Annotated in this window: 53 protein-coding genes, 2 tRNA genes, 1 pseudogene and 1 riboswitch (1 of these 57 cut by a window edge); of the genes and pseudogenes, 26 read left to right on the forward strand and 30 right to left on the reverse strand. The window is 70.5% G+C overall.

What is annotated here, in order from left to right; genetic code table 11:
* The first annotated feature begins 1,308 nt into the window (after positions 1-1,308).
* Complete coding sequence (locus ACWEOE_RS14945) at positions 1,309-1,896, forward strand: TetR/AcrR family transcriptional regulator (RefSeq protein ID WP_452008659.1); 588 nt, start codon at positions 1,309-1,311, stop codon at positions 1,894-1,896.
* 465 nt (positions 1,897-2,361) lie between these two features.
* On the opposite strand, the gene ACWEOE_RS14950 is transcribed toward ACWEOE_RS14945, so the two are convergent.
* On the reverse strand, positions 2,362-3,342 hold the full coding sequence (locus ACWEOE_RS14950) for a DNA-3-methyladenine glycosylase family protein (RefSeq protein WP_452008662.1): 981 nt from the start codon (positions 3,340-3,342) through the stop codon (positions 2,362-2,364).
* 574 nt (positions 3,343-3,916) lie between these two features.
* Here ACWEOE_RS14950 and ACWEOE_RS14955 point away from each other — a divergent pair.
* Together ACWEOE_RS14955 and ACWEOE_RS14960 are read left to right on the forward strand one after the other, a co-directional pair.
* Positions 3,917-5,239: a M20 family metallopeptidase gene (locus ACWEOE_RS14955; protein ID WP_452008665.1), complete on the forward strand. Its 1,323-nt coding sequence runs from the start codon at positions 3,917-3,919 to the stop codon at positions 5,237-5,239.
* A gap of 101 nt (positions 5,240-5,340) precedes the next feature.
* Entirely contained in the window at positions 5,341-6,462 is a 1,122-nt protein-coding gene (locus ACWEOE_RS14960) for a S1C family serine protease (protein WP_452008668.1), read from the forward strand.
* 125 nt (positions 6,463-6,587) lie between these two features.
* On the opposite strand, the gene ACWEOE_RS14965 is transcribed toward ACWEOE_RS14960, so the two are convergent.
* The gene (locus ACWEOE_RS14965; RefSeq protein WP_452008670.1) at positions 6,588-6,974 is read right to left on the reverse strand and encodes a DUF3224 domain-containing protein; all 387 of its coding nucleotides are present in this window, start codon (positions 6,972-6,974) and stop codon (positions 6,588-6,590) included.
* Positions 6,975-7,041: 67 nt separating this feature from the next.
* A complete protein-coding gene (locus ACWEOE_RS14970; protein ID WP_452008672.1) occupies positions 7,042-8,574 on the reverse strand; it encodes a helicase HerA-like domain-containing protein in 1,533 nt (510 codons plus the stop codon).
* Positions 8,575-8,691: 117 nt separating this feature from the next.
* Here ACWEOE_RS14970 and orn point away from each other — a divergent pair, with 117 nt between their 5' ends.
* From orn to cutA, 4 genes are all read left to right on the forward strand, one after another.
* On the forward strand, positions 8,692-9,300 hold the full coding sequence (gene orn, locus ACWEOE_RS14975) for an oligoribonuclease (protein WP_326565054.1): 609 nt from the start codon (positions 8,692-8,694) through the stop codon (positions 9,298-9,300).
* Between the two features lie 75 nt (positions 9,301-9,375).
* Positions 9,376-9,451, forward strand: a tRNA-His gene (locus ACWEOE_RS14980).
* Between the two features lie 93 nt (positions 9,452-9,544).
* Positions 9,545-10,696, forward strand: a complete 1,152-nt coding sequence (locus ACWEOE_RS14985) for a site-specific integrase (protein ID WP_452008675.1) — start codon at positions 9,545-9,547, stop codon at positions 10,694-10,696.
* Positions 10,697-10,716: 20 nt separating this feature from the next.
* A complete protein-coding gene (gene cutA / locus ACWEOE_RS14990; RefSeq protein WP_452008677.1) occupies positions 10,717-11,040 on the forward strand; it encodes a divalent-cation tolerance protein CutA in 324 nt (107 codons plus the stop codon).
* Between the two features lies 1 nt (position 11,041).
* On the opposite strand, the gene ACWEOE_RS14995 is transcribed toward cutA, so the two are convergent.
* Positions 11,042-12,280 (reverse strand): hypothetical protein, encoded by a 1,239-nt coding sequence (locus tag ACWEOE_RS14995; protein WP_452008679.1) that lies wholly within the window; start codon positions 12,278-12,280, stop codon positions 11,042-11,044.
* A gap of 168 nt (positions 12,281-12,448) precedes the next feature.
* Between ACWEOE_RS14995 and ACWEOE_RS15000 the strand changes: the two genes are divergently transcribed.
* The 5 genes from ACWEOE_RS15000 to ACWEOE_RS15020 all read left to right on the forward strand — a co-directional run bounded on the left by ACWEOE_RS15000 (position 12,449) and on the right by ACWEOE_RS15020 (position 15,369).
* Positions 12,449-12,730: a hypothetical protein gene (locus ACWEOE_RS15000; RefSeq protein WP_452008682.1), complete on the forward strand. Its 282-nt coding sequence runs from the start codon at positions 12,449-12,451 to the stop codon at positions 12,728-12,730.
* Positions 12,730-12,855, forward strand: a complete 126-nt coding sequence (locus ACWEOE_RS15005) for a hypothetical protein (RefSeq protein ID WP_452008684.1) — start codon at positions 12,730-12,732, stop codon at positions 12,853-12,855. Before ACWEOE_RS15000 ends, ACWEOE_RS15005 begins: the two co-directional genes overlap by 1 nt.
* A 265-nt stretch (positions 12,856-13,120) precedes the next feature.
* Positions 13,121-13,591 (forward strand): glycine-rich domain-containing protein, encoded by a 471-nt coding sequence (locus ACWEOE_RS15010; RefSeq protein WP_452008687.1) that lies wholly within the window; start codon positions 13,121-13,123, stop codon positions 13,589-13,591.
* A 15-nt stretch (positions 13,592-13,606) separates the two neighbouring features.
* Positions 13,607-14,470: a phosphotransferase family protein gene (locus ACWEOE_RS15015; protein ID WP_452008690.1), complete on the forward strand. Its 864-nt coding sequence runs from the start codon at positions 13,607-13,609 to the stop codon at positions 14,468-14,470.
* A gap of 209 nt (positions 14,471-14,679) precedes the next feature.
* Positions 14,680-15,369: a hypothetical protein gene (locus tag ACWEOE_RS15020; protein WP_452008693.1), complete on the forward strand. Its 690-nt coding sequence runs from the start codon at positions 14,680-14,682 to the stop codon at positions 15,367-15,369.
* A 98-nt stretch (positions 15,370-15,467) separates the two neighbouring features.
* Here the strand turns inward: ACWEOE_RS15020 and ACWEOE_RS15025 are convergent, their stop codons facing one another.
* From ACWEOE_RS15025 to ACWEOE_RS15035, 3 genes are read right to left on the reverse strand one after another with little or no spacing between them, the layout of a single operon-like run.
* Positions 15,468-15,809 (reverse strand): hypothetical protein, encoded by a 342-nt coding sequence (locus ACWEOE_RS15025; protein WP_452008695.1) that lies wholly within the window; start codon positions 15,807-15,809, stop codon positions 15,468-15,470.
* Positions 15,810-15,822: 13 nt separating this feature from the next.
* Positions 15,823-16,131, reverse strand: a complete 309-nt coding sequence (locus tag ACWEOE_RS15030; protein ID WP_452008697.1) for a hypothetical protein — start codon at positions 16,129-16,131, stop codon at positions 15,823-15,825.
* A complete protein-coding gene (locus ACWEOE_RS15035; protein ID WP_452008699.1) occupies positions 16,128-16,502 on the reverse strand; it encodes a hypothetical protein in 375 nt (124 codons plus the stop codon). The genes ACWEOE_RS15030 and ACWEOE_RS15035 overlap by 4 nt, the downstream gene beginning before the upstream one ends.
* Positions 16,503-16,579: 77 nt before the next feature.
* Between ACWEOE_RS15035 and ACWEOE_RS15040 the strand changes: the two genes are divergently transcribed.
* Positions 16,580-16,723: a hypothetical protein gene (locus tag ACWEOE_RS15040; RefSeq protein WP_452008845.1), complete on the forward strand. Its 144-nt coding sequence runs from the start codon at positions 16,580-16,582 to the stop codon at positions 16,721-16,723.
* Here the strand turns inward: ACWEOE_RS15040 and ACWEOE_RS15045 are convergent.
* Both ACWEOE_RS15045 and ACWEOE_RS15050 read right to left on the reverse strand, forming a co-directional pair.
* Positions 16,681-16,863: pseudogene (locus ACWEOE_RS15045) on the reverse strand (helix-turn-helix domain-containing protein); the annotation flags it as partial. The gene ACWEOE_RS15040 and the pseudogene ACWEOE_RS15045 overlap by 43 nt on opposite strands.
* A gap of 116 nt (positions 16,864-16,979) precedes the next feature.
* A complete protein-coding gene (locus ACWEOE_RS15050) occupies positions 16,980-18,221 on the reverse strand; it encodes an NADH:flavin oxidoreductase/NADH oxidase family protein (protein ID WP_452008701.1) in 1,242 nt (413 codons plus the stop codon).
* 234 nt (positions 18,222-18,455) lie between these two features.
* Here ACWEOE_RS15050 and ACWEOE_RS15055 point away from each other — a divergent pair.
* A tRNA-Lys gene (locus tag ACWEOE_RS15055) sits at positions 18,456-18,528 on the forward strand.
* Positions 18,529-19,135: 607 nt separating this feature from the next.
* On the opposite strand, the gene ilvD is transcribed toward ACWEOE_RS15055, so the two are convergent.
* On the reverse strand, positions 19,136-20,833 hold the full coding sequence (gene ilvD, locus ACWEOE_RS15060) for a dihydroxy-acid dehydratase (RefSeq protein WP_452008704.1): 1,698 nt from the start codon (positions 20,831-20,833) through the stop codon (positions 19,136-19,138).
* A gap of 527 nt (positions 20,834-21,360) precedes the next feature.
* Here ilvD and ACWEOE_RS15065 point away from each other — a divergent pair.
* Entirely contained in the window at positions 21,361-22,482 is a 1,122-nt protein-coding gene (locus ACWEOE_RS15065; protein WP_452008707.1) for a hypothetical protein, read from the forward strand.
* A gap of 268 nt (positions 22,483-22,750) precedes the next feature.
* The gene (locus tag ACWEOE_RS15070) at positions 22,751-23,569 is read left to right on the forward strand and encodes a tyrosine-protein phosphatase (protein ID WP_452008709.1); all 819 of its coding nucleotides are present in this window, start codon (positions 22,751-22,753) and stop codon (positions 23,567-23,569) included.
* Positions 23,570-24,101: 532 nt separating this feature from the next.
* Here ACWEOE_RS15070 and ACWEOE_RS15075 read toward each other — a convergent pair.
* Together ACWEOE_RS15075 and ACWEOE_RS15080 are read right to left on the reverse strand one after the other, a co-directional pair.
* Complete coding sequence (locus ACWEOE_RS15075) at positions 24,102-24,725, reverse strand: NADPH-dependent F420 reductase (RefSeq protein WP_452008712.1); 624 nt, start codon at positions 24,723-24,725, stop codon at positions 24,102-24,104.
* Between the two features lie 83 nt (positions 24,726-24,808).
* Entirely contained in the window at positions 24,809-25,543 is a 735-nt protein-coding gene (locus ACWEOE_RS15080) for an SDR family NAD(P)-dependent oxidoreductase (RefSeq protein WP_452008715.1), read from the reverse strand.
* 62 nt (positions 25,544-25,605) lie between these two features.
* Here ACWEOE_RS15080 and ACWEOE_RS15085 point away from each other — a divergent pair, with 62 nt between their 5' ends.
* Positions 25,606-26,325 carry a TetR/AcrR family transcriptional regulator gene (locus ACWEOE_RS15085; RefSeq protein ID WP_452008718.1) on the forward strand — a complete coding sequence of 240 codons (720 nt, stop codon included), beginning with the start codon at positions 25,606-25,608 and terminating at the stop codon, positions 26,323-26,325.
* Between the two features lie 137 nt (positions 26,326-26,462).
* Here the strand turns inward: ACWEOE_RS15085 and ACWEOE_RS15090 are convergent, their stop codons facing one another.
* On the reverse strand, positions 26,463-26,654 hold the full coding sequence (locus ACWEOE_RS15090; protein WP_452008721.1) for an NAD(P)H-binding protein: 192 nt from the start codon (positions 26,652-26,654) through the stop codon (positions 26,463-26,465).
* A 25-nt stretch (positions 26,655-26,679) separates the two neighbouring features.
* A complete protein-coding gene (locus tag ACWEOE_RS15095) occupies positions 26,680-27,267 on the reverse strand; it encodes an NADPH-dependent F420 reductase (RefSeq protein ID WP_452008724.1) in 588 nt (195 codons plus the stop codon).
* Between the two features lie 169 nt (positions 27,268-27,436).
* Between ACWEOE_RS15095 and ACWEOE_RS15100 the strand changes: the two genes are divergently transcribed.
* A complete protein-coding gene (locus tag ACWEOE_RS15100; RefSeq protein ID WP_452008831.1) occupies positions 27,437-28,348 on the forward strand; it encodes a LysR family transcriptional regulator in 912 nt (303 codons plus the stop codon).
* 175 nt (positions 28,349-28,523) lie between these two features.
* Here the strand turns inward: ACWEOE_RS15100 and ACWEOE_RS15105 are convergent, their stop codons facing one another.
* From ACWEOE_RS15105 to ACWEOE_RS15130, 6 genes are all read right to left on the reverse strand, one after another.
* Complete coding sequence (locus ACWEOE_RS15105) at positions 28,524-29,735, reverse strand: chitinase (RefSeq protein ID WP_452008727.1); 1,212 nt, start codon at positions 29,733-29,735, stop codon at positions 28,524-28,526.
* A 171-nt stretch (positions 29,736-29,906) separates the two neighbouring features.
* The gene (cobN, locus tag ACWEOE_RS15110) at positions 29,907-33,512 is read right to left on the reverse strand and encodes a cobaltochelatase subunit CobN (RefSeq protein WP_452008834.1); all 3,606 of its coding nucleotides are present in this window, start codon (positions 33,510-33,512) and stop codon (positions 29,907-29,909) included.
* Between the two features lie 52 nt (positions 33,513-33,564).
* Positions 33,565-33,658: riboswitch (cobalamin riboswitch) on the reverse strand.
* Between the two features lie 42 nt (positions 33,659-33,700).
* Positions 33,701-34,321 (reverse strand): hypothetical protein, encoded by a 621-nt coding sequence (locus ACWEOE_RS15115; RefSeq protein ID WP_452008730.1) that lies wholly within the window; start codon positions 34,319-34,321, stop codon positions 33,701-33,703.
* Positions 34,322-34,331: 10 nt separating this feature from the next.
* The gene (locus tag ACWEOE_RS15120; RefSeq protein ID WP_452008733.1) at positions 34,332-34,565 is read right to left on the reverse strand and encodes a helix-turn-helix transcriptional regulator; all 234 of its coding nucleotides are present in this window, start codon (positions 34,563-34,565) and stop codon (positions 34,332-34,334) included.
* Positions 34,566-34,571: 6 nt separating this feature from the next.
* Positions 34,572-35,441: an ABC transporter permease gene (locus tag ACWEOE_RS15125; protein WP_452008735.1), complete on the reverse strand. Its 870-nt coding sequence runs from the start codon at positions 35,439-35,441 to the stop codon at positions 34,572-34,574.
* A complete protein-coding gene (locus ACWEOE_RS15130; RefSeq protein WP_452008738.1) occupies positions 35,441-36,346 on the reverse strand; it encodes an ABC transporter ATP-binding protein in 906 nt (301 codons plus the stop codon). Before ACWEOE_RS15130 ends, ACWEOE_RS15125 begins: the two co-directional genes overlap by 1 nt.
* An 82-nt stretch (positions 36,347-36,428) precedes the next feature.
* On the opposite strand from ACWEOE_RS15130, the gene ACWEOE_RS15135 reads away from it, so the two are divergent.
* Genes ACWEOE_RS15135 through ACWEOE_RS15145 form a run of 3 tightly spaced genes read left to right on the forward strand, consistent with a single transcriptional unit; the run spans position 36,429 to position 39,681 of the window.
* Positions 36,429-37,544, forward strand: a complete 1,116-nt coding sequence (locus tag ACWEOE_RS15135; RefSeq protein ID WP_452008740.1) for a precorrin-3B synthase — start codon at positions 36,429-36,431, stop codon at positions 37,542-37,544.
* Positions 37,541-38,164, forward strand: coding sequence for a precorrin-8X methylmutase (locus ACWEOE_RS15140; protein WP_452008742.1), 624 nt, complete (start codon positions 37,541-37,543; stop codon positions 38,162-38,164). Before ACWEOE_RS15135 ends, ACWEOE_RS15140 begins: the two co-directional genes overlap by 4 nt.
* On the forward strand, positions 38,161-39,681 hold the full coding sequence (locus ACWEOE_RS15145) for a precorrin-2 C(20)-methyltransferase (RefSeq protein ID WP_452008745.1): 1,521 nt from the start codon (positions 38,161-38,163) through the stop codon (positions 39,679-39,681). Before ACWEOE_RS15140 ends, ACWEOE_RS15145 begins: the two co-directional genes overlap by 4 nt.
* On the opposite strand, the gene ACWEOE_RS15150 is transcribed toward ACWEOE_RS15145, so the two are convergent.
* The 7 genes from ACWEOE_RS15150 to cbiE form a co-directional block, all read right to left on the reverse strand.
* Entirely contained in the window at positions 39,672-40,094 is a 423-nt protein-coding gene (locus ACWEOE_RS15150; RefSeq protein WP_452008747.1) for a GlcG/HbpS family heme-binding protein, read from the reverse strand. The two genes, ACWEOE_RS15145 and ACWEOE_RS15150, sit on opposite strands and share 10 nt — an antisense overlap.
* Positions 40,095-40,182: 88 nt before the next feature.
* Positions 40,183-43,260, reverse strand: coding sequence for an arabinosyltransferase domain-containing protein (locus tag ACWEOE_RS15155; protein WP_452008749.1), 3,078 nt, complete (start codon positions 43,258-43,260; stop codon positions 40,183-40,185).
* A gap of 30 nt (positions 43,261-43,290) precedes the next feature.
* Positions 43,291-43,935, reverse strand: coding sequence for a 5,6-dimethylbenzimidazole synthase (bluB, locus tag ACWEOE_RS15160; RefSeq protein ID WP_452008752.1), 645 nt, complete (start codon positions 43,933-43,935; stop codon positions 43,291-43,293).
* Positions 43,932-44,660 carry a cobalt-precorrin-6A reductase gene (locus tag ACWEOE_RS15165; protein WP_452008755.1) on the reverse strand — a complete coding sequence of 243 codons (729 nt, stop codon included), beginning with the start codon at positions 44,658-44,660 and terminating at the stop codon, positions 43,932-43,934. The genes bluB and ACWEOE_RS15165 overlap by 4 nt, the downstream gene beginning before the upstream one ends.
* Positions 44,657-45,667, reverse strand: coding sequence for a Gfo/Idh/MocA family protein (locus tag ACWEOE_RS15170; protein WP_452008758.1), 1,011 nt, complete (start codon positions 45,665-45,667; stop codon positions 44,657-44,659). Before ACWEOE_RS15170 ends, ACWEOE_RS15165 begins: the two co-directional genes overlap by 4 nt.
* Positions 45,664-46,425, reverse strand: a complete 762-nt coding sequence (gene cobM / locus ACWEOE_RS15175) for a precorrin-4 C(11)-methyltransferase (protein ID WP_452008761.1) — start codon at positions 46,423-46,425, stop codon at positions 45,664-45,666. The genes ACWEOE_RS15170 and cobM overlap by 4 nt, the downstream gene beginning before the upstream one ends.
* Positions 46,422-47,573: a precorrin-6y C5,15-methyltransferase (decarboxylating) subunit CbiE gene (gene cbiE / locus ACWEOE_RS15180; protein ID WP_452008836.1), complete on the reverse strand. Its 1,152-nt coding sequence runs from the start codon at positions 47,571-47,573 to the stop codon at positions 46,422-46,424. Before cbiE ends, cobM begins: the two co-directional genes overlap by 4 nt.
* Positions 47,574-47,758: 185 nt before the next feature.
* Between cbiE and ACWEOE_RS15185 the strand changes: the two genes are divergently transcribed.
* The 5 genes from ACWEOE_RS15185 (at position 47,759) to ACWEOE_RS15205 (ending at position 53,877) form a co-directional block, all read left to right on the forward strand.
* Entirely contained in the window at positions 47,759-49,732 is a 1,974-nt protein-coding gene (locus ACWEOE_RS15185) for a putative cobaltochelatase (RefSeq protein WP_452008763.1), read from the forward strand.
* Positions 49,732-50,346, forward strand: a complete 615-nt coding sequence (gene cobO, locus ACWEOE_RS15190; RefSeq protein ID WP_452008766.1) for a cob(I)yrinic acid a,c-diamide adenosyltransferase — start codon at positions 49,732-49,734, stop codon at positions 50,344-50,346. The genes ACWEOE_RS15185 and cobO overlap by 1 nt, the downstream gene beginning before the upstream one ends.
* Complete coding sequence (locus tag ACWEOE_RS15195) at positions 50,340-51,692, forward strand: cobyrinate a,c-diamide synthase (RefSeq protein ID WP_452008769.1); 1,353 nt, start codon at positions 50,340-50,342, stop codon at positions 51,690-51,692. Before cobO ends, ACWEOE_RS15195 begins: the two co-directional genes overlap by 7 nt.
* The gene (gene cobC / locus ACWEOE_RS15200) at positions 51,685-52,710 is read left to right on the forward strand and encodes an Rv2231c family pyridoxal phosphate-dependent protein CobC (RefSeq protein WP_452008771.1); all 1,026 of its coding nucleotides are present in this window, start codon (positions 51,685-51,687) and stop codon (positions 52,708-52,710) included. Before ACWEOE_RS15195 ends, cobC begins: the two co-directional genes overlap by 8 nt.
* Before the next feature lie 216 nt (positions 52,711-52,926).
* Positions 52,927-53,877: a redoxin family protein gene (locus ACWEOE_RS15205; RefSeq protein WP_452008773.1), complete on the forward strand. Its 951-nt coding sequence runs from the start codon at positions 52,927-52,929 to the stop codon at positions 53,875-53,877.
* 11 nt (positions 53,878-53,888) lie between these two features.
* On the opposite strand, the gene ACWEOE_RS15210 is transcribed toward ACWEOE_RS15205, so the two are convergent.
* The 3 genes from ACWEOE_RS15210 to ACWEOE_RS15220 all read right to left on the reverse strand — a co-directional run.
* Positions 53,889-54,644, reverse strand: coding sequence for an adenosylcobinamide-GDP ribazoletransferase (locus ACWEOE_RS15210; RefSeq protein ID WP_452008775.1), 756 nt, complete (start codon positions 54,642-54,644; stop codon positions 53,889-53,891).
* A 148-nt stretch (positions 54,645-54,792) separates the two neighbouring features.
* Positions 54,793-55,812, reverse strand: coding sequence for a nicotinate-nucleotide--dimethylbenzimidazole phosphoribosyltransferase (gene cobT / locus ACWEOE_RS15215; RefSeq protein ID WP_452008777.1), 1,020 nt, complete (start codon positions 55,810-55,812; stop codon positions 54,793-54,795).
* A 10-nt stretch (positions 55,813-55,822) separates the two neighbouring features.
* Positions 55,823-56,341: the 3' portion of a bifunctional adenosylcobinamide kinase/adenosylcobinamide-phosphate guanylyltransferase gene (locus tag ACWEOE_RS15220; RefSeq protein ID WP_452008779.1), read on the reverse strand. Its footprint extends 87 nt past the window's final position; 519 of the gene's 606 nt are visible here — the last part of the coding sequence; its start codon lies beyond the right edge, outside the window; the stop codon is at positions 55,823-55,825.

Below are 56,341 nucleotides of genomic sequence, written 5' to 3' on the forward strand. Positions count from 1 at the left end.
GTGAACCGCGCCGATCCGGCCCACCTCACCGGTCCGGCAACCTCGCCGATCCGCCACGCTGGGCCGATCCAGCTCACCTCATCGGTCCGGCGACCGCGCCGATCCGGCTCACTTCGCCGCTCTGGCGGGACCTTGTCCCACCACTCGGCGCACTCCGCTGATCCGGCGGCCTATGCCGCCCGAGCGAGGCTTGCCGGTTCGGCGAGCCCCTGCCGGGCCCCTCGCTCGCCTCACCGGGTCGGCAAACGCTGCTGGCCCTGGCTGGCCCCGCCGACCCTGCCGGTCAGGTGCACTGCGGCGGTCCGGCGGATCGGGCCGCTCCGGCAAGCCTGGCGAGCAAGCGCACTGCGGCGGTGCGGCGGACCGTGCCGTCCTGGCAAGCCTGGCAAGCCTGGCAAGCCTGGCAAGCCTGGCAAGCCTGGCAAGCCTGGCAAGCCTGGCAAGCCTGGCAAGCCCGGCGAGCTGGTGCGCCTGGTGAGCAAGCGTGCTCCGGACCGTGTCGTCCCGGCACACCTCGCCGGTCCGGTTCGCTTAGCCGGTCCGGCACGCCTCGCCGGACCGGCGAACCGCGCCGACCCGGTTCACTTCACCGTTCTGGCGGGGGACCTGCCCGCCAGAACGGCGTACTCCGCTGATTCGGTGGCCTGCGCCGTGCGGGCGAGCATTGCCGGCTCGGCCCTGCCGGGTAAGCGCCCTCGCTGGCCCCACGAGCCTCACCGCGTCGGCGAACACCGCTGGCCTGACCGCCCTTGCCGACCCTGCCGGTCAAGCGCACTTCGGCGGTGTGGCGGGCCGTGCCGTCCTGGCAAGCCCGGCAAGCCCGGCGGACAAGCGTGCTCCCGGACCGTGCCCGGCAGGCCGGCGAGTTAGCGCACTGCGGTGGTCCGGCAAACCGTGCCGTCCTGGTGAGTCCGGCAAGCCCGGCGTGCACGCGCGCTCCCGGACCGTGCCGTCCTGGCGAGCCGGGCGGTCAAGCGCGCTCCGCGCACCAGTCGCGCCCCGCCTATGGGGCCGGCCCGAGGCGTTGCTGGGCAAGCGCGCTCCGCCGGTCTGGCGGGCCGTGCCGCGCCTCGGCGCGCTCTGCCGATTCGGCGGCCGCCGCTTTGCGGTCGAGCTGACGCCCCAGCGCGCCGTGCCGAACCGGCGGGCGCGGTCGGCCTGCCGGTTCGGGAGCCCGCCGGCCAGATCGCTCAGCTGACCGTGCCGCTCTGACCGAGGAACCCGCCAGCTTTCATCGCACCTCCCGACCAACCTCGACGTTCCGATAACGGGGATATCCGGATAGTGCCGACAGGTAGGCTCGCCGGCGTGTCACGACTGAGCCGCGCTGAGTCGCAGAATCGCAATCGCGAGCACGTTCTCCAAGTCGCTCGCACTCTCTTCCTTTCTGGTGGTTACCGAGCCACCTCGCTCGCAGCGGTTGCCGATGCGGCCGGGTTCTCGACGGGCGTCGTGTACTCCAACTTCAGCGGCAAGCCCGAGCTGGCCCTCCAGGTGCTTCACGGCATCCAGGCCGAGCAGGCCGAGGCGTTGGCGCCTCTCCTCGACCACACGCAGGCCCCAGGCGAGCTCGCGCGCGGCCTGCGGGAGTGGGCCGAGCAGGCCCTTGCCTCCGGGTGGCCCCGCTTCGAGCTGGAGTTCGCCCTCGACACCCGCGCGGACCCGGCGATGGTGGCCGCCATCGCCGAGCGTCAGCGCTTCGCCGCCCATCTCGTCACCAGGGCGCTGCGCAGGCACTTGCCGGAAGACCTCCAGTCCGTCCTTCCGCTCACCGCCCTCGCCGACGCCGTGGTTGATCTGATGATCGGCTTCGCGGTTCGCCGGCTGATCGACCCGGACGCCTCACTCGATCAACTCGAGACACTTCTCCGGGCCGTGTTGGGCTTTCGCTCCTGACGACCTCCGTTTCACTTCACTGTTCCGAATGCTCCTACCGGGATTCGCGTCGCACACCGACATGAGGCGCAGGTGCAACGAGACGGGAGCTGAGGGCAAGGGTCACCTACTTCGACTCGCCAGGTACAGGGCCGCCGGTGCGCCCCGGGACGGCACGGCGCAGGGACCACGGACCATTGGCGCACTGAGAGGCGGAGCCGCAGTGGCATCGCGAGACCGAGGTGCCGCGAGGTCAGCCGCTATCGCGCGGCGGCAACGAATCCTCACGACACCGACGGCTGAGGCGCAGGCGCCCGAAGTGTTGCGGCATCCCGCTGAACCGGCCTCGGATCCCGCGCCTTGTCGCCTCGCGTACTGGCGCTGCGGGTCACTCGCGCACTGGGGTCGCAAGGCTTCAAGGCCTCCGGAGTCCACATAGGACCCATGCAGCCCGGCGCCGTGACCGCACGGGCGCACCACTCGAACTCACACCACGTCCGCCTCCCCGGCACCGACCTGGGTTATCGCGGGTGGCGAGCCCTCGGGTTCCGGCGTCACCGCGTCCCGGCTGGCGCGGAAGAGGAGGGAGAGCCAGCCGCGGTAAGGGCGCCAGTCGTCGGTGAGGAGGGGGAGCTGGTGGGGTGGCGTGGTGTCCGGCAGGGCGTATTCCTCGCGCAGGGCCTGGTGCAGGCGGCCGTCCGCGAGGGGAAGGAGGTCGGGGTGGCCGGCGCCGCGCAAGAGGATCTGTTCGGCGGAGAAGGTGCCGATGCCGGGGATGGCGCGGAGGAGCTCCAGAGCCTCCGGGATCGGCAGGGCGCGCAGCATCGCCGGGTCGAGGCGACCGTCGAGGGCGGCTTCGGCGACGGAGCGGAGGCGGGCGACGCGGAAGGCGGCCAGGCCGTCGTCCGGCTCCAGTGCGGCCAGTGCGGTCGGGGCGGGGAACGAGACCACCTGGTACTCGCCGACGTCGACGATGCAGCCGTGACGTTCGGCGAGCACGCGACGGCGCTTGATCGCCGTGGTGAAGCGCATGCCCTGGGACAGGACCGACCAGCACGCGGCCTCGTACGGTGACGAGAACAGCACCGGTCGCAGCCCCGGCCACGGCGCCCGCAGCCGGGCGACCACGGAGTCGCGGCGCTCGACGTCGGGGAGGCCGGAGGCGTCGACGTCGAGGGAAAGCACACGGCTCACCTGTGCCACGACCCGCGGCGCGACGTCGACCGGCGCCGACACCTCGACCTCGACCGTGCCGGGCGATCTCTGGCGGATCGCGGCGCCGGCGTGGGTCCACACGCCGTCGACGGGGAAGGCCAGGCGCAGCACGCCGGGCTCCGAGGCGGCGTCGGGTCGGCCGGCAGGCCCGAAGCGGGCCAGGTAGCGGCTCGCGGTGTTCAGGTCGAACGGCCCGCGCACGGCGATCTCGCCGGTCGGCCGGGTCATGGGCAGCAGGATCGGTGCGGTCATCGGGGTTGTCCCTCCTCTGTGGGCTCCGGGGTCGGAGACCGTGGGAGGGACGTTAGGAACGGGCACCGACAAACCGGGTCTTCGAACGCCTGATCGGCGAAACGTTCACTCGATCGTGGCAAGAAGACCTTCGGCACACTGCGGCTGTCCGAACGGAAGGAGCCCACGATCCGAATGCCCGGACCGATCGGCCGATCTGCTCACGCTCCCGGCGAATCCGTCGAAGCCGGCTACCTCGACGTCCTCGGCGAAGCAACCACAAGCAGGTCCCACCACGGGAAACACGCAAGCGGCTGACGCGCACAACCCTGGCATTCGGCTCCACGGTCGTAAAAGCGGGCCTCGCCAACGGGCTCGACGGGGCGCCCTCGATGCTCGCCCGCGCCGTCACTGAGACTCGAGAAGACGGCGTCGCCCTCCTTCGTGCCGACGCCGTCGAGCCGCCAGTCGACCATCCACAGTGGACGATACTTGCTGCTTCGCCGCCCTGCACCTGTTCGCCGAGCCCGGACGCGGGGCAGCGGCCGGACGCGAACTGATCCACTTTGTCGGTGCCCGGCGATACCATCCCCGCATGACCCACGCCGCTCCCCTCCCGCCCGACGACTCCCACCTGCGCGCCCTGATCGAAGCCACGGCCGAAGCCGTCGCGGCCGCCGAACCCCTCGGCTCCGACCACGCCGGAGCCGAGACCGGCGTGCGCGCGGCCGTGGAGCGAGAAGTCCAGGCCCGCGCGGGCGAACTCGTTGCCCTGAGCCAAGATCTCCACGCCCACCCGGAAGAGGGCTTCACCGAGCACCGTTCCGTCGGCGCGCTGGCGGAGCTGTTGCGCGCACACGGCCACGAGGTCACCGTCGGTCTCGGTGGCCTCGACACGGCGCTGCGCGCGAGCACCCCGGACAACGGCGGCCCGCACATCGCCGTGCTCTCGGAGTACGACGCGCTGCCCGGCCTCGGGCACGCGTGCGGGCACAACGTCATCTGCACCGCCGGCGCCGGCGCGTTCCTCGGCGCCGCGGCCGTGGCCGAGCAGGTCGGCGGGCGCGTGTCGCTCGTGGGCACGCCCGCCGAAGAAGGCGGTGGCGGCAAGGAGACGCTGGCCCGGGCCGGGGTGTTCGACGACGTCGACGCGGTGATCATGCTCCACCCGTTCAGCCACGACATCGCGCTGCACCCGTTCCTCGGCCGGCGGCAGCTGGAAATGGTGTTCCACGGTGTCGGGGCGCACGCGTCGGCGCAGCCGTTCATGGGGCGCAACGCGCTCGACGCGGCGGTGGCGGCGTACCAGGGCGTGTCGATGCTGCGCCAGCAACTGCCCTCGACCGACCGCGTCCACGGCGTGTTCACCGACGGCGGAGCCCGGCCCAACGTGATCCCCGAACGCGCCGCGCTCCTGTTCTACCTCCGCTCGGCCGACCCCGAAACGTTGCGCGATCTCGCCAAGCGCATGACCGCGATCGCCCACGGCGCCGCGGAAATGACGGGCTGCGCGGTCGAGCTGACGTGGGATTCGCAACCGGCCTATCTGCCGATCCGGTTCAACACCACACTCGCCGGGCGGTGGTCGGTGAACCAGGCCGGTACCGGACGCAAACCGCTGCCTCCGGGCATCGTGCCGGAGTTCCTCACCGGGTCGACGGATCTGGGCAACCTGTCGTTCCGAATGCCGGCGCTGCACTCGATGATCGCCGTCTCCGGCCCCACGGTTGCCTTGCACACCAAGGAGTTCGCCGAAGCCGCCGGTTCCCCCGCGGGTGACAAGGCCGTGGTCGACGGCGCGCTCGGCCTCGCCCTCACCGCCGCCGACTACCTCGCCGACGCGACGCTGCGCCAAGCCGTGCACGACGAATTCGAAGCCTCGGGAGGTGCGCTCGATGTCCCGAAGTTCTTCGACTGAGCACGGCTGAGGAATGCCTGAGGATTCTCAGCTGATTCTTCTCAGCAAAGCCGAAGGGATTTCCACAGGGTTCTCACAACCACGGCCGCGAACCTGGGTTCATGACCGAGAACGCGAGTCGGCCCGGCCCCGCCTCACCCGGTGGGCACCAGCCGCACCAGCCCCACCAGAACGCTGCGCACCAGAACGCACCGCAGCCCGCTCAGTCGCACCACAACGGGCCGCAGCAGACCGCGCCGCAGCAGGCCCAACCCCAGCAGGCCCAACCCCAGCAGGCCCAGCCACAGTACGGCCCGTACCGCCGGCAGGGGCACCACGGCCAGTACAGCCACCAGCAGAGCGCGCCGAACCCGCTGTTCACCCAGCAGCCGGCGGTGCAGGCCACCCGGCCGAAGCGCCGGGGCGGCAAGCTGGCGGCCGTCGTCGGGGCGACCGCGCTCGCCGCGGCGCTCGTCGGCGGCGGCACGGGCGCGGCGATCGTCGGGCTGACCACCACGTCGGTCGCCTCGCCGGCCTCGTCGTCGGCGGTCACCGGGCAGACGGTCAGCAACACGATCGCCGACGGCGACGTGAGCACCGTCGCGGCGAAGGTCCTGCCGAGCGTCGTGCAGGTCAACGTGGACACGGGCCAGGGCGAGGCCATCGGCTCGGGCGTGATCCTGAGCTCAGACGGCCGGATCCTCACCAACGCCCACGTGGTGTCCGGCGCCGTCGGCGACGTCACGATCACCACGTCCGACGGCAAGAAGTACCAGGCCGGCGTGGTCGGCGCCGACACCAAGGGCGACATCGCGGTGCTCCAGGCGAAGAACGCGAGCGGTCTTACCGCCGCCACCCTCGGCGACTCGAGCAAGCTCGTGGTCGGCCAGGAAGTGATCGCCATCGGCTCGCCGGGCGGGCTGCAGAACACCGTGACCACCGGCATCGTGAGCGCGCTGAACCGGCCGCTGTCCGACGTCGGCGGGGGCGAGCAGCAGCAGTCGCCGTTCGACCGCACGTCGAACGAAGCCGACAACGGCCCCAGCTACACCGCGATCCAGACCGACGCCTCGATCAACCAGGGCAACTCCGGCGGCGCGCTCGTCGACGCTCAGGGCCAGATCATCGGCATCAACTCGGCCCTCTACAGCCCGTCGGCCAACTCCGCGGGCAGCGTCGGGATCGGCTTCGCGATCCCGATCAACGACGCCAAGACGATCGTCGACCAGATCGTCAACGGCTGACCGGTCGTGGACGGACCGCGGTCGGGGCGGCCCGTCCGACTTTCCTCGCTCGAAGTTCGGGGCCTGCGGGGAAACCACGGTGGAAGCCGCTCTCCCAGGGATTCGGGGCCCGGGGTGAGCGGCTTTCACTCTGCCGGGAGTTCATAGGTCAGCGTGAACGTGTGGTTGCCGGCCGCGTCCTGCGTGATCGCGGCGTTACCCGAGATTCCGGTGAGCTCACCGGTTCCGGAGCCCACGAGGATCACCAGAGACAGTCCTTCGTCACCCGCCGTGTGCCGCAGCACGAAGGAACCCTTTCGCCCGTCGACGGACACCGACAGGCGCTCGAAGCCGACGTACGCGCGCGAAGTCGCATTCGAAGCCGTCAACATCTCGACGCTGCTCGTGCCCTCCACGGCACCCGTGAACGTCTTCGCGATGGCCACCCGGGCGAACTCGGTGCCCGCGGCGGCGTCCTCGGCTTGCGGCTCCCACTTGTCGAGCTCGAACGTCGCGGTCGCGGTGCTGGTCATGGCTGGTTCCTTCCGCCTCGTGAACCCCCAGCCTGCCCGCCATACCTGTCAGCTCGTGTCAGGTATTTCAGCGCCGCCGGTTGCCGAACAGCCCGCGCGTGATCTCCCGCCCGAGAGCCGACGCGGCCGAGCGCATGAACGATTTCACGGCCGGGTTGCTCATGGCCTGCGAAATCAGCCCCGGGTCTTCCTTTTCGACGCGAGGCGCGGGTTCAGGCGCTTGCTCCTCCACCGGCGCCGGCGCGGCAGCCACCTTCGCCGCCAGCTTCTCGTAGGCCGACTCGCGGTCGATCGTCTCCGAGTACTTCGCGTGCAGATCCGACGACGCGACCGCCGCGGCCACTGCCTCGTCGCCGACCGGGCCCATCTTCGACCGCGGCGCCCGCAGCCGCGTCCATGCGACCGGCGTCGGCGCGCCCCGCTCCGACAGCACCGTGACGATCGCCTCGCCGATCCCGAGCGACGTCAGCGCCGTCTCGAGGTCGTAGTGCGGCGTCTTCGGGTACGTCTTCACCGTCCTGGCCAGGGCTTTCTGGTCGTCCGGCGTGAACGCCCGCAGCGCGTGCTGCACCCGCGCGCCCAGCTGCGACAGCACGGCGTTGGGGATGTCGGTGGGCAGCTGCGTGCAGAAGAACACGCCGACGCCCTTCGACCGGATCAGCTTCACCGTCTGCTCGATGCGCTCCAGGAACGCCTTCGACGCGTCGGCGAACAAGAGGTGGGCTTCGTCGAAGAAGAACACGAGCTTCGGCTTGTCGAGGTCACCCTCCTCGGGCAGCTCCTCGAACAGCTCGGCCAGCAGCCACATCAGGAACGTCGAGAACAACGCCGGCTTCGACTGCAGGTTGTCCAGCTCGAGCAGCGTCACCACGCCCTTGCCGTCGCGCTCGCGCATGAGGTCGTGCACGTCCAGCTCGGGCTCGCCGAAGAAGTCCTCGCCGCCCTGGGCCTCCAGATTGGACAGTGTCCGCAGGATCACCCCCGCCGTCGCCGCCGAGACCCCGCCGATGCCCTTCAGGTCGGCCTTGCCCTCGTCGCTGGTCAGATGGGTGATCACCGACCGCAGGTCCTTCGTGTCGAGCAGCGCCAGACCCCGCTGGTCGGCCCAGTGGAAAATCAGGCCGAGCGTCGACTCCTGCGTTTCGTTCAGACCCAGCACTTTCGACAACAGCACCGGGCCGAAACTCGTGATCGTGGCGCGGATCGGCGATCCCTTGCCGCCGGTGCCGAGCGACAGGAACTGCACGGGGCTCGCGGCCGGCGCCCAGTCGTCACCCAGCTCCTGCGCGCGTTTCGTGAGCTTGTCGTTGCCCTCGCCCGCCACCGACAGCCCCGACAGGTCACCCTTGACGTCGGCCAGCACCACCGGCACACCGGCGGCCGAGAGCTGCTCCGAAATCAGCTGCAACGTCTTCGTCTTGCCGGTACCGGTCGCGCCCGCCACCAGACCGTGGCGGTTCAGCGTGGCCAGCGGCAACCGCACGGCCGCCGCCGCCTCGGCCTGACCGTCGATGACCACGGCGCCCAGCTCCACCGCGGCGCCCTCGCTCACGTACCCCTGCGCGATCTCCGCCGCAGGCCCCGACCCCCGCTCGGCCATCCGACGCACCCCGTTTCGAGTCCGAAATCACACTCTTTCACCTGGCTGCCCGAGCGTAACGCGCCGAATGCGCAGGTAACCCGGCTGACATCACCGTGTCGGGTTAGGGTTGTCCGGGTGACCGACCACCTAGTCTGGATCGACTGCGAAATGACGGGGCTCGACCTCGGCAAAGACGCGTTGATCGAAATAGCCGCCCTCGTGACCGACGCCGACCTCAACGTCCTCGGCGAAGGCGTCGACATCGTCATCCACACCGACGACGCCACACTCGACGGCATGCCGCAGGTGGTCCACGACATGCACGCCAAGTCCGGGCTCACCGAAGAGGTCCGCGCCTCCGCGGTCACGCTCGCCGAAGCCGAGCAGCGCGTGCTCGACTACATCCGCGAGCACGTCCCCGACCCCGGCACGGCGCCGCTCGCCGGCAACTCCATCGCCACCGACCGCGGCTTCATCTCCCGCGACATGCCGGCGCTCGACAGCCACCTGCACTACCGCATGGTCGACGTGTCGTCGGTCAAGGAACTCGTCCGACGCTGGTACCCGCGGATCTACTACGCGAAGCCGGAGAAGGGCCTCGCCCACCGCGCGCTCGCCGACATCAAGGAATCCATCGGCGAACTCGACTACTACCGCAGCGTCGCCTTCGTTCCCCAACCCGGGCCGACCAGCGAACAAGCCAAAGCCGCGGCCGCCGAAGTGCAGGAACGGCACCAAAGCTGACCCGGTGAAAACCCCTCGCGAGGGCACGCTACGATAATTCGCAGCAAGGTGATCGCAAGCGGTCCCTCGCAGATGGTGGGCGTAGCTCAGCTGGTAGAGCACCTGGTTGTGGTCCAGGAGGTCGCGGGTTCGAAACCCGTCGCTCACCCCACATCGGCCCTGGTCACAGGGCCGTTTTTGATCAGTGTCCCCATAGATTCCGGAATGTGTCCCCACGGGCATCATTCCGGGTGACAGTGGCCGCATGGCGAGCATCGAACGAAGACCCCGCAGAGACGACACGGTTGGCTTCCGCGTGGTGTGGCGCGACCCCGACACGAAGAAGAAGGACCACCTCACCTTCGAGGACGAGGCCGATGCGAAGCTCGCGATGAAGCTCCTCAACGCGAACGGGCAACGGCTGACCGAAGCGGTCCAGACGATGCAGTCGATCCGCAGTACCGCCCCGACGATCACCGAGATCCTCACCGAGTACATCGACCACCTCACCGGCGTCGAGGAGCGCACGCGCACTGACTACCGCGGCTACGTCGCGAACCACATCGACCCGTTCATCGGAGCCGTCCACATCGACGCCGAGAACCTCGACAAGGTCGCCAAGCAGTGGGTCAACGACCGGTGGGACGACGGCGAAGGCATGGGCGGCAAAACCCTCCGCAACGTCCACGCGTTCCTCTCGGCCGGCATCGGCAGCGCCATCCCGAAGTACCGGCCGGACAACCCATTCCACGGGATGAGGCTCCCCGAGGAGATGGTGTTCCTCGCCAAGCACGAGTTTCCACTGCTGCTGGCCCAGGTGCCCCCCTACTACCAGACGGCGGTGAAGTTCCTCGTGTCCACCGGGCTCCGGTGGGGCGAGTTCGTCGCCCTCAACATCCGCGACGTCGAGCTTTTCGGCGACATCCCCGCGATCCGCGTCACGAAGGCCATCAAGCGCGGGCGCAGCGGTCACTACGTCGGCACCACCAAGACGAGCCGCGGCCGACGCACGGTCTCCATCGCCGCGTCGTTGGTGCCCGAGCTCGAGGAGATCACGGCCGGCCGAGACCCGACGCGCCGCTGTTCGCCGGGCCGCGGTGCGAGGTTGCGCGAGAACAACTTCCGCGACCGCGTGTGGGCGCCTGCCGTTACCGCGGCGAACGCCGAGTACGACGTGCACGGCGTGTTCGTGCCACAGGCCCGCCGGCTGAACAAGCGGCCCCGCATCCACGATCTGCGCCACACGCACGCGTCCTGGTTGATCGCCGCTGGCGTGGACCTTCCCACGGTGTCACGTCGCCTCGGCTACGAGTCGATCAAAACCACCGTCGACATCTACGGCCACCTCGACCCGTCGCAGCTCGAGCGCGCAGCGAAAGCGGCAGACGCGGCACTGCTCGCCGCCATCCCGATGTAGCAACGACTAGCCTGGCTGCCATGGCTGATCACCTGCTCGTCACCACGACCACGCCCGACCGGGATTCGGCCGCGAAGCTCGCCTCGTCGGCGGTCGCGGCGCGGCTGGCCGCCACCACTCAGGTACGCGGTCCGGTCGCGTCGTACTTCTGGCACCTCGGCGAGGCCGGCGAGGGCGAAGAGTGGATCGTGACGTTCAAGACGACGGGCGCCCGCTACGACGAGCTGGAAGCGCACATCATCGCCGCGCACCCCTGGGACAAGCCGGAAGTGACCGCCGTCGAGCTGGCACGCGGGTCCGCAGATTACCTGCGGTGGGTCGAGACCGCGACCGCCCGGGACTGAGCTACCCGGCCCGGACGAGGTCGAGCAAGTCGGCCACCTCGGGCACGTCGCGGTGCCGGTCGAGCTTCCGAGCCACGGACGTGATCCGCGCGAGCGGTCGGGCCGACGCCACCCCTGTAGCCAGCTCGTGCGCGCGGCGCAGCGTCGCGGCGGACTGCTCGATTTCGTGTGCCTGCAGGTACGCGGTCGCGAGCCAGGTCAGGTACAGCGACTTGTCCCGGGCGCATGTGTCATCGAACCCGGCGAGCACGGTTTCCAGCAGCGGCACCGCGCGCAGCGGGCGGCGCAGCTCCGTCCAGCAGCGGCCCGCCATGATGTCGATCTCGGCAGCGTCGACCCAGAACACCCAGTCCGGTTCCGGACGCGAGTCGGTGCGATGCAATGCTTCCCGCGCCAGACCCAGTGCGGCGTCCGCCTGGCGCGCGTTTCCGGCGGCGGCGTGCGCCCACGCCTTGCGCTCTAGCAGCAGTGCGCTCACCTTCGGGGTGGCCACCTCGCGCGCGACCTCGTACGAGGCGTCCGCGTCCGCGGTGCCGCTCTGCGCGGTCGAAGTCTGCTGGTAGGCGGCATAGGCGAGGGCGTTGCCCGCGAGGTCACGGGCACCGGCCTCGTCCGCAGCGCGGCCGCTGTCGGCGTAGCAGCTGCGCGCCCGCTGGTGGTCGCCGACGTCGAACGCGGCCCACCCGGCTTGCTGCAGCTGCTCGGCCAGGATGATGTGCAGCTCGCGGCCGATCTCGGCGGTGTAGCTGCCCTGCGTGAGCAGCGCCTTCGTGGTCTCGACCTCCGCCGCGTACACGGCGCAGGTGTCTCCACCGCCCAGCACGTCGTCCAGCCTCCGGAGGCGGGCCGTACGACGCCGTAGGCCACAGAGTTGCGACCGTCCGATCTTTCCCGGTCCAGAATCGCGGGCGAGCGCGAGCGGCAACGCCAGGGACGCGACGGCACCGATGAACTCTCGTCGCTGCACGGTGCTGTCTCCTCCCTTGCCAGCCTTGCGTCGTGCCGCGCGGCTGGCCGCGACTGCGTCCCGCAGCAGCCTGCTGTCGATGTCGAAGCTCTCGGCGTAGTGCGCCTGCCAGAACGGCGTCAGCAACCGACGCTCGTTCTCCCAGCGCGACACCTCGTTCCGGGTGACCGCCCTGCCCGAAAGGTCCGACAGCCGCATCGCCTGATCAGCCTGTGACCGGTGCGCCGCCTCGCGCAGGTGGCAGAGCAGCGCGCCGATTGTCTCCGGCTGCATGTCTACCCCCTCCGCTCCGTCCGGCGCAGCGGCCACCAAACGTGGCCCCCTCTCCTGGCCACCTCCCCGGGATGGCCACTCTCGCGGCTACTCCCAGTAATAGGGCGTGGCTGATTGCCTAGCAACTATGGCAGACAGAGCTGCTCCAAGGCACCCGGAGCGGACATCGTGACCGCGCTGATCTACATCGATCCGCAGGCGATCCACCCCGTGGTCGACGGCGAATGGCACCGGACACGGCTCACCGGCGTGCCCGAACCCGGGCAGGGCATCACGATGCTGTGCGGCGTCACGGGATCGGCGGCGTTCGAGCCGCTGAACCAGCGGACCGCGCACGGGATCCCGAAGACGTGCTTCTACTGCGAGGCGGCGTTCATGCGCGAGCACGGCATGCCGGTGTCTCCAGACCACCCGGGCCTGCGTCCTCGGCCGCGGCGGGCGGTGCGGTGATGGGCACCTGGATCCGCGACGACGGCACCGAGGTCCTGACCGACCCGGAGACGGGCGCCGTGATCGAGGACGACGAGTACGAGGCGCGGTGGCCGTGCACGCCGAGTGGGTCGGACGCTACCTGAGCGGCGAGCCCACCACGCAGATCGCCGAACCCCTGTGCCCACAGACGACGCCATCCCTGATCTCCCGGCTGTCGTGCCTGCTATGGGCTGGCACGGCAGCCGGGTCCCAGACCGCCATCGAGGCGGGTGGGGCCGGCGGATCATCGCCCCAGTTGTTCCGTCGGCCCCTCATCTCCCGGCCGCCACGCTTGACCCCGAGCTGCGCGGCGCCTGGGTTCCAATCCGGAAGTACCGATCGAAACAGTAGATAATGGAAGGAACCGGAATGACTGTTGCTGTCGAAGACCTTACCGGCCAGGGGCTCATCCCCGAGGAACTGTTCCACCGTCTCGCAGCTCGCATATCCAAAGAGAATGCGGTTACCGTCCAATACGCGGGGCGCATCATGGATCAGGCACTAGCTTTTCTCGCCACCTGTGCCCGAACCGATCGACCGCTTGCCCCGAGCGAAACCGTCGACATCGGATGGCACGCATTCATCCTGTACACACACGAATACGCTGACTTCTGCACTCGTATTTCCGGAAATTTCATCCACCATGTTCCGAACGACAACGACGAAATCGGCGAAATACCCCTGGTCGACATGATGGCTCGCACGACAGCTGCGATCAGGTCGGCAGGGTTCGCCGTCGATGACGAGCTGTGGTTCACTGGGGCCGCCAAGTGCGCGAAATGCTCACAGTGCAAGAACGGATGCACCGACGACCCGCCCCCGGCGGTCTCGCAACGCTAGCCCGAAGGGATCGTCATGGCCAGCCAGGACTGGGAGGAAATTCCCGCCGCCGTCCGTCGCGCGGTCGAAAAAGAAACCGGAGCCGTTTCGTCCGCGATTTCGCCAGCCGACGGGCGGAACTCGGATCTCCTTGCGACGCTCCAGACCGAACGGGGATGCTTCTTCATCAAGGGAGTCCTGGCCGACACGAGAAGGGTACGGATGCAACAGATTGAGGCACAGGTGAATCCCGTACTGCCACATTCTGTTGCACCGCGCCTTCTCTGGGAAGTCAAGTCAAGCGGGTGGTCCCTGCTGGGGTTCGAGCACGTTGCCGGGCACCACGCGAATCTGGCACCCGGCTCGCCGGATCTCACCTCGGTCGCGGATAGCGCGGCCACGATGGCGCGAACGCTTGCGGAGTGCACGCTCGACCTCCCGGACGCGGCCGAGCAGTGGTCTTGGTCGGCCCCGTGGCGGCGGCTGTCGAAGGCGACCGACCGCGAGCTCGACGCGTGGGATCGGCAACACCTCGACGAACTCGTGGAATGGGAGCGCAAGGGGCTCGAGCTCGTGCGCGGGGACAGCCTCGTTCACGGCGACCTGCACCAGCTCAACATCCTGGTTGCGGATCGGGCGCGGGTGGTCGATTGGGCATGGTCGAGCATCGGCGCCCCGTGGCTCGACCCCGTCGCCCTGACCCTGCGCCTCGTCGCAGACGGGCATACCCCCACCCAAGCCGAAGAATGGGCACAGCAGATCCCTCCATACAGGGAGGCGCCTGCCGATGGGGTCACCGCCTTCGCCATTCTGATCATGGGCATGTGGGCCTACCGGGGGGCATTCCCCCAGCTCATTGACGTTGCTCGGCAGTACGTCCGCCATCGCGTCGAATCGTGAGGACCAAGTCCCAAACGACGAAAAGCCGCCGCCACGCTGCGCGCCGAGTTAGCGTCGCCGTACGGTTCGCGCGCGGGCCCGGTGCCCACCTCCCCCCTCGGGTCGCCGGGCCCGCGCATGCGCCGTCGTTGTAACAGCGTTCTTGATCAACACGAGTACAAGGAGCACACACCGCAGCGGCGCCCAGGGGAGAACGAATGTCACCGCGCATGTTCATCGGCATCATCGCTGCAGTCGTCGCACTCGCCGGACTGATTTTGCTCAGTACTGCTGTGAATGCAACCACCGAAGCCGGCGGTTCAGTCGCGTGCGGTACCGGCTTCAAGACAGACACGTCGCAGGCCGCGCACGACTCTCAGGTCGATGCGCTCGCGAATGCCATGGCGCTCGACAATGGCCAGTACGGTCTCGTCCACGTGTCCGATTCCGCGGGCTACGCGGCGGCCTGCGACGGGGCGCTCTCGACGCGCCGCGGGATTGGTTTCCCCCTGCTGGGCATCGGCGTGATTGCGCTGATCGGCGCGGAGGTCGTGCGCCGCGAACTGACTTCGGCCACCTCGGCGCCGGACCTGCAGACACCGCAGCCTGAGCACGCGACAACGCTCTCGCACTCGAACGGCACGCTCCTTGAAGAAGAGACCGTCGTGGCCCAGATGATCAATTCGGTCTCGGTGGTGGGGGCGCAGAACCGGCCTTTCCTCACGACCGCTGAGGCCGGGGTGTTGACGCTGCTGGTCCTGATCGCGGGCGTTCTGCTCGGCGCGTTCGTCCTGCCGAACTTCGGCCTCATCGGCGCACTGCTCGCCTCTCTGGCGTACATCACCATGCTGGGGATGACGATCTACCTACTGGTGCAAGCGATGTTCGATGCTCGGAAACAACCAGCTCCGCAGGCCTGAGGTACGAAAAATGCCCCCGCGCTCGACCGCCTGAAGGCGGGAGCGCGGGGGCTTCTTCGTGGTCCGGCAACAGGCTGAACGGGCGAATCCTTTGTGGACTACGGGACGGTGGCTGATTCGTAGGTCGAGCCGGTCTGGGACTGCATATAATACGTGACTCCGCCGTCGTGGGACCAGGCGTCAGGGTCGCGTTTGGACTGCCAGAGCGCGCGTTCGCCGGATAGGGACGAGCGGTCGATCCACTGGTCTGGCTCGCTGGTGAGCGGGCTGAGGGGGTTGAACTGGAGCAGGGTCTGGACCTTGATGAAGATCTGGGCGCGTTCTTCCGGGTCGGTGTAGTCGGCGAAGGTGCCGACGATGGTGGTGATGTTGGTGGCGTCGTCGCCGGTGATGCCCTGGTACGCGAGCTCTGCGATCGCGAAGTCGCCGAGTGCTGTCACGGATGCCTCCTGGTCAGGTGATGCGGAGTTTGCCGGCGGGTGCGACGGGGCGTTCGGGGTTGTCGGTGGTGCGGTGCCACACCAGGTAGTCGCCGCGGTCGGGGACGAAGTCGTTGTTGAAGGGTCCGACGAGCCGGCCGACGACGCCGTCGCGCAGGTGCTCGGCGGGAGCCCAGTCGGACTCGTCCGGGTCGCCCTGGGCAACAGGGACGATCGCAAGCTCGACGGTCAGGGCTTCGACGTCGACCGGTGCGCCGTCCGGTGTGATGGCGGTGATCTGGACCTCGACGTAGTCGGTGGAGAGGGAGGACTGTTCCTTCATCGCGCCTCCTGGGCGGTCCAGCGGGACGGGAGGAGCACCGCGCCGTAGCGGTTGGGAAGCACGGCCGCCGTGACGGTGATGTAGCGCGGCAGGCCGGGTTCGGTTCCCGCGGCCGTGGCAGGCAGCGGCGATACGCGGAGCGTGCCAAGAACGTCGGCCAGCACGAGGCTGGTCTGCGCAGCGAGCGCGGCGAGCCGGAGCGCGCCAGCACGGTCCGCTAGGGCGATGCCCGCGCTGCCGTTTTCCGGGAGCGCGGCGACGCGCACGTGGCTGATGACGTCGAGGAGCACGAGATTGCCGGTCGGCTGTTCGGGTAGGGCGGCGACGCGTAGCCCGGCGGCGATGTCGGGCGCTGTCTGTCCGGTCACCACGGCGTCGGGGAGCGCGGGTCACCATCATCAACAGCCTCGTCGGCTGGGCGTCGAACGCCTACAACTGGCACCCGCCGGTGTTCATCTTCTCGAACGGCATCATGGTCATCACGTGGATGGGCCTGTTCGTGATGGCGCACCTCGAGCGTGGGCGCCGGCAGCGAACGCAGGAGATAGACGAACTCCGGCGGGCCATGCCCGCCGGCCCGCTCGTGCGGTAGCGCGCCGCCCAGCGTGACGCCGTGGTGTGTGAGACCTGGAACCGCTCAGCTGCTCGCCGCAGCGGCCAACCCTGATCAACGACACACCGCGCAAGCCTCAGCCTGCCGGTCGGCGTCAACGGGGCATTACGGTGAACCATGAGGGCCTCCGGGTCGGTGCAGGTTGTGGTGATCCACACCGAAACCCGAGGTCCTCACCTATATCAAGATCATCACAGCCGTGTCGCCACGTCACCAACGAGCCCGAACAGCACACCTAGGGGGTCAGGAAGAGGTCGCGGAGTGTGGTGAGGAGGGCGATGAGGAGGGCCGTGAGGGCGCGGCGGGTGGGGGCTGGGCGGGCGCCGCGGCCCAGGCGGGCGAGGTGTTGTTGGTGGAGGGACGAGTTCAGGAGGTCGTCGAGGAGGCGGGGGCCGATGTGCGGGGGTGTGGTGGTGCTGGTTGCGGTGGGGTCGGTCAAGAGGCGGGCGGGGAACGTCGGGTCGTGGGTGATGGGGCGGGCCAGGCCGATGAGGTCGACGGAACCGGAGGAGACGGCGGACGCCATGGCGGCGTGGGAGCGGAAGCCGCCGGTGAGCATGAGGGGGATCGAGAGTTCGTGGGCGAAGGTGTCGGCGAAGTCGAGGAAGTAGGCCTCGCGGGCCAGCGTTGAGGCGCGTTGGGGCGTGCCGGTGACGACGGCGATGGACTCGTAGGTGCCGCCGGAGATTTCGAGAAGGTGGATGCCCTCTCGTTCGAGGGCCTTGGCGACGGTGAGGGCGTCGTCGGGATCGAAGCCGCCGCGCTGGAAGTCGGCGGAGTTGAGCTTCACCGAGAGGATGAAATCCGGGGGAGCCGCGGCGCGGATCGCGCGGACGACCTCCAGCAAGAAGCGCATCCGGTTCTCCAGCGGGCCACCCCAGCGATCGTCACGGCGGTTGACGAGCGGCGAGAGGAACTGGTTCAGCAGGTAGCCGTGAGCGGCGTGCAACTGGACGCCGGCGAAGCCCGCTTCGGCGGCAACGCGGGCAGCCGTGGCGAAGCGCTCGACGAGGGCGACCACCTCCACCTCCGACAGCGCCCGCGGCCGGCGGAACAACCACTTGCTCAGCTCCAGCGGCACGGCCGAGGGCGCCACGACGTCCTGCTGCCGCCCGGCGAGCGCCAGACCACGCATCGACTGCCGGCCCGCGTGCGAGAGCTGCAGGAGCAACTTCGCGTCCGTGCCGACGGTCGCCGCGGCCCAGCGCCGCAGCTCCGGCAGGAAGCGGAAGTCTTCGATCACGACATTGCGCTGAGCTTCGAGCGCCGAGCCGTCGACCATGACGTTTCCGCTGATCAGCAGCCCGGCCCCGGACCGCGCGAGGCGCCGGTAGGCCTCCGCGAGCTGCCGCGTCGGCGCACCCCTTCGGTCGGCCAGGTGCTCACTCGTGGCGGCCTTCACCAGCCGATTGGCCAGCACGGCGCCGTTGGGCAGGGACAGGGGCGTGGCGAGGATGTTCTCCTGTACGTCGTACATGAGACCAGAGGTACCTGTACGTCGTACAGTTGTCAACGGCCGATTCGTCACTCCGATCGGCCCCGCGGGTGCCCCCGATCTGCCACACTGGTCACGAATGCGCAGCTAGAAGCCCTCCCGCCGCCGCGGCGACCGTCCGCGCGCCGCGAAGGGGACCCCCCTGAAACGCGGCTTGAACAGCCTGCTAATCTTTTCCACGTCGCCAAGGGAAACCAAAGCGGCGGGCAGCACCAAGCGCCATTAGCTCAATTGGCAGAGCAGCTGGCTCTTAACCAGCGGGTTCGGGGTTCGAGTCCCTGATGGCGCACATTTCTGAATCGAAGCCCACCTGCGATTCTCCTTACAAGAGGATCTTGCGGGTGGGCTTTGATCGTGTGGTGGGGCCGGCGAGGGACCGGGTGTAGCCGCCGTTGCGGGCACGATCTTTCTGGATCTGCGCTTCCCTCGCTGACGACGCTGCTTGCGGTTGTGCCGAAGTGCTTCGGCGTCGTGGTGGGCTGCGGCCAGCACGAGGGTGGCAGTCGCTTCGGCTGCCCGGGTGGGCCAGACACGGCAGGACACTTGTGTAGGTGTCGGCTGTGCTGAAGTCGTTCCGGGGGCCAGCGAAAGACAGGCGGCAGCGTGGCGTGGACCGTGCAGCCGGATCGGTGGCAACCCGGCCTCCGCGACAAGCCGGTTGAACGTGTGGGTCAGGTAGCCAGGACTGAACGGGCCGCCCGGTGAGAAAGTGCCCTATGTGGACGGATCGGAGAACCGACGGAGAACTTCGGCAACATCTGTGGGGAGCTGGTCCGCGACAGGCTCTCCGACAGCGAGATCCGCGCCGTGCTGGGCGGCAACATCCTGCGGGGCTGGAGAAAGCCCGGGCATGGCCGCTGCGCCCAGCCGGATCGCCGGGCGCAGTCCTGCCCGCGTTACCCGCAGACAGCGCCCTGGGAGGCCGAGCCGACGAGCCGGGAGTACTTGGCCAGCACGCCGCGGGTGTAGCGGGCGGGCAGGGGTGTCCAGCCCGCCCGGCGGGCCGCCAGCTCGGCGGCATCCACGCCGAGGTCCAGCATGCCGGTCATGACGTTGAGGCTGACGGGATCGCCATCGCGGACGAAGGCAATCGGCCCGCCGTCGGCCGCCTCCGGGGCGACATGGCCGACGCACAGGCCGGTGGTGCCGCCGGAGAAACGGCCGTCGGTGAGCAGCAGGACGTCCTTGCCGAGCCCCGCGCCCTTGATCGCCGCGGTGATGGCGAGCATCTCCCGCATCCCCGGCCCGCCCTTGGGGCCCTCGTAGCGGATCACCACGACGTCGCCCGCGCTGATCGTGCCGTCCTCCAGCGCGTCCATCGCGGCGCGTTCGCGATCGAACACCCTGGCGGTGCCGGTGAACACGTCCGAGTCGAAACCGGCGGACTTCACGACCGCGCCGTCCGGCGCCAGGGAACCACGCAGGATCGTGATGCCGCCGGTCGGGTGGATCGGCGAGGCCATCGCGCGCAGCACCGTGCCGTCCGGGTCCGGCGGTGCGACCTCGGCCAGGTTCTCGGCGACCGTGCGCCCGGTCACGGTCAGGCAATCGCCGTGCAGAAGATCCGCTTCCAGCAGCGCTTTCATCACCACGGGCACGCCGCCGATGCGGTCGACGTCGGTCATCACATGCCGTCCGAACGGTTTCACGTCGGCCAGGTGCGGCACCCGCGCACCGATCCGCTTGAAGTCGTCCAGGCTGAGCGGTACCTCCGCCTCGTGCGCGATGGCGAGCAGGTGCAACACCGCGTTGGTGGAACCGCCGAACGCCATCACCACGGCGATCGCGTTCTCGAACGCCTCCCGGGTCATGATCCGCCGAGCGGTGATCCCCTTGCGCAGCATCTCGACCACTGCCTGACCGGACCGCCGCGCGAACCCGTCACGCCGTCGGTCCGTCGCCGGTGGAGCCGCGCTGCCGGGCAGCGACATACCCAGTGCCTCGGCCGCACTGGCCATCGTGTTCGCCGTGTACATCCCGCCGCACGCGCCTTCGCCCGGGCAGATGGCGCGCTCGATCAGCCCGACGTCCGCGCGGCTCATCAGGCCCCGGGCGCAGGCACCGACTGCCTCGAACGCGTCGATGATCGTGACTTCGCGCTCGCCGCCGTCCGACAGCGTGACCCGGCCGGGCAGGATCGAACCGGCGTAGAGGAACACGCTGGCGAGGTCGAGCCGGGCGGCCGCCATCAGCATTCCCGGCAGCGACTTGTCACAGCCGGCCAGCAGCACCGAGCCGTCCAGCCGCTCGGCCTGCATCACGGTCTCCACACTGTCCGCGATCACCTCACGCGACACCAGGGAGAAGTGCATGCCCTCGTGGCCCATCGAGATACCGTCGGACACCGAGATCGTGCCGAACTCCAGCGGGTAGCCACCCGCGGCGTGCACGCCGTCCTTGCTTGCCTTCGCCAGTCGGTCCAGTGACAGGTTGCACGGCGTGATCTCGTTCCACGAAGACGCGACACCGATCTGGGGCTTCTCCCAATCGTCGTCACCCATGCCCACGGCCCGCAGCATCCCGCGCGCGGCGGTGCGCTCCAGGCCGTCCGTGACGTCGCGACTGCGCGGCTTGATGTCCGGAGGCTCGTCCATGAACGGACCCTACCGCTCACCGCCACAAGGAGCACCAAAAGAGCTGTCACGAACGGCGAAGCTGGGCAGCAGGGTCGGGAAAGCTCCGTTGTCGGTGACGATGCGGTGGATGTGGGTGATGCCGGGGCGGGCGAAGAACGCCCACATCCGAAGCCACCGCGTCGATCATCCCCCGACACTGCGCGCGCACCTACACGCGTCGCGCCGTGGAGAAGTGAGCTGTTTGCGCGGCCTCTGAGGTCGGCACAGTGAGGTAGCACGACGTGCCCGCGGTCCCTCGGGGTTGTGGGCACGTTCCGTGATTGGGCCCCCGAAATAGTGCGCTGGCTCCACCCTAAAGGGTGAGGATTGTTCCGTTGTGGGGCGGTGTGTCTGTTTCTATAGTAGATCGAGGCGCGCCTCTCGAATACGGCTTGAATCGAATACGGCTTGAATCGAATACGGCTTGAATCGAATATGGCTTGAATCGAATACGGCTTGAATCGAATATGGCTTGAATCGAATATGGCTCAGGAGGGTTCAGTCGCGTGAAAAAGTCTTTGGCATTTCTCGTGTCAGTGACCATGCTGGGAGTTCCCTACGTCGGCTCGGGAATCGCCTCCGCAGCTGATTCCGGAAAGGGGGTGCGGTTCGCGGCGGAGTGGAAGAAACTGCCGGCGCTGGACCCTGATTACGAGGTGGTTCAGCTCACCACCGACGATGCGCTCGACAACAAGATGTACCTCGACGTGGACCCTTATGTCCCTTCGCTCGAATCCGTCGTGTTCATGTCGGAGCGGGACGACGGGCACGAGAACCTCTATCTCATGTCCCTCGAAAACGGCAAGTTCGTACAGCTCACGGATTCCAGTCACATCGACGGCGACCACGCCAATGTGTCCCCTGAAACCGAACGGGCCTTCTTCGTCGAGGATCAGACGTTCACCAGTGTCAGCCTGCGCGCCCCGTACCAGGAGAAGAAGATCCGCACGGTGTCGGACAAGTACAAAATCAGGGGAATCGTCTCTCTGACCTCCGACGGCAAGACGATCGCGTCGTCCCTGTACGACGAGGATGAGGACCAGTCTTCGCTCGTCCTCATCGACGTGAAGACGGGAGACCTCACAACGGTCAAGAAGGTGGACGGCGAAGTCGACCACGTGGTGATCAACCCGGTGTACGGGGACACGCTCGTGTATCACATGCCCGAGGACGAGCAGATCGGCATCGTCGACATCGAGTCGGGGAAGAACACGATGCTGACCGGCCCGGAAGACCACGGTGTACACCCGTTCTGGGAATCCACTGGCAGGGACGCCGCTTTCGCGCAGCGGGAGCAGGAAGACGCGCCGGAGCAGGTGGTGACCTACAACATTCGCAAAGACGAGTTCTTCAGTTACGACATTCCGGAGTACAGCAACCACTTCGCCATGAACGACTCGCGGACGATCATCGAAGGAGACGGGAGGGATGGCGAAACGCCGTACATCTACTTTTACTACACAAAGCCGAACAAGAACAAGGTCGAGACCGTGAGGATGTTCAAGCACCGGAGTTCCTCCGAGACGGAATCGGTGCACCCGCACGCGGCGTTCATCAACGACACGGACCTGATCTTCAACAGCGACGCGGACGGCGACGGCAACGTCTACCTGCTGAGGGAGAAGTAGGCAACCCGGCTTCATTTCGTATCACGGTGCTGCCTTCGCCCAGCGGAGGCAGCACCGCCGCGTGGTGAGGGTCCGTGAACCGCGAGGGGCAGCTTCTGCTTCCCGCCATCGTGCCGGCGGCGGAGTAATCCCGTCGCACCGGTGCAGCCGCGCCGCCCTCGGTGTCCGTTCGTTGAACTCCCTCCGAACCCTTCGTTGGTTGCGGTTGTCCTCGTCGGCGAATGCGGGAATTATTCACGTTCGTTCCGGAGGTGGCGAAGGGAGCGAAATGCGCGTGCGAAAGTTGTTCGTGGTAGCGGTGGCGGTGGCCGTGGGCCTGGGTGGAATGAGTGTGCCCGCGTGGGCGAACGCCGAGGGGCCGGCGATCGTCGTCAGCGCGGTGAGCCTGGAGGGAGCCAAGAACTTCCGCGACGTCGGGGGGTACACCACCGCCGACGGCCACACAGTGCGCACCGGCGTGGTCTACCGGTCCAACAAGCTTTCCGGGCTGACGGACGCGGATCTGCAGCGGCTGTCTGCATTGGACGTTTCGCTGGACGTCGACCTGCGCAACGTGAAGGAGCGCCACGACGAGCCGGACCGGATTCCCGCGAGCGCCCGCTACCAGGTGGCCGACGTCGTCTCGCTCGAGCACGGCCTGCGGTTCCACGACGACGCCGCCGTCACGTTGGCGAAGGCCATCGCGGCCGGGCTGCTCACCGGATCCGACAACATGGGCCAGTCGATCGGCTACCCGTTCTTGGTCGACTTCGTCGGCGCCGACTACGCGTTCGGCGACCTGCTTCGGGCCATCGCGGCGAACGGCTCCGGAGCCACTGTGTTCCACTGCTCCGCCGGCAAGGACCGCACCGGGTGGGCGACGGCGGTGCTGCTGAGCCTGCTCGGTGTGCCGCGCGCGACCATCGAGGCCGACTTCATGCTCAGCAACGACGAACTGGGCGACCCCGAGGCTGTGGAGCTGAGCTGGCTGCGGGCCGCCTTCGCCGAGGTCGACCACCTGTACGGCTCCATGGACGCGTACGCCCACCAGGGCCTCCGCCTCGACGACGCGACCATCAACACGCTGAAGGCGCGTCTGCTGGTCTGACCGCTGCCGGACTGGGACTCACCCTGACGTCGACTTGTACCTGTCGAAGACCGGGAAACCGTACTGGCCCAACGAAGAACAGGCTCGTCTGGACAACGCGACCGTGGGCCCGTTGGAGACCCGGGCAGGCCAGTTCCTTGACCGGTGTGTCATCCCGACGAACCCTCTGGCGCGATGAGGCCACCGCACAGCACGCCGAACTGGCCAAGCATCACACCGGACCCGACCAGCGGGTGATCATCGCGAACGGGGACGAGCAAGGCTCCCTGTGGGTCCGCGAGGTGGTCGGACCAAGGTCCATACTGCGGCGTCTCGACGCGCGGGAGCTGCGCGACGCGACCGGGATTCCGAGCCTGCCGTGGAGGTGTCGTGGTGGTGGAGTGGTCAGGGGGCGGAAGAACGACCTCCTGTGCCGAAGATCCGGTCGGGGGGCTGGAAGGTGTGTGCGCCGAGGAGGAGACCATCGAAGGTGGTGGCCAGGCGACCCTGGCCGGGACGCCGGCCGCACAGGACGGCGACAGCGCGGCCACGCTCAGCCGGAGAACTCGTTGACGCCGAGGGCGAAGTCCCCGTGGCCGACCCCGTTGCCGGCGAGGCCCACCGTGACCACGCCTGCGCCTTCCAGCCAGTGCGCCATTTTCAGGCCGCCGACGTCCAGTGGGCGCAGCCCGAGGCTCGTGATGAATGCCGCCACGTCCGCCTTGGCCTGTGCGTTGTCGCCCGCCATGAAGACGTTGGGCCGGCCCTTCTCCAGGACGTTGCGGAAGATGGTGTTGAAGGCCTTCACCACGCTGGCGCCGGCCGGGGCCACCTTGGCGACTTCCTGCGCGATCGAGGTCTCCTCGTCGTGGGCCAGCCCGTCGAACGTGGCGTTGAAGGGGTTGCTGATCTCGACGATGACCTTGCCCGCGAGGGCGTCGCCGAACTGGGTGATGGCCGGCACGACAGCGTTGTACAACAGGGCCGCGATGACGATGTCCCCGGCCGGGACGGCGCCCCACTTTCCCGTCGTGGTGCCGCCGCCGAGAGTCAGGGCCAGTTCGGCGGCCTTGGACTCATCGCGGCCGATGATCTCGACGGTGTTGCCGCCCGCTACCGCTCGGGTACCGATGGCGCGGGCCATGTTTCCGGTGCCGATGAAGCTGATGCTGCTCATGAGGTGTGCTCTCTTCCTTCTTCTCGCGGCCACGCAACACTTCATCGTGTTGCGTGGCCGCGCCCGAGAACGGTGGGTTCCGCTCAGATCGCCGTGGTGCCGCCGTCGGCTACCAGTTCCAGGCCGTTGACGTAGCTGGAGTCGTCGGAGGCGAGGAACAGCGCGACGGTGGCGATCTCCTCGGGGCGGCCCATCTTTCCCCGCGGGATCAGGGATTCGAACGCGGCCTTGGTGGCCTCGTCGAACAGTTCTTCCTGCTTGGCCGTGGCGACCTGGCCGGGGGTCAGCACGTTCACCCGGATCTTGCGGTCCTTCAGTTCGTTGAGCCACACGCGGGCCCAGGCCTGCTGCACGGCCTTGCTGCCGGCGTACAGGCTCCATCCGGGGAAGGCCCCGAGTGAGGCATTGGAGCCGGTCATGAAGACCGAGGCGCCGTCGTTGAGCAACGGCAGGGCTTTTTGCACGGTGAACAGGGTGCCGCGCGCGTTGAGCCAGAAGGCGCGGTGGAACTGTTCCTCGGTGATCTCGCCGAGGACGGCGGGTTCACCCATCCCGGCGCTGGCCCACAACACGTCGATCGAACCCTTGTCCCGCTTGACGGTGTCGTACAAGCGGTCCAGGTCGGCCAGTTCGGCCGCGTCACCATGCACGGCGGTCACGTTGCGGCCGATCAGCTTGACTGCGTCGTCCAGCGCGTCCTGCCGCCGGGCCTGGATGAAGACGTGAGCTCCCTCGTCCACGAAAAGTCGGGCGCCGGCCAGCGCCATGCCGGTCGATCCACCTGTGATCACCGCTACCTTGCCGTCGAGCTTTCCCACGAGCATTCCTTCGAATCGCCGAGTGTTCGGAACCAGCCGGTGCGTTATGTACACCGTCCTGTGTGCTTAACGTAGCGGCCGATCGACTGAAGGGCAAGTTATGTACACCGGTCGGTACCCAGCTCGGCTATGCTGGATGCATGACGGAGTTGGAGAAGGGGCCCCAAGGCCGCCGCCGGGGCAGGGGCGCGCGCGAGCGGATCCTCAGCGCGTCACAGCAGCTGTTCCGCGAACAGGGCATCAATCGCACCGGTATGGACCAGCTCTGCGCGGTGGCCCAGGTGTCGAAGCGCACGGCCTACCAGCACTTCGCCGGCAAGGACGAAGTGGTCGCCGAATACCTGCGCCGCTTCGATCCCGACGTCTTGCCCGGGGTGTTCGACCGCACCGACCTCACACCCCGCGAGCGACTCCTCGCTGTCTTCGATGTGCCGGCATCCACCCCGTTGTGCCCCTACCTCGGGGCGGCCGTCGAACTGCACGACCCGCACCACCCGGCATCCGAATGCGCACGCGACTACAAGAAAGCCATCGCCGCGCGGCTCGCCGAAACCGCCCGCGAAGCAGGGGCGACCAATCCCGAACAACTCGGCGAACAGCTGGCGCTGCTCATCGATGGCGCCTCCGCCCGCACCCGCGTCCTCGACAGCGACTGCTTCCCCACCGCCGCCGCCATCGCCGCGGTCCTCATCGACGACGCCATCCCTGCGTCAACTCCTCGGCAGCCCGGCGATGACCGCGGAACCACCGGGTCTGCTCCCGTTCCGCCGAAAACCCCATGACGGCCCCATCACGCCTCGTCGCCCGGAAGACGGCACCGGGTTCGGCGAGGCCGGATCGGTAGCTCAACGTCAGCGACGGCTGCTGCGCTTGCGCGCGTCGACCATTGAGATGGTCTGGTCGCGAGGCTTGCCGTCCTTTATGGACCAGACGCTGTCCGCAACCGGAGATCCTCGAGGTCGCCGCGACGCACCGTCGCGCCGAGCGCGGACAACACGGTCGCAGCCGGGTCCGAGCGGGACAGGCCGGTGACCTCGTGCCCGGCGGCGATGAGCTCGGGGATGAGGTGGGAACCGGTGTGGCCGGTCCCGCCGGTGACGAAAACTCGCACGATGTGTCCTTACGAGAGTGGGTACTCAGTCCGCGATGGTGACGCCGAGGCTGATGTTGAATCCGGCGCCGTGGTTGGCCAGGCCCATCAGCAGCGGACCGACCGCCTCCAGCCAACGCGCCGCGGCGAGATCGCCGGCATCCAACGGGCGCAGACCGAGGCTTTCGATGAAGGTCGACACACGGTTCTTGACGTCCGCGTCGTTGCCTGCGATCAGCACGTCCAGCCGGCCGCCCTGGGCCAGAACGTGGCCGAAGACGGTGTTGAACGCCTTCACGACGTGCGCGCCGGCCGGAACGGTCTTGGCGATCTCCTCCGCACCGGAGGTGCCGGCGGGGGTGAGCAGCCCGGTGGCATCGGCGTTGAAGGTGTTGGAGATGTCGATCACGATCTTGCCGGCCAGCGCGTCACCGAACTGGGTGAGGACCTGTGCGGCGTCGGCGTACGGCACCGCGCAGACCACGATGTCACCGGCTGGAGTAGCGCCGAATGCTCCGGCTGTCGCGCTGCCGTCGAGCTCGGCGGCCAGGGCGCCGGCCTTGGCCGCGTCGCGGCCGATGACTTCGACGGTGTTGCCGCCCTCGACCGCGCGGGTGGCGATGGCGCGGGCCATGCCCCCGAGCCCGATGATGCTGATGCTGCTCATGATGTGCTGCTTTCTGGAGTGGAAATCAGGTGGCCGCTCTCGACATCCATGGTTGCCGCCGGTCGGAGTTGATGTCCAAGACCTCTTTCAACCGCGGCGATACCCTGGTGGCATTGCCGGACCCCGGGAGGCCTTGATGGATCTGGACCTGCGCAAGCTGCGCTATTTCGTCACGGTCGCCGAAACGCTGCACTTCGGCCGAGCCGCCGAACGGCTGCACATCGCGCAGCCGGTGCTGAGCCGGCAGATCCGCGCGCTCGAGAAGGATCTCGGCGCCGCTCTGTTCACCAGGGACAGCCACGGGGTGGCGCTGACCGACGCCGGCACGCAGCTGCTCACCGACGCCACCCCACTGCTGGCCTCCGCCGACGCGGCCCGCCGCCGAGTGACCGTAGCCGCGCGGGGCAGCAAGCGGATGATGGTGGGCTTCCGGGCCGGAATCGCGGTCGCCCCGGCGATCCAGCAGTTCGCCCTCCGGCACCCGGAGGTGACGGTCGACGTGCAACGCATCGAAGCCGACGAGCAAGCCGGGATGCTGCTCGACGGCCGCATCGACATCGGCTACGTGCGGCTGCCCATCGACGAGGCCGGCCTGCGCGTCGTTCCGCTCTACACCGAGCCGCGGGTCGTGGTCCTGCCCGCCGGCCATCGGCTGGCCGGCAAGGAAGAAGTCACCGAGGCCGACCTGGCCGGCGAGCCGCTGCTGTGGCCCGCCGACGCGAGCACGCAGCCCACCAAGCGCCCGCACCCCAACGCCGGATACCTGGTTCGCGGCGTGGACGAAACGCTCGAGCACGTCGCCTCCGGCCGGGGCATCTCGTTCCTGGCGCGATCGGCGACCGTTTTCTCCACGCATCCGGACGTCACCTACGTGCCCGTCCCGGATCTGGCGCCAGACCACGTGTGCCTCGCCGCGGCGGCCTCACGTCTCTCACCTGTGGTCGACGACTTCTTCACCGCCGCCCAGGCGACGGCCGAGATCACGGCGGAATGCGGCAACTACGAAATGTGGCAGCTCGGCGGCGATGCCATCGCAAAGTATCGCTGAGCAGTTCGACCGATGACAGCCGCGCCGACGACGAGCGTGTCGCTGCTGTCTCCGCAAGGAAGTGGCTGGGTCCACGTGTGTCTCAAGCGGACCCAGCCTGTGCCACAGGCCGACCAGTGGAACGCCGGGTGGTCCACAGTGGATTCACCGTGAACCACCCGGCAGTCAACGCGCCTCAGCAGGGGCCGTTGTCGGTCCAGACGCTGTCGGGGCCGCCGGTACCGGGTTCCTCGCCCTGGGTCCACCAGCGGGCGGTCCACTTGTGGGAGTTGTGGGAGACGGAGTTGCCACCGACGTACACCGAGGCGCGGAGCCATTCCGGGGCGGTGCAGGTGCCCGGCGGGTTGCTGGGCTGGGAAGCCGGCGGGTCGGTCTGGGGTGGGGTCGCGCCGGCGAAGCGAGTGGTGAACTTGGTGAAGTCCCAGTCGTTCTGGGTGACGTTGGAGCACACGGCGTTGTCCGTGGTGGTGGTGCACGGGCGGTCGCGGTTCACGGCCCAGTAGGTGAAGCGCGCGAGGTGGTGGCTGGTCGCGTAGTCGTACACCGTCTGGAAGTCCGAGAGGGTGAAGATCTCCGCGTTGTCCGAACGGCCGTTCATGCCGGAGAAGCCCTCGTGCGAGTACGCGGTGGCGCTGTCCCAGCCGAGGTGGCTTTCCAGCAGGCCGTGGAAGTTCTCGAGGGCGGAGACCTGCGCGGCCGAGCCGGCGAAGCCGCCGTCGAAGGGCATGATGGAGAAGTTGTTGGGGGTGAAGCCGATGGCCTTCGCCTGGTCGAGCAGCTGCGTGCCGAACCAGCCCGTGCCGGCGGAGGTGCCGGGCATGGTCACCGACACGTACAGGCCGGGGTTGGCGGCCTGGAGCTTCTTGGCGGCGCCGAGCTCGTTCGCGATGGCCGGGGCGCTTTCGTACTCGGGCTCTTCGAGGTCGAAGTCGATGGCCTTGAGGCCGTACTTCGACACCACCTGCTGGTAGGCGGCGGCGGTCGCGTCGACGGTGCCGCACGTCTGGCCCAGCTTCGTGCCGCCGTAGCCGCCGACGGAGACCGACACGTCACCGCCGTTGCCGCGGATGCGGTTGATCACGCCGCCGACCGCGGTGTCGGACGAGACCGCCGACTTGCCGTCCCACGTGGGGGAACAGCCGCCGCCGTCGGGGGCGAGGATGAAGGCCAGCTGGAACGCCTTCTGGCCGGTCGCGTTCATCACCGTGATCGGGTCGGGCGGGTTGTTGCTCACGGGCATGAGGTACGGCGCCGAGGCGTACCAGTTGTTGCTCAGCGCCGCGGTGGTGGCGGCGGGCTGGGCGTCGGCGGTCACGGCGAGAGTCGCGGCTGTCCCGAGCACGGTGGCGGCGGCGATCCCGACGGCGGCCAGTCTGCTTCGTTGCATCTGTCCTCCAGCTGTCGAGCGGGGTGCGCTCCAGCATTGGACTAGACCATTTCGAAGTCAACCCGCGGCCCGACGTTCGAGGGGCCGTCGAGGGCGAAATGCCCGGATTCGCGGGGCTGGTTCACCCTGGCGGAGCACGGACCACGGAGCCGGCTGGTACAGACCAGCCGCCTACTCGGCTTCCAGATCACCTTCCAGCGTGAGGTAGACGTCGCGCAGCTGCGCCAGCAGGTCGGGGTCCGGCTCGGACCACAGACCGCGGTCGGCGGCTTCGGTGAGGCGTTCGATGATGCCGCGCAACGCCCACGGGTTCGCCTGGCGCAGGAACTCCTGGTTCTCGCCGTCCAGCACGTAGGACTCCGACAGCTTCTCGTACATCCAGTCGTCCACCACACCGGCGGTAGCGTCGAAACCGAAGAGGTAGTCGACCGTCGCGGCGAGCTCGAAGGCGCCCTTGTAGCCGTGGCGGCGCATGGCCGCGAGCCAGCGCGGGTTGACCACGCGGGCGCGGAAGACTCGGGCCGTCTCCTCACCCAGCGTCCGCGTGCGCACGGCGTCCGGGGTGGTGCTGTCGCCGATGTAGGACGCGGGGGCTGAGCCGGTCAGCGCGCGCACAGTGGCGATCATGCCCCCGTGGTACTGGAAGTAGTCGTCGGAGTCGGCGATGTCGTGTTCGCGGGTGTCGGTGTTCTTGGCGGCCACCACGATGCGCTTGTAGGCGCTCTCCATGTCGGCACGGGCCGGGCGGCCGTCGAGGTCGCGGCCGTAGGCGAAACCGCCCCAGACGGCGTAGACCTCGGCCAGGTCCTTGTCGTCGCGCCAGTTGCCGGAGTCCATCAACGGCAGCAGGCCCGCGCCGTACGCGCCCGGCTTCGAGCCGAAAATGCGCGTGGTGGCCCGGCGGGAATCACCGTGGTCAGCCAGATCCGCCGACACGTGGGCGCGCACGAAGTTCTCCGACGAAGGCTCGTCCAGTGAAGCCACCAGGCGGACGGCGTCGTCCAGCAAGGTGATCACGTGCGGGAACGCGTCGCGGAAGAAGCCGCTGATGCGCACGGTCACGTCGATCCGCGGCCGGCCCAGTTCGGCGAGCGGAATGGCCTCCAGGCCCGTGACCCGCCGAGACGCCTCGTCCCACACCGGCTGCACACCCAGCAGCGCCAGCACTTCCGCCGCGTCGTCGCCCGACGTCCGCATGGCCGAGGTGCCCCACACCGAAAGGCCCACGGACGTCGGCCACGCACCGGTGTCCTCGCGGTAGCGGCGCAGCAGCGAATCGGCCAGCGCCTGGCCGGTTTCCCACGCCAGGCGGCTCGGAATGGCCTTCGGGTCGACGGTGTAGAAGTTGCGGCCCGTCGGCAGCACGTTCACCAAGCCCCGCAAGGGAGAACCGCTCGGCCCGGCCGGGATGTAGCCGCCGTCCAGCGCGTGCAGCACCGCGGCGATCTCATCGGACGTACCGGCCAGGCGCGGCACGATCTCGGTGGCCGCGAAGGTCAGCACCTGCGAGACCGAGGGATCCTCCGCGTCCAGCGTCTCCAAGACCACGGACGGAACCGCGGCCACGTCCCACGACCGTTCTTCCATCAAAGCAACCAGCGACCGCGCCGTGGTCTCGATCGCGTCCACTTCGGACAGCGGCGCGTCGGAGTTCTCCTTCAGCCCCAACGCCGAGCGCAGTCCGGGGACCGCCCCCTGCTGACCGCCCCACATCTGCTGCGCGCGCAGCATCGCCAGCACGAGGTTCACGCGTGCCTCGCCGACGGGTGCCTCGCCCAGGATGTGCAGGCCGTCGCGGATCTGGGCGTCTTTGACCTCGCAGAGCCAGCCGTCGATGTGGAGCAGGAAGTCGTCGAACTCCGCGTCGTGCGGGCGTTCGGCCACGCCCAGGTCGTGGTCGAGCTTCGCGGCCTGGATGAGCGTCCAGATCTGCGCGCGGATGGCCGGCAGCTTGGCCGGGTCCATCGCGGCGATGTTGGCGTGCTCGTCCATCAGCTGTTCGAGCCGGGCGAGATCACCGTAGGACTCGGCGCGGGCCATGGGCGGGATCAGGTGGTCGACGATCGTCGCGTGGGCCCGCCGTTTCGCCTGTGCGCCCTCGCCCGGGTCGTTGATCAGGAACGGGTACACCAGCGGCAGATTGCCCAGCACGGCATCGGGCGCGCACGACGCCGACAGGCCGGCCGTCTTGCCCGGCAGCCATTCGAGCGATCCGTGTTTGCCGAGGTGCACCACGGCGTGCGCGCCGAACTCCTCCTCCAGCCAGCGGTACGCGGCGAGGTAGTGGTGGCTCGGCGGCAGGTCCGGGTTGTGGTAGATCGCCACCGGGTTCTCGCCGAACCCGCGTGGTGGCTGGATCATGATCACGACGTTGCCCGACTGCAGCGAGGCGAGCACGATGTCGCCCGAGGGATTTGCCGACGTGTCGACATACAACGACCCCGGCGCCGGACCCCAGTGCTCCTCCACAGCCGAACGCAGGTCTTCGGGCAGTGCCGCGAACCACTGCCGGTACCGGGCGGCCGGCACACGGATCGGGTTGCCCGCCAGCTGCTCCTGCGTCAGCCATTCCGGATCCTGCCCGCCGGCGGCGATCAGCGCGTGGATCAACGCGTCGCCGTCCGGCTGGTCCGTTCCGGTCGGCTCGACGCCGGGGAACGCGTCCGCGCCCAGGTCGTAGCCCTGCGCACGCATCAGCCGCAGCAGCTTGACCGCCGACGCGGGCGTGTCGAGACCAACCGCGTTGCCCACCCGCGAGTGCTTCGTCGGGTACGCCGAGAGCATCAGCGCGATCCGCCGCTCAGGCGCCGGGGTGTGGCGCAGCCGCGCGTGCGCCACCGCGATCCCCGCGACCCGTGAAGCTCGCTCCGCGTCGGCGACATAGCGGGGCAGACCGTCCTCGTCGAACTCCTTGAAGGAGAACGGCACCGTGATGAGCCGGCCGTCGAACTCCGGCACGGCCATCTGGTTGCCCGCGTCGAGCGGCGACAGGCCGTCGTCGCTCGCGGACCACGTCGAGCGGTCGCTGGTGAGGCACAGCGCCTGCAGGATCGGGATGTCGAGCGCCGCCATCTCGGCGACGTCCCACGCCTCGTCGTCGCCACCCGCGCCGGCTTCCGACGGCCGCGTGCCGCCGGCCGCCAGCACCGTGACCAGCAACGCGTCGGCCCGGCCCAGCTCGGCCATCATCTCCGGCTCGCGGTTGCGCAGCGACGCGCAGTGGATCGGCAGGGCGCGCCCGCCCGCGGCCTCGATCGCGTCGGCCAGCGCGTGGACGAACGCGGTGTTGCCCGCCAAGTGGTGCGCGCGGTAGTAGAGAATCCCGACGACCGGGCCGTCGCCCTCCACCGGGGGCCGCTCCAGCACACCCCACGCGGGCAGCTGCGCCGGCGGCTCGAAGCCGTCGCCGGTCAGCAGCAGCGTGTCCGACAGGAACCGGTGCAGCTGGGTGAGGTTCTCGGGCCCGCCCTGCGCGAGGTACGCGTGGGCCTGCGCCGCGATGCCCGCCGGCACCGTGGAGAGTTTCATCAGCTCCGCGTCCGGTGTCTGCTCGCCGCCCAGCACCACCACGTGCGAGCCCGACGCGCGCAGCGCGTCCAGGCCCTCCTGCCACGACCGCGGCGTGCCCAGGATCCGGACCACGACGATCGGCGCACCGGCCAGCAGCTCCGGCAGGTCCGCGACGTCGAGCCGGGCGGGGTTCGCGAGCCGGAACTCGCCCTCGGAAGCCCGGGCGCTGAGCAGATCGGTGTCCGAAGTGGACAGCAGCAGGATCACGGTGGTCCTCACTCGGGGTGTCCGCGCCCCGGGTCGTCGGTCGCGCCGGCGGGAGTTCCTGGCTCCCCGGAGCTGGTCCGGGTCACAGTGGCGGGACCGTCCCGGACTTCCACCGGGTTCCTCCACCTGCCGACGCATGGTTCGGCCTCCACTCTCACGGGGCCGGGGACCCGCGTCAAGGTGACGTCTCAGACCACGCGCACGGCCACGATCGGTCGCTCGGCCACCGGGTGGGTCCGCTGCGCCGTGACGCTCCACGCGTAACCCGCGAACCCGCCCGTTTCCGGTGCCGCGTGGAAGACCAGGTGCCCGTAGCCGGCGCCCTGCCCCGCGGGGGAGCGGCTGTCGGGAAACTCGGGTGACGTGCCGTGCGGGTCGGCCGTGCAGTCGGCCACCGGCACCACGTACGCCTTGTCCTCGTCCGCCACCACGGGCGTGCCCCGGACCAGCGCGATGTGCCCGGTGTTGGTGGGTTCCCGGTGGCCGTAGTCGACCACCACGAGATCACCCGGGCGCAGGTCGGCGACGGTGTCCACCCGCGCGAAGTGCGGCACGGACCGGCGCTCGAACACCCACCGGTACGTGCGCGAGGGCGGGCTCACCGAGCGGAAGTGCCTGGTGAAGAACTCGTCGTCGGCCCAGTCGTACACGTGCTTGAGCAGCTGGGTCTGGAACGAGGCGCACTGCGTGTGGTTGCGCCACGGCGGCGTCCAGCTCACCACGTCGGGCTCGCCGGAGGCCTTGTAGCGGTTGGCCTCCGGCGCTAGGTGGTCGATGAGGTCCTCGGCGGCTTGCAGGTGGGCGATCACCCCATCCGTTCTACGCCGACCGGTCGCCGATCCGCGGGAACGGCTCGGTGGAGAAGAGCACCTCCACCGACACTTCGAAGAACTGCGCGATCCGCAACGCGACGAACAGGCTCGGGCTGTATTCGCCGCGTTCCAGGTACCCGATCGTCTGGTAGTGCACGCCGAGCGCGTCGGCCAGCTGCCGGCGCGAGATCCCGCGCTCGGCGCGCAGCACCGCGATGCGGTTGTAGACGTTCTCGCTCACCGCCGATCACACACGCTGCAGTGCCCTCTCCCGTCGTTCGGCCACCGACGACCCGGACTCGCGCCGCGCCATGCGCCGCAGCAGCACCGGGGCCAGCGCCAATCCGATCACGGCCCACGCCAGCAGCACGCCGAGGGTCGCCCACGGCCGCCACGACTGCGAGATCTCCACCACCACGGCCGAGTCGGGCAGCAGCGCCGAGCGCATGCCGAGGCCGAGCCAGTACATCGGGAAGACCTGCGCGATGTCCTGTACCCAGACCGGCAGCGCGGTGATCGGGTAGAAGATGCCGGAGATGGCCGCGAGACCCGTGGTGGGCAGCATGACCAGCGCCATGGCGCGCGGGTCGCGGATCAGCGAACCGATCGCGGCACCCAGCGGCAGCGTGGCCAGCAGCCCGAGCACCAGCACCCAGAGCAGGTTCAGCCACGACCACACGCCGTCCGACGCCAGGCCGGAGAACAGGAACAGGCACGGCACGAGCACCACGACCAGGCCGGTCACCTGCATGAACGAGAGCGACACGATCTTGCCGATCAGGTAGCCGAGCATGCCGTTGGGCGTGGCCTTGGCCCGCAGCAGCGTGCCGTCCTCGCGGTCGACCACGAGCTGCCCCGCCGCGCCGGACAGGCCGTTGAACACGAGCCCGGCGCCGAGCACGCTCGGCACGGTCGCGGTGCCCAGCGAGAACGACGTGCCGGGCAGGTGCGCGTTGCGCATGAAGAACAGCGTGGTCAGGATCAGGACCAGCCAGATCACCTGACCGAGCACGTCGTCGCGGTTCGTCCACTGCTGGCGGAACTCGATGAGCCCGCGCCGCAGCCCGTTGCGTGCGGCGGCTCGCGTGCCGGCCGCCTTGAGGGTCACGGTCGTCATCACACGCCCGCTTCCACGAGACCGGTTTCCGCCCGGTGCACCAAGGTCATGTAGGTGTCCTCGAGGGAGGCGCGGCGCACCTCGAGGTTGGCGACCGCGTCGCCGTGCTGCTTGAAGAGCTCGAAGACGTACTTCGTGGCTTCGGTGGTGGAGTGCACGAAGTGCTGTCCGTCGATCGACCAGCGCACCTCGGCCTCGCCGGCGATCTGGCGGCTGAGCTCGTCGGCCGAGCCGTCGGCGACGATGCGGCCGCCGTTGAGGATGAGGATCCGATCGGCCAGCTTCTCGGCCTCGTCGAGGTCGTGGGTGGTGAGCAGGATCGTCGTGTCGTTGTCGTCGGCCAAGCGGTGCACGAGGTCGTGGAACTCGCGCCGCGCCTGCGGATCGAAGCCCGCGGTCGGCTCGTCGAGGAACAGCACTTCGGGCCGGCCGACGATGCCGATCGCCACGTCGAGCCGGCGCCGCTGGCCGCCGGAGAGCTGCCGGAGCTTCTTGTCCGCGTGCGGGGTGAGCCCCACGGCCTCGATCAGCTCGGTGGTATCCCACGGCCGGTGGTACGGCGCGTAGTACTCGCCGAGGTGGGCCAGCAGCTCCCGCACGCGCCACTTCCCGTGGTCACGCCAGGACTGGAGCACGACCCCCAGCCGTGCCCGCCAGTCCTCGCCGCCCTTCGCCGGGTCGGTGCCGAGCACCTCGACCTCGCCGGCCGAGCGCATCCGGAAGCCTTCGAGGATTTCGATCGTGGTCGTCTTGCCGGCGCCGTTGGGCCCCAGCAGGCAGAGCACTTCGCCGCGGTGCGCTGTGAAGCCGACGCCGTGGAGCACGTCGTTCGTGCCGTACCTCATGCGCAGGCCCTCGGCCCGCAACACGACTTCGTCGGGATTTCTCACCGAACCCACCCCCATCGCTCGTGTGCGACGAAATGTAGCACACCTACTACATTTGATCGCAAGGCTGCTGAATCTGCTGCCCGCTACAGTGAGCGGCATGTCCAGCCCTGCCCGCGTGCGCGCCGATGCCTGTCCCGGGGTCTTCGCGACGCACGACGCGGCCGACGGACCGCTCGCCCGCGTGCGCCTGCCCGGCGGGGTCGTCTCGGCGGAGCGGCTGCGCGTGCTGGCGTCCTGCGCCGAGGATCTCGGCGACGGCAACGTGCACCTCACCTCGCGCGGCAACGTGCAGCTGCGCGGCGTGACCCGGCCCGGGCTGGCGACGCGGCTGACCGAAGCCGGGCTGCTGCCGTCGCCGACGCACGAACGCGTGCGCAATGTGCTGGCGTCGCCGTTGAGCGGCGGGATCGCCGACGTGCGGGGGCTGGCTGGTGAGCTCGACCTGGCGTTGTGTGCCGAACCGTCGTTGGCCGAGTTGCCCGGGCGGTTCCTGTTCGCCTTCGACGACGGCCGGGGTGACGTCGCCGGCGAAGGTCCCGATGTGTGCTGGCGGGCGGTGACGCCGGCGTCGGGCACGGTCCTGCTCGCGGGCACCGACACCGGCTGGGTCGTGCCGCGGGCCGAAGCCGTGGCCGCGGTGCTGACGGTCGCGCGGGCGTTCGCCGGGCACCGGGGGACGGCGTGGCGGGTGGCCGAGCTGGCCGATCCGCCGGCGCTCCTGCCGGACGTCCCCCGAGGTGAACCGGTCGACCGTCCGACGCGGGTGGACCCGACCGTCGGGCCGCTCGGTGCCGACGGCGTCGGGGTCGCACCGCGGTTCGGGCAGCTCACAGCCGCGCAGCTGCGAACCTTGGCGGACCTCGCGGACCCCGTGATCGTCACGCCGTGGCGCTCGATCGTGCTTCCCGAAGCGGCTCCGGACGCGGTCGCGCGCCTGCACGCGGCCGGGCTGAGCACGGATCCGGCCGTGGCGGAGGTCACGGCGTGCATCGGCCGCCCCGGCTGCGCGAAGTCGCTCGCCGACGTGCGGGCCGATGCCGCACGCCTGCCGGCGGGCGTCCGCGCGCACGTGGTGGGCTGCGCGCGACGCTGCGGGCGGCCCTCGGGCCCCCACCTCGACGTGGTCGCCGAAGCCGGCGGCTACCGTGTCGGCGGACGTCTGCTCACGGCGTCCCGCCTGGCGGACTCCTTGGTGAGGAAGGAAAACCCGTGATCGACTACCTGGCCGACGGAGCCGAGATCTACCGGCACTCGTTCGCCACGATCCGCGAGGAGGCGGACCTGGCGATTCTGCCCGATGACGTCGCCGGTGTCGCGGTGCGGATGATCCACTCCTGCGGGATGGTCGACCTCGTCGACGATCTGCGGTACTCGCTCGACGTGGTCGAGGCCGGCCGCGCGGCGCTCGAAGCGGGCGCGCCGGTGCTGTGCGACGCGAAGATGATCGCCAGCGGCATCACCCGCAAGCGGCTGCCCGCGGCCAACGACATCGTCTGCACGCTCGACGACCCCAGCGTGCCGGGGCTGGCCGAGCGCATGGGCACCACGCGCTCGGCCGCCGCGCTGGAGCTGTGGCGCGAGTCGCTGCCGGGTTCGGTGGTGGCGATCGGCAACGCGCCCACCGCGTTGTTCCGCCTGCTGGAGCTGCTCGAAGAGGGTGTCGGGGCGCCGGCCGCGATCATCGGCGTGCCCGTGGGGTTCGTCGGCGCGGCGGAGTCCAAAGTGGAGCTCGTGAAGCGGGCACCCGCGCCGTACCTGGTGGTGCAGGGACGCCGGGGCGGCAGCGCGATGGCCGTGGCGGCCGTGAACGCGCTCGCGAGCGTGGTCGAATGACCGGGCGGCTCTACGGCGTCGGGCTCGGACCCGGCGACCCGGAACTGATGACGGTGAAGGCCGCGCGGCTCATCGGCGAGGCCGACGTGATCGCCTACCACAGCGCGCGCCACGGCCGCAGCATCGCGCGTTCGGTGGCCGAGCCGTACCTGCACGAGGGCCAGCTGGAGGAACCGCTGGTCTACCCCGTCACCACGGAGACCACGGACCACCCCGGCGGCTACGAGGGGGCGATCGCCGATTTCTACGAGCTGAGCGCGAAAAAGCTGGCCGAGCACCTCGACGCCGGGCGCGACGTCGTGGTGCTGTGCGAAGGCGACCCGTTTTTCTACGGCTCCTACATGTACATGCACGAGCGCCTGTCCGGCCGCTTCGAGGCCGAGGTCGTGCCCGGCGTGACGTCGGTGAGCGCGGCGGCGTCGGTGCTCGGGCGTCCGCTGGTGCAGCGCGACGAGGTGCTCACGATGCTGCCCGGCACGTTGCCCGCGCCCGAACTGGCGCGCCGGCTGGCCGACACGCAGGCCGCGGCCGTGCTGAAACTGGGCCGCACCTTCGGTTCCGTGCGCGAGGCCTTCGCTGAAGCGGGCAAACTGGACGACGCGTGGTACGTCGAGCGCGCGACCTGGGGCGAGCAGCGCATCGAACCGCTGGCCGACGTCGATCCGGCGACGGTGCCGTACTTCTCCCTGGCGCTGCTGCCGAGCCCGGCGTACGCGTCGCGAGTGGACGGTGAGCCGGCGGTGGTCGCTCCGGCGGCCCAGCCCGCCGCCGTGGGTGGCGAGGTCGTGGTCGTCGGGCTCGGGCCGGCGGGGCCGCAGTGGCTCACGCCCGAGGCGTCGGCCGAGCTCGCGGCGGCGGAGCACGTGGTGGGCTACGGCCCGTACGTCGCCCGGGTGCCGCAGCGTGCGGGCCAGCAGCGGCACGCGTCAGGCAACCGCGTGGAGGCCGACCGGGCGGTGGAAGCGCTGGAGCTGGCGGCTTCCGGAGCGAGGGTTGCCGTGGTGTCCTCGGGTGACCCCGGGGTGTTCGCGATGGCGTCCGCGGTGCTGGAACAGGTCGCCGCCGGGCGTGGTGGCGGGGTGCGCGTGCGGATCGTGCCCGGGGTGACGGCCGCGCAGGCCGCCGCTTCGCGCGTCGGTGCGCCGCTGGGCCACGACTACTGCGTGCTGTCGCTCTCGGATCGCCTCAAGCCGTGGGACGTCATCGAGCGGCGCCTCGACGCCGCCGGCGCGGCCGATCTCGTGCTGGCGCTTTACAACCCGGCTTCGCGCACGCGCACCACTCAGCTGGCCACGACGCGGGAAGTGCTGCTGCGCCACCGTGATCCGGCCACGCCGCTGGTGGTGGCGCGCGACGTCGGCGGGCCTGAGGAGCAGATCACCGTGACCACGCTGGGTGAACTGCATCCGTCCACTGTGGACATGCGGTGCCTGCTCATCGTGGGCTCGTCGAAAACGGTGGCGCAGCAGGGCCCGGACGGCACGACGGTCGTCTGGACCCCGCGCTCCTACGCCTGAGCCAGGCGTTCGAGGGCGGTGAGCAGGGCTTCCTCGTCCTCGGCGCTCTGCGCACCCGACGCGCCGGCGGCACCGACGATCACGTCACCCTGGGTGATGAGAACGCCGCCGGCGCGGGCGACGAAGTCCCCGGAGTAGAGGTGCTGCACGGCGCCGACGACCTCGCCGGGCAGCGCCACTTCGCTCGACGGCTTCAGCATGTGCAGCGCGGTGCGCGCCTTGGCCACGGCCACGCGGCTGGTCACGGGCGTGCCACCGTCGGCGCGCTTGAGGGTGATCACTTCACCGGTGACGTCGAGCACGGCCACGGCCAGCGGCGCGAACCCGCGCTCGGCGGCGACGGCGTGCGCCGTGTCCACCAGCTGGTTCGCTTCGGCCAACGTCAACCCGGGCAGGCGAGGGGTATCAGACACGGTGTCGAACCTAGCCGCGCCCGGCCGCGGCCGTCCACCGGGTCGCGGCCGACCGCACACGGAGTACCCCGGCGGGTGCCCGAGTGACTCAGCGCGTCGGGTCCTTGCCGTTCGGCTGTGCCGGCCCCGGGCCTGGCGACCACCACCCCCACACCGTCTTGCGGCCGCGCGTCACCGTCGGCGCGATGCCTTCGCTGAACGGCTCCACCTGCAGCAGCTGACCCCACGACTGGCTCGGCTGCCCGATCAGGTAACTAGGCACCTCGGGCTCCTTCGCCACCTCCTCGAGCCAGCCGATCGGCCCGCCGTTGGTGGCCGACGCCCACTGGGCCTCGTCGGCCAGCGCACCGGCCGTGATGCGGTAGTCGGGGACCTGGGAGATGCCGTCGTGGGAGGTCACGGGGCTGGCGCAGGGGTAGACGAACGACGCGGGCCAGTCGAGGTACACGGACTTGCCCTGGAGCTTGTCGGTGAGCGTGGTGAACGTCGGCACGCGCGGGGCGGACGCGGCGATCCAGCCGTCCTCCGTGAGGTCGTTGTCGACGATGTCCACACGCACCGAGGTGGTCTGCGGCGGCAGGTCACGCAGGTTGATGCGGGTGTCGTTCCAGCCGCCGGTGCCCGCGCCGGGCGGGAGGGCGAACTGGCTGCGCAGCACCTTCACGCCCTCGGCCGTCACGACGCCGTAGTCGAGGCTCACCGACGCGGGCCGGCGGGCCTGGCCCGCGGTCGCGATCACGATCTGGCCGTCGGCCGGTTTGGCCGCCAGCGCGTACCACTGGCTGCGCAGCCGGCCGGCGCGGTCCTTCTCGAAGTAGCTGCTCCACATGGGCACGGTGTCGGGCGTGAAGCCGTGCGGGGGCTCGGCGAGCGGGTCGTCCTCGTCGGTCGCCCGGGTGTGGAAGCCGGTCTGCACCTGGCCGTTGTCCGGATCCGGGTTCGGCAGCGGCGATTCCTCCTGCTTGGCCGGCACGGTGCGCTGCTCGGGCTGCGGCTGCAGCATGCTCTTGGCGGCGTCGGTCTCCACCATCACGTGGTCGGACAGGTTGCAGCTCTTGCCGAACAGGTGCCCGACGTTCGCGGCGCCCAGGCTGTAGCTGCCGCGCTGGATGTAGATCGCCGCCGCCATCGTGTAGAACTCGCCGGCCGCCACCAGACCGCACACGACCACGAGCGACAGCGAGCCCAGCCGCAGCGAGCGGCCGCGGCCTTCCTGGGGTGCGGGGGCGCCCGGACGGTGGGCGCGGATGTTTTCCACGAACGCGTAGACCCCCGCGATCGCGGCCGCCACCAGCAGGATCGTTGACAGCGGAATGCCACCGATCGATGGCGCCAGCCCGGTCCACGGCACGCCCAGCCGCGAGACGAACCAGTACGTGTTCGGCCCCGTCGCCGCGAGGGCGCCGACCACGAGCAGCCCCGCCAGGAACGTGGCGCGGTTGCGGTTGGACCGCAGCACGGTGGAACTCGTCGCCAGGGCGGTCAACGCGGCCATCGACGCGCCGACGGCCGCGAACGCGCCGAAGTGGTGCGTCCACTTCGTCGGCGTGAGCGCCAGCAGCAGGAAGAACAACGCGGTGGTGCCGATCAGCCGCCGGCTCGGCCCGAGCGCGGCGCCCGGAATGCGGCCGCGCCGCAGCAGCACGACCAGGCAGGTGACCGTGCACAGCACCACCAGCAGCACCGGGAACCGGCGGGGCGCCGAGCCGTCGGGCAGGTTCTCGAACAACAGCTGGTAGCGCGCGAGCTCCTGGAACCACGACAGGTTCGGGCCCACCTGCGTGCGGATGCGCGTGGCCTCCTGCACGGTCGCGAACGTCTGGTCGGCGAACACCACCACCAGCACCAGCAGTCCCGACGCGGCGATCGGCGCGAGGATCGGCAGCCAGCCGCTCGCCGCGCGTTGGCGCACCAGCTTGAACAACGGCCGCGCGGCCACCAGGAACGGGGCCACCGCGATCAGCCCGGTCGGTGTCGCGGCGAGCGTGAACGCGGCGGCGGTCAGCCCCAGGCACAGCGGCAGCAGCCGGCGGGTCACCAAGGCGCGCTCCACCGCGCAGATGGCGAGCAGCGAACCCAGCGCCGCCACGGGTTCGGGCCGCACGCCGTTGTTGTAGGGCATCCACCAGACGAGGAACACGGCCGCCGCGGCCCAGCCGGCCGCGCGGCTGCCACGCACCTGCGTGCCCAGCCGCGGCATGACCTCACGGCTGATGAGCAGCCAGCTGATCACGCCGACCAGGTACGACGGCAGCCGGATCCACGGGGGCACGGTGCTGACGTGGGTCATCAGCTCGTAGAGGTGGTAGAACCAGCCGAACGGCGCCTCCGCGACGCCGAACCAGCGGTGGTAGTTGGTCAGGAACCCCGTGGATTCGGTGACCCTGGCCATCGTGAGGATGTAGCCGTCGTCCGAGGTCACCGGTCCGATGAACACCCACGCGCCGAGCGCGAGGATCACCGTGGCGTCGCGGCCGGTCAGCCGCCACCAGCCCACCGGCGCCCACCGCGGTGCCCGCCGCCCGAAGCCGGAATCCATGCGCCACACGGCGATCAGACAGGCGAGGAAGGCCAGCGCACCGAGGATGCCGACGCCGAGCTTCAACGCGGTTGGCGACGTTTGGTAGCGCGTGTCCGGCACGACGGTCACGTGCAGGCCCGCGATCGGGTCCTTCGCGGAGCTGATCGACGAGTAGATGCCGACCACGCGCGGACGGACGTCGCCGGTCGTGCGGAACACGGTCGTGCCGGCGACCGCGAGCGTCATCTGCGTGGCGTCGGACTTCAGTGTCACCGTGCAGCCGGCCGGCGGCAGCGGCTGCTGCGCGATCTGCTGGCCCTGGCTGGAAGCGAGCAGCACGCCGTTGTCCACGCGCAGCTGCAGGCCGACGCCGTTGCCCGCGCGCGGGTCGGTGCGCCCGTCCGGCACGGTCGCGAAGAGCAGCGCCGGACCGTTCGTGCGCGCGTCGAGCGACTTGATCGCGGCACACGGCACCTCGGCCTCGAGGTCCTGGGCCCAGTACCCGGTCAAGGGCGCGTTGACGGACCGCGTGTCGGAACCGGTCGGCCAGGCGATCTCCGCGGTGTCCTGCACGACGGGCAGAAACGGGTAGGCGAGGGCGCATAGCGCCGAAAGCAACCCCAGCGCTACGGCAATCGGACGCATCCCCGAAAAATATCCGGTGCGCCGAACGCGCTAAGCAGGCCCCTGGCTGCGCCGCGTGAACCGCTCGTGGTGCACGGCGTTCGCGAGCGGCGCGCGGCTGCGCCAGCCGTGGCGTTCGAGGTCCGGGACCTCGGTCAGCGCGGTCACCGGGCCGACGCACAGCCACGCCACCGGCCGCACTCCGGCCGGGATTCCGAGCAGATCGGCGAGGAACGGCTCGCGGTAGAAGCTCACCCAGCCCACACCGAGGTCCTCGGCCGTCGCGGCGAGCCACAGGTTCTGGATGGCGAGGCACACCGAGTACAGCCCGGCGTCGGCGATCGCGTGCCGCCCCAGCACGGCCGGGGCGCCGCGGCCGGCGTCATAGGTGACGACGATGCCGAGGGTCGACTCGCGGATGCCCTCGATCTTGATGCGGGAGAACGTCTCCGCGCGCTCGCCCGCCAGCTCGCCCGCGAACACCTCGCGTTCGGCGTGCACGTGCTCGGCGAAGGCCGCGCGGGTGCCGGGGTCGCGGACCAGCACGAAATCCCACGGCTGGCTCAGGCCCACGCTGGGCGCGGCGTGCGCGGCTTCGAGCACCCGTGTGAGCACGGCGTCGTCGATCGGCTCACCGGTGAACTCGCCGCGCACGTCCCGGCGGCGGCGCAGGACCTCATAGAACTCGTCGATCATCGGTGCAGCACCCATTCCACGGCTTCGGCGACGTCCGCGACCTCGGCGGCGGCCGGGCGCGGTGGCCGCCGCACGACGACCACCGGCAGGCCGAGCTCGCGGGCGGCGGTGAGTTTCGCGGCGGTCATCGCGCCGCCGCTGTCCTTGGTGACGAGCACGTCGATGCGGTGCTCACGCAGCAGCGTGCGTTCACCGTCCACTTCGTACGGTCCGCGGCTCAGCAGCACTTCGTGGTGCGCGGGCAGCGGCGGCTCGGGCGGGTCGACGCAGCGGATGAGGAACCACAGCGCGTCGAGCCCGGCGAACGCGGCCAGGCCCTGGCGGCCACTGGTCAGGAACACGCGGGAACCCAAGCCGGGCAGCAGTTCCGCGGCGTGGGCGAGATCGTCGGCCCAGTGCCAGCGGTCGCCGTCGGCGGCCGTCCAGCCCGGTCGCGCGAGCCGCAGCAGGGGCACGCCGGCCGCGTGCGCGGCCTCGAAAGCGTTGCCGCCGATGCGTTCCGCGAACGGGTGTGTGGCGTCCACGAGCGCGGAAACGTCGTGCTCCACCAGCCACGCCGCCAGTCCTTCGACGCCGCCGAACCCGCCGATCCGCACCTCGCCGACCGGTAGCCGCGGCCGCGCGACCCGCCCCGCGAGCGACGACACCACGGCGACCCCGCGCGCGTGCAGCTCGGCCGCGAGCGCGCGGGCCTCGGCCGTGCCGCCGAGGACCAGCACGGTCATCCGCCGTAACCCACGGCCGCGCGCCAGCGGTCGAGCGTGCGCATGTTCGCGAGCGACTCGGCCCAGGTCAGCTCCGGCGCCTGCCGGTTGTCGACGTGCGCGGCGACGTGGTCGGCCTCGCGCGCGAACACGCTCTGCGTCGCCTCGATCTCGATCACCTCGGGCTCACCGCCCGCCGGCGTCAGCACGATCTGCGACGAGGTCGCGCGGCGCATCCGCGGCAGCCACGCGGGTTTCGGCACGTGGAGCTGGCCTTCGGTGCCGTAGACCCGGATGTGGTCGTCCTGCGTGAGCCGGTAGCCGCACGACATCTGCGCGACGATGCCACCGGGCAGGCGCAACAGGCCCATCGCGAACTCGTCGACGCCCTGGTCGGTCAGCCGCGCCACGCCCGTGACGGTGGTCGGTTCCACGACGTCCGTGCCGGTCGCGGCCTGGGACACGAGCCGCGCGAGCGAGGTGCAGTAGCAGCCGACGTCGAGGATCCCGCCGCCGCCGAGCGCGGGGTCGGCCAGGCGCGGGGCGTCGTTGGCGCCGGTGTCGAAGCTGAACGTGACGTCGACGGCCCGAACCTCGCCGATCGCGCCGCACGAGATCAGCTCCACGAGCCGGCGCGTCTGCGGGTGCAGCCGGTACATGAACGCCTCCATCAGGAAGACGTCGTTGCGCCGGGCCGCTTCGATCACCTTCTCGGCGTCGGCCGCGGTGACCGTGAGCGGTTTCTCGCACAGCACGTGCTTGCCGGCTTCGGCTGCGCGGATCGCCCACTCCGCGTGCATCGGGTGCGGGGTGGCGATGTAGACGGCGTCGACGTCCGGGTCGGCGAGGAGATCCACGTAGGAGCCATAGGCCTTCGGGATGTCGAAGCGGTTGGCGAACTCGCGCGCGCGGTCGGCCGAGCGCGCGGCGACGGCTTCCAGCGTGCCGTGCTTGCTGCTTTCGACGCCACCGGCGAAATCGGCGGCGATCGATCCGGCGGCCAGCAGGCCCCAGCGTAGTTCTGTCACAGTGACTCCGGTTGGTTCGCGCGGTCGCGGGTGCTCGAATACAGGAAGCTGTCGGGGAATCCTTCGGCGGCCAGCACGCGGCCGACGAAAATGGTGGCCGCGCGGGTCATCCCGGCCGCGCGGGCCTGCCCGGCGATGTCGGTGAGCGTGCCGCGGACCACGGTCTCGCCCGGCTGGCTGGCCAGCGCGACGACGGCGGCCGGGCAGTCGGCCCCGTAGAACGCCACGAGCTCTTCGGTGACCCGCTCGATGTGGTTGATCGCCAGGTGCAACGCGAGTGTCGTGCTGCTGCGGGCGAAGTTGGCCAGTGTCTCGCCGTCGGGCAGCGCCGTCGACCGCGCCTGCGCCCGCGTGATCACCAGGCTCTGCCCGATGCCAGGCACCGTCAGCTCTCGCCCCAGCACCGCGGCCGACGCGGCGAACGCGGGCACGCCGGGCACCACGTCGTAGGGCACACCGGCCGCGTCGAGGCGCCGCACGGTTTCCGCGACGGCGCTGTAGAGCGAAGGGTCGCCGGAAACCAGGCGCGCGACCTCGTGGCCCGCGCGGTGCGCCGCGACGAGGTGCGCCACGATCTCGTCGAGGCTGAGGTTCGCCGTGTCCACGCGCTGTGCGTCCGGCGGGCAGTACGCGAGCAGGTCGGTCGGCGTCATGCTGCCGGGGTACAGGCACACGCCGCAGCGCGCGAGCAGGTCGCGGCCACGGACCGTGATGAGGTCGGCCGCGCCGGGGCCGGCGCCGATGAAGTGAACGGTCATCTCGAACTCCAGGACGTGACGGTGCGCGACGGCGTCCACCCGGTGAACCCGCCGAGCGGGCGCGCGTGGTCGACGGCGATCCTCGTCAGCTCACCACCCCGGCTCGTGTACGCGGCGGCCAGGATCTGTTCGGCTTCGAGCGTGACACCGTGCGCGACCACGCGGGCGCCGGTGGCGACGCACGTGTCGAGCACGCCGGGCACGGTGAGTCCGCCGCCGATGAAGATCGCGTCGGGTTCGGGCAGGCCGGCGAGCACGTCGGGCGCCGATCCGGTGACGACCTGCAGCTCGGGGACACCGAGCGTGGCCGCGTTGCGCGTGATGCGCTCGGCCCGGACGGGGTCGCGCTCGATCGCGACGGCGCGGTTGAGCGGGTGCGCGCGCGACCACTCGATGCCGATGCTGCCCGCGCCCGCGCCGATGTCCCAGAGCAGCTCACCGGGCACCGGCGCGAGGTGGGCGAGGGCGGAGGCGCGCAGGTCGCGTTTGGTGAGCTGGCCGTCGTGCTCGAACGCGTCATCGGGCAGGCCGGTCAGCGGCAGGGCGGGGCCGGCGCAGATCAAGGCGAACACGCTGAGGGGGCCGGGGTCGTGGATCCAGGCGTCGGTGATGTGCTCGTCGTCGGCGCCGAGGTTTTCGAGGCTGGTCAGGGTGGAGTCGGCGTAGCCGCGGGCGTGGAGGAGTTCGCGCAGGTCGTGGGCGTTCGCACCCAGCACGAGGAGTTTCCGGCGAGGCGCGAGCGCTCGGGCGACGCGCTGGATCGCGCGGCCGACCACGGTGACGACCTCGGTTTCCTCGAACGACCAGCCGAGCCGGGCCCGGGCCAGCGTCACCGAGGACAGCGCGGGCAGGACGTCGATCGCGTGGCCGCGGTCGCGCAGGGTCGTGGCGATGCCCGAGAGCAGGGGATCCCCGCTGGCCAGCACGCAGATCCGGCGTCCGGCGTGCGCGGCCAGGACGTCGTCGAGCGCGGGCAGCAGCGGGCTCGGCCAGGCTTGTGTGCGGATGTCGTCGGGTAGCATGGTGAGCTGCCGCGGCGCGCCCAGCACGATGTCGGCTTCGAGCACGGCGTTCCGTGCCTTCTCGCCCAGGCCGGTCCAGCCGTCGGCCCCGATCCCGACGACGGTGATGGGTGCTGTGTCTTGCAGGGGCCGAGCCCCCGGAACCCGCGCCGGGGGCACGCCCCCGGAGCCCCCGCACTGTGGGCCGTCGGTCCGGCTCGGCGAGGCGTCTCCCGAGTGCGAATCGCGTGATTTTTCGCGCACGTCCGCCCACGCTAGACGACGCGTTTCCTGTGCGATGATCGGCCGGACGCCGACCACGAGGAGAGCTCTTGAAGCCGTACCCGTTCACCGCCGTCGTCGGGATGCCGGACCTGCGCCTGGCGCTGATCCTGTCCTCGATCTCACCCGCCGTGGGCGGCGTGCTGGTGCGGGGCGAGAAGGGCACGGCGAAGTCGACGATGGTGCGGGCGCTGGCCGGCCTCCTGCCCCAGCTCGACGTGGTCGACGGCTGCCGCTTCTCCTGCGATCCCGGCGCGCCCGACCCGGAGTGCCCGGACGGCCCGCACGCCGCGGGCGCGCCCGCGCACCGGCGGCCGGCGCGGCTCGTGGAGCTGCCCGTGGGGGCGGCGGAGGACCGCGTCGTCGGGTCGCTGAACCTGGAGAAGGCGCTGGCGCAAGGCGTCACGCACTACCAGCCGGGGCTGCTGGCCGCGGCCAACCGCGGGCTGCTGTACGTGGACGAGGTGAACCTGCTGCACGACCACCTGGTCGACACGTTGCTCGACGCCGCCGCGATGGGCCGCGCGACCGTGGAACGCGAGGGTGTGTCCGTGTCGCACGCGGCGCGGTTCGTGCTGATCGGCACGATGAACCCCGAGGAAGGCGAGCTGCGGCCGCAGCTGCTGGACCGGTTCGGGCTGACGGTGGAGGTCGCGTCGAGCCGGGAGCCCGAGCAGCGCGTGGAGGTCGTGCGGCGGCGGCTCGCGTACGAGGCGGATCCCGACGGCTTCGCCTCCGCCTACGCCGCCGAAGACTCCGCGCTCGCGGCGGACATCGAGGCGGCACAACGGCTTCTGCCCGAGGTCAAGCTGCCCGACGAGGCGCTGCGCCAGATCGCCGAAGCGTGTGCGTCGTTCGAGGTGGACGGGATGCGGGCCGACATCGTCACCGCTCGCACGGCCGTCGCGCACGCCGCGTGGGCCGGGCGGGCCGAGGTGACCACCGACGACGTCCGGGTGGCCGCGCGGCTCGCGTTGCCGCACCGGCGCCGCCGCAACCCGTTCGACGCGCCGGGGATTTCCGAGGACCAGCTGGAGCAGGCGCTGCAGGACGCGCAGCCACCCGAGGACCCGGGTCCGGGAGACGACGGTCCCGGTTCCGGTTCGCAGCCGCCCGCCCAGGAGAGCGCGGGCAGCGACCAGCCGGCGGGGGACCAGCCACAGTCTCAGTCTCAGCCAGGTGACGGAAGTGGTTCCACGCCGCAGAACACGGTCGGCTCCGGCGACACGTTCCGGGCGCGGGTGTTCCGCGTCAAGGGCACCGGTGAAGGCGAACGCGGCCGCCGGTCCCGCGCCATCACCGACACCGGCCGCACGATCGGCGTCCAGCCGCCGAGCGTGCGCGACGGCCGGCCGCACCTCGTCGCCACGATGCGTGCCGCCGCGCCGCACCAGCGGTCCCGCGGCCGCAGTGGTCCCGGGCTGCTCGTGCGGACGCAGGACCTGCGGTTCGCACTGCGCGAAGGCCGCGAAGGCAACCTCGTGCTGTTCTGCGTGGACGCGTCGGGCTCCATGGGCGCGCGCGAGCGCATGCGTGAGGTGAAGACGGCGGTGCTGTCACTGCTGTTGGACGCCTACCAACGGCGCGACAAGGTCGGTCTCGTCACCTTCCGTGGTGACCGGGCCGAGCTCGCGCTGCCGCCGACCATCAGTGTCGAAGCGGCCGCGGCCCGGCTCGAAGGCCTGCCGACGGGCGGGCGCACGCCGCTGGCGGAGGGGCTGCTGGAGGCCGCGCGCGTGCTGCGCGTCGAAGCGATCCGCGATCCGCGCCGTCGGCCGCTGCTGGTGCTCGTCACCGACGGACGCGCGACGAGCGGAGCCGACGCCGTCGCCCGGTCGCAGGCTGCGGCCGGGTTGCTGGCCGGCGTGACCACGATTGTGATGGACTGCGAAAGCGGCCGGATGCGCCTCGGGCTCGCCGCTGAGCTGGCCGGGCACCTGGGTGCCGAGCACGTGCCGCTCGCCGACGTCGCGGCCGAGGCGCTCACCTTGGCCGTGCGGGAACACACCGGAAGGGCTGCCTGATGCCGCAAGGGAAACCGGCCGTCGTCCCGCAGGACGGGCTCAGCACGCGCCAGCGCCGCAACCGGCCGCTGCTCGCCGTGCACACCGGGGAGATGAAGGGCAAGTCGACCGCCGCGTTCGGCATGGCGCTGCGCGCGTGGAACCAGGGCTGGTCGATCGGGGTGTTCCAGTTCGTGAAGTCGGCGAAGTGGCGCGTCGGCGAGGAAGCCGCGTTCCGTGCGCTCGGGAAGCTGCACGACGACACGGGCGAGGGTGGGCCCGTGGAGTGGCACAAGATGGGCGAGGGCTGGAGCTGGTCGCGCAAGCAGGGTTCTGACTCCGACCACGCCGCCAACGCCCAGGAGGGCTGGGCGGAGATCAAGCGCCGGCTCGCCGCCGAAACGCACGACTTCTACGTGCTCGACGAGTTCTCCTACCTGCTCAAGTGGGGCTGGCTCGAAGTCGACGACGTCGTGTCCACTTTGGTCTCCCGGCCCGGGCACCAGCACGTGGTGATCACCGGCCGGTACGCGCCGCCCGAGCTCGTCGAGGCCGCCGACCTCGTGGCCGAGATGACGAAGGTCAAGCACCCCATGGACGCGGGGCAGAAGGGGCAGCGGGGGATCGAGTGGTAGCGCGCGTGGTCATCGCCGCGCCCGGTTCGGGGCACGGCAAGACCACCATCGCCGCGGGGCTGATGGCGGCGTTGCGCGCGGCCGGGCACCGCGTGTCCGGGCACAAGGTCGGGCCCGACTTCATCGATCCGTCCTACCACGCGCTGGCGACCGGCCGTCCCGCTCGCAACCTCGACCCGTTCCTGCAGGGGGAGGAGCGGCTGAAGCCCATGCTGCGACACGGTTCCTCCGGTGCCGACCTCGCCGTGATCGAAGGCGTGATGGGCTTGTTCGACGGCGCGCTCGGCACGGAGGGCTACGCGTCGACCGCGCACGTCGCCCGGCTGCTCGACGCGCCCGTGGTGCTGGTGGTCGACGCTTCGGCCGCGTCCCGCAGTGTCGCGGCGACCGTGCTCGGCTTCGCGAACTACGACCCGCGGGTGCGCCTCGCCGGCGTGATCCTCAACAAGCTGGGTTCGCAGCGCCACGAGGACGAGATCGTGACCGCGCTGGAAGCCACCGGTGTGCCGCTGCTGGGTGCGTTGCGGCGCAACGAGAACGTGCACGCGCCGAGCCGTCACCTCGGGCTGGTGCCCGCGGCCGAACGCGCGGCCGAGTCCCAGCGGGTGCTGCCGGAGCTGGCGTCGTGGGTGGCCGGCGGGGTGGATCTCGAGGCCGTGGTGCGGGTCGCGCGGGCGGCGCCGCCGTTGACCGGTCCGAAGTGGACACCGCCGGGCGGGTTCGCGGGACCGCGCACGGTGGTGGCCGCGGCTGCCGGGCCGGCGTTCACCTTCCGGTACACCGAAAACGTGGAGCTGCTGGCGTCCTACGGGGTCGACGTCGTGGACGTGGATCCACTGCGGGACGAGGCATTGCCCGAGGGTTGTGCCGGGTTGTACTTCGGTGGCGGGTTCCCCGAGGTGCACGCGGCCGAGCTGTCGGCGAACAAGTCGCTGCTCACGGCGGTCGCCGACGCGGCCTCACGCGGAATGCCGGTGAGCGCGGAGTGTGCGGGCCTGCTGTACCTGTGCCGGGAGCTCGACGGCGTGCCGATGGCCGGCGTCCTCGATGCGACGGCCGTGATGACCAAACGTGGCAAGCTCGGCTACCGCACGGCGGTTTCCCTGGCGGACAACGTGCTCGCTCTCGCGGGCGGGCGCGTGACCGGGCACGAGTTCCACCGCACCGAGCTCACACCGGCGGCCGGGCCCGCGCCGGCGTGGGGCTGGGAGCGCACGGTGGACGGGTTCGCGTCGGCTTCGCTGCACGCGTCTTACCTGCACGTGCACTGGGCCGGGTATCCGGAGCTGGCTGCGCGGTTCGCGGAGCACGTTCGCGCGTTCGCCTCGGTGGCTCCTCGTGGCTGACACCTCGGACTACGACCTGCACCACCACGGCGACCGCGAGGTCGGGCCGGGGCTGGTCGACCTCGCGGTGAACGTCCGGCTGCCGCGCCCGCCCGAGTGGCTGCGGCGCGAGCTGGTGTCCGCTGTGGACAGTCTGGCCGCGTACCCCTCGACGGCGGCCGCGCAGGCGGCGGTGGCCGCGCGCCACGGCCGGCCGGTGGACGAGGTGCTGGTGACGGCCGGTGCGGCCGAGGCGTTCACCCTGCTGGCCTCCGCGTTGCGGCCACGGCACGTCGTGGTCGTGCACCCGCAGTTCACCGAACCCGAGGCCGCGCTGCGCGCCGCGGGGCACGAGGTCTCACGCGTGCTGCTGTCCGCTTCGGACGGTTTCGTGCTGGATCCCGCTTTGGTGCCCGCGTCGGCCGACCTGGTGTTCGTGGGCAACCCGACGAACCCGACGTCCGTGCTGCACCCCGCCGAGGTGCTTCGCGCCTTCGTCCGGCCCGGCCGCTTGCTCGTGGTCGACGAGGCCTTCCTCGACGCGATCCCGGGCGAGGCGGAAAGCCTGGCGGGGGAGTCCCCCGACGGCGTGGTCGTGCTGCGCAGCCTCACCAAGACGTGGGGTCTGGCGGGCCTGCGCGCGGGTTACGTCCTCGGCCCGGCCGACGTGCTCGCCCGCCTGCGAGCGGTGCAGCCGCCCTGGTCGGTGTCGACGCTCGCCGCCGTCGCCACGGTCGCCTGCTGCCGCCCGGCCGCGCTGGAGGAGGCGGAGAAACTGGCCGCCGCCGCCGAGTCGGACCGCGACTACCTGGTTTCCCGCCTGGCGGAGTCACCCCTGCCCGTCCTCGGCGATCCTCGCGGCCCGTTCGTCCTGGTCGAGGGCCCTGACGCCGACCTGCGCACCCGCCTGCGGGAGGCAGGCTACGCCGTCCGCCGCGGCGACACGTTCCCCGGCTTGGGCCCGCGGCACCTGCGCTTGGCGGTCCGTTCCCGCGAGGTGACGGACGGGTTCGTCGCCGCGTTGGCTCGCTCGCTCTAGCCGACGAGCACCCGGGCTGGTGCCCGGCCGCGCCGGAAACTCCTGCGTATCACTCGCTTCGGGTGAGGAACGGCCGGTGATCCGGTGACACACTACCGAGTCCGCGTCCGAACAACCTCGCCCGCCGCACCAGACCGACCAAGGAGACCCATGTCTGTCACGACTGGAGGCGCAGCGTCCGACCGAGCGGCCCGGCTGCTCACGATCGGGGCTTAGATGTCGGTATCCGCGCGCGCGAACATGCCCGCACTCGGCGGGGCCGAGTGGCTCAACTCGGCGCCACTCGGTCCCGCCGAGCTGGCCGGCCACGTCGTCGTCGTCAACTTCTGGACGCTGACCTGCATCAACTGGCTGCGCCAGGAGCCCTACGTCCGGGCCTGGTCGAAGGCCTACAGGAGCGACGGGCTGATCGTCATCGGAGTCCACACGCCGGAGTTCTCGTTCGAGCGCGAGTTCCACCGCGTGCGGCAGGCGACGAACGAGCGCGGGATCGACTACCCGGTCACGCTCGACAACGACTACGCCATCTGGAGTGCCTTCGACAACCACTACTGGCCGGCGCTCTACTTCGTGGATGCCCACGGCGTCATCCGCGACCACCACTTCGGCGAGGGGAACTACGAGCAGTCGGAACGCATGATCCAGGAACTCCTCGGCGTCGAGCGCGAGCTCGTCTCCGTCACCGGCCTCGGCGTGGAGGCCGAGGCCGACTGGGCCAACCTGCGCGCGTCCGAGACGTATCTCGGCTACGCGCGCGGCGAGCAGTTCGCTTCACCGGGCAGCGTCGCGTTCGACGAAACACGCACCTACGGGCCTCCGCCGCGCGTCCGCCTCGGCACCTGGGCTCTCGCCGGCCTGTGGACGATCGGGCCCGAGAAGGTCGTGCTCGCGAAGGCCGGCGGCAGCATCCACTACCGGTTCCACGCGCGGGACGCGCATCTCGTGCTGGCTCGGGGTGCGCAGCAGCCGATTCCCTTCCGCGTGTCCCTCGACGGCGCGGCTCCCGGTCCGGCCCACGGGGTGGATGTCGACGAGGCCGGCAACGGCTTGCTCCGGGACGATCGCCTGTACCAGCTCGTGCGCCAGCACGGCGAGATCCACGCGCGGACGCTGGAGATCACGTTCCTCGAAGCCGGCGCCGAGGCCTACGTCCTCACGTTCGGCTAGCCGCGCCGAGCTCAGCCGGCCAGCACCAGCAACGCCGCCGCCACGCCGACCTCGACGCCGGCACCCAGGACGTCGCCGGTGATGCCGCCGAGCCGACGGACGCAGCGGGCGAGCAGCGCCGCCGCGACGAAGTAGCCCGCGGCCACCGCGGCTACGCCTTGCCACCATGGCAAACCGGGCACCAGCGCGGCCAGCGCGGCCGCCACGACGGCCTCGGCGAGCGCGACCGGCCGCGGCACCGAGCCGGCCACCGTCGCACCCAGTCCTTCCGGCCGCGCCGACGGCACACCGCGCGCGCACGACATCGACAACGTGCACCGCCCGGCCAGCACCCCCGCGACGACCGCGACGACGCCGTGCCCGGCCGCCACCGCGCCGGCCAGCGCGCCGACCTGCACGAGCAGCACGAAAACGAGCGTCGCCACGCCCGTGGGCCCCGAATCGCCGCGGCGCATGACGTCGAGTGCTTTGGTGCGGTCGTAGGACGCGCCGAGCCCGTCGGCGGTGTCGGCCAGCCCGTCGAGGTGCAACCCGCGGCTCCCCAGCGCCACCGCCCCGAGCGCCAGCGCCGCGACCGCCGGCGCGGGCAGCCCCACCGCGACCCCACCCGCGACGATCAACCCGGCCACCGCAGCCAGGGGAACCGCCGCGATGGGCCCCAGCACCATCGCCGCGCCGGCCACCCCGCGATCGATCACGCGCGGCCCGGGCACCGGCACGGTGGTCAACGTGCCGACCGCCAGCCGGATCGCGTCGCCGAGGTTCACGCGCCGCCCGCCCGCCGCACTCCGCCGCGCTGCGCGGCAGGCGGTCGCCGAGCCCGGAGGAACTGCGCCACCGCGGTCGCGGGGAGCCGTGCCTCGCGCGACCTGGTCTCGTCGAGCAGTGCCGCGACCGGCTGCCTGGGTGAGGGCCTCACGCCAGGTCCGCAAGCAGGCCCATGTCGGCGATGATCGCGCGGGCGGCTCGCAGCGTCGGCACGGCCTGCACGGCGCCGCTGCCCTCGCCGAGCCGCAGGCCCAGGTCGAGGATCGGGGTGAGGCCCAGGGCCTTGAGCGCGTACGCCTGCGACGGCTCGGTCGAGCGGTGCCCGGCGAGCCACCACGCCTCGGCGCCCGGCGCGATGTCGCGCGCGACCAGCGCGGCCGCACCGGAAAACACCCCGTCGAGCAGCACCGGGATCCCGCGCACGGCCGCCTCGACGAGGAAACCGGCCGTGGCGGCGACGCACGCGCTGCCCAGGGCCGTCAGCCGCTCGAACGGGTCACCCACGCGGTCCGACGCACGCGAAAGAGCAGCCGCCACCACGGCCGTTTTCGCCGCGAGCGCGTCGCCCGACACGCCGGTGCCCGTGCCGACCACCTCGGCCGCGGGCAGGCCGAGCGAGGCGGCGACCAGGGCCGCGCACATCGTCGTGTTGCCGATGCCCATGTCGCCGGGAATCAGCAGGTCCGCGCCGGCCTCCTCGGCCGCGATGGCGCGGCCCGCCTCGAACGCGGCGAGCGCCTCACCCGGGGCCAGCGCGTCCTCGACGTCGATCGAGCCCGAACCGCGGCGGATCTTGTGGGCGGTCACCGCCGCCGGCACGTCCGAAGCGTCCCCATCGACCGCGATGTCCGCCACACGCACGCTCGCGCCGACCTGAGCGGCCAGCACGGTGACCCCACTGCGCCCGGCCAGGAAAACCTGCACCATCGCCGCCGTGACCTCGCGCGGGTAGGCCGAGTGCGCCGACACCCCGTGGTCACCGGCGAACACGACCACCCGCACGTCGTCGAGCGGACGCGGCGGCACCACGCCGTGGGCGGCGCTGAGCCAGGCCGCCAGCTCCTCGAGCCGGCCCAGTGCGCCGAGCGGCTTCACCAGGCCGTCGAGGCGCTCCTGCGCGGCGGCGCGGGCGGCGGCGTCGGGCACGGGGATGTCGAAACGCGGCACGGCGGACTCCTTACGGCAGTTCGAGCACCCGCCCGGCGACGACCAGCAGGCAGTGGTCGGACTCGGCGGACACCCGGTTGTTGAGTGCGCCCAGCACATCACGGAACAGCCGTCCGGACGACGTCGCGGGCACCACACCGCTGCCGACCTCGTTGCTCACGGCCACCACCGGCACGCGCGCCTGCGTCCACGCGGCGAGGAAATCCTCGAGCCGGTCGTCGAGGCGGCGCTCCCAGCCGGGTTTGCCCGTCCACGCGCCGACCTCGTCGAGCACGCGCGAGAGCCACGTGCCGAGGCAGTCGATGAGCAGCGGGCTCGTGGCCGAGCGCAGCAGGGTCGCCAGGTCGGTCGTCTCTACCGTGGTCCAGTGGCGCGGGCGGCGGGCCTGGTGCGCGGCGACGCGGGCGGCCCAGTCGGGGTCGTCGTCGCTCGGGGGCAGGCCGGGGGCCACGTACACGAGGTGCGGGTGGTGCGCGACGAGCCGCTCCGCGTGCCTCGACTTCCCCGAGCGGACGCCGCCGAGGACCAG

The organism is Amycolatopsis sp. NPDC004368, assembly GCF_053602515.1.

What these genes read in the sequence shown, in the direction of transcription:
- ACWEOE_RS14955 (WP_452008665.1), top strand. Translation starts at nt 3,917, where the DNA reads ATGACCCACGCCGCTCCCCTCCCGCCCGACGACTCCCACCTGCGCGCC.
- ACWEOE_RS15125 (WP_452008735.1), bottom strand. Translation starts at nt 35,441, where the DNA reads ATGACGACCGTGACCCTCAAGGCGGCCGGCACGCGAGCCGCCGCACGC.
- ACWEOE_RS15100 (WP_452008831.1), top strand. Translation starts at nt 27,437, where the DNA reads ATGGATCTGGACCTGCGCAAGCTGCGCTATTTCGTCACGGTCGCCGAA.
- ACWEOE_RS14965 (WP_452008670.1), bottom strand. Translation starts at nt 6,974, where the DNA reads ATGACCAGCACCGCGACCGCGACGTTCGAGCTCGACAAGTGGGAGCCG.
- ACWEOE_RS15155 (WP_452008749.1), bottom strand. Translation starts at nt 43,260, where the DNA reads ATGCGTCCGATTGCCGTAGCGCTGGGGTTGCTTTCGGCGCTATGCGCC.
- ACWEOE_RS15205 (WP_452008773.1), top strand. Translation starts at nt 52,927, where the DNA reads ATGTCGGTATCCGCGCGCGCGAACATGCCCGCACTCGGCGGGGCCGAG.
- ACWEOE_RS15130 (WP_452008738.1), bottom strand. Translation starts at nt 36,346, where the DNA reads ATGGGGGTGGGTTCGGTGAGAAATCCCGACGAAGTCGTGTTGCGGGCC.
- ACWEOE_RS15010 (WP_452008687.1), top strand. Translation starts at nt 13,121, where the DNA reads ATGACTGTTGCTGTCGAAGACCTTACCGGCCAGGGGCTCATCCCCGAG.
- ACWEOE_RS15135 (WP_452008740.1), top strand. Translation starts at nt 36,429, where the DNA reads ATGTCCAGCCCTGCCCGCGTGCGCGCCGATGCCTGTCCCGGGGTCTTC.
- cobO (WP_452008766.1), top strand. Translation starts at nt 49,732, where the DNA reads ATGCCGCAAGGGAAACCGGCCGTCGTCCCGCAGGACGGGCTCAGCACG.
- ACWEOE_RS14950 (WP_452008662.1), bottom strand. Translation starts at nt 3,342, where the DNA reads ATGACCGCACCGATCCTGCTGCCCATGACCCGGCCGACCGGCGAGATC.
- cutA (WP_452008677.1), top strand. Translation starts at nt 10,717, where the DNA reads ATGGCTGATCACCTGCTCGTCACCACGACCACGCCCGACCGGGATTCG.
- ACWEOE_RS15145 (WP_452008745.1), top strand. Translation starts at nt 38,161, where the DNA reads ATGACCGGGCGGCTCTACGGCGTCGGGCTCGGACCCGGCGACCCGGAA.
- ACWEOE_RS14995 (WP_452008679.1), bottom strand. Translation starts at nt 12,280, where the DNA reads ATGCAGCCGGAGACAATCGGCGCGCTGCTCTGCCACCTGCGCGAGGCG.
- ilvD (WP_452008704.1), bottom strand. Translation starts at nt 20,833, where the DNA reads ATGGACGAGCCTCCGGACATCAAGCCGCGCAGTCGCGACGTCACGGAC.
- ACWEOE_RS15015 (WP_452008690.1), top strand. Translation starts at nt 13,607, where the DNA reads ATGGCCAGCCAGGACTGGGAGGAAATTCCCGCCGCCGTCCGTCGCGCG.
- ACWEOE_RS15020 (WP_452008693.1), top strand. Translation starts at nt 14,680, where the DNA reads ATGTTCATCGGCATCATCGCTGCAGTCGTCGCACTCGCCGGACTGATT.
- ACWEOE_RS15105 (WP_452008727.1), bottom strand. Translation starts at nt 29,735, where the DNA reads ATGCAACGAAGCAGACTGGCCGCCGTCGGGATCGCCGCCGCCACCGTG.
- ACWEOE_RS14960 (WP_452008668.1), top strand. Translation starts at nt 5,341, where the DNA reads ATGACCGAGAACGCGAGTCGGCCCGGCCCCGCCTCACCCGGTGGGCAC.
- ACWEOE_RS15075 (WP_452008712.1), bottom strand. Translation starts at nt 24,725, where the DNA reads ATGAGCAGCATCAGCTTCATCGGCACCGGAAACATGGCCCGCGCCATC.
- ACWEOE_RS15165 (WP_452008755.1), bottom strand. Translation starts at nt 44,660, where the DNA reads ATGACCGTGCTGGTCCTCGGCGGCACGGCCGAGGCCCGCGCGCTCGCG.
- ACWEOE_RS15005 (WP_452008684.1), top strand. Translation starts at nt 12,730, where the DNA reads ATGGGCACCTGGATCCGCGACGACGGCACCGAGGTCCTGACCGACCCG.
- cobM (WP_452008761.1), bottom strand. Translation starts at nt 46,425, where the DNA reads ATGACCGTTCACTTCATCGGCGCCGGCCCCGGCGCGGCCGACCTCATC.
- ACWEOE_RS15050 (WP_452008701.1), bottom strand. Translation starts at nt 18,221, where the DNA reads ATGTACGACGTACAGGAGAACATCCTCGCCACGCCCCTGTCCCTGCCC.
- ACWEOE_RS15070 (WP_452008709.1), top strand. Translation starts at nt 22,751, where the DNA reads ATGCGCGTGCGAAAGTTGTTCGTGGTAGCGGTGGCGGTGGCCGTGGGC.
- ACWEOE_RS15030 (WP_452008697.1), bottom strand. Translation starts at nt 16,131, where the DNA reads ATGAAGGAACAGTCCTCCCTCTCCACCGACTACGTCGAGGTCCAGATC.
- ACWEOE_RS15095 (WP_452008724.1), bottom strand. Translation starts at nt 27,267, where the DNA reads ATGGCCCGCGCCATCGCCACCCGCGCGGTCGAGGGCGGCAACACCGTC.
- ACWEOE_RS14985 (WP_452008675.1), top strand. Translation starts at nt 9,545, where the DNA reads ATGGCGAGCATCGAACGAAGACCCCGCAGAGACGACACGGTTGGCTTC.
- bluB (WP_452008752.1), bottom strand. Translation starts at nt 43,935, where the DNA reads ATGATCGACGAGTTCTATGAGGTCCTGCGCCGCCGCCGGGACGTGCGC.
- ACWEOE_RS14970 (WP_452008672.1), bottom strand. Translation starts at nt 8,574, where the DNA reads ATGGCCGAGCGGGGGTCGGGGCCTGCGGCGGAGATCGCGCAGGGGTAC.